Source organism: Stenotrophomonas sp. SAU14A_NAIMI4_5 (assembly GCF_003086795.1).
Lineage (GTDB): Bacteria > Pseudomonadota > Gammaproteobacteria > Xanthomonadales > Xanthomonadaceae > Stenotrophomonas.
The window spans coordinates 806,877-862,762 of record NZ_CP026003.1 but is presented as its reverse complement, the minus strand read 5'-3'; the positions used below and the strand labels follow the sequence as shown (position 1 = coordinate 862,762).

50 protein-coding genes and 1 riboswitch (2 of these 51 cut by a window edge) are annotated in these 55,886 nt (G+C 68.1%); of the genes, 18 read left to right on the top strand and 32 right to left on the bottom strand.

Annotated elements, in window-relative coordinates; all coding sequences use genetic code 11:
* A protein-coding gene (locus C1925_RS03895; RefSeq protein WP_002811889.1) for a response regulator transcription factor crosses the window boundary here: on the bottom strand, positions 1–201 show its beginning. The gene continues 513 nt to the left of window position 1, outside the view; 201 of the gene's 714 nt are visible here — the first part of the coding sequence; its start codon is at positions 199–201; the stop codon falls past the left edge of the window.
* Positions 202–288: 87 nt separating this feature from the next.
* The gene (locus tag C1925_RS03890) at positions 289–933 is read right to left on the bottom strand and encodes an arylesterase (protein ID WP_108767785.1); all 645 of its coding nucleotides are present in this window, start codon (positions 931–933) and stop codon (positions 289–291) included.
* A gap of 75 nt (positions 934–1,008) precedes the next feature.
* Here C1925_RS03890 and C1925_RS03885 point away from each other — a divergent pair, with 75 nt between their 5' ends.
* The 3 genes from C1925_RS03885 to C1925_RS03875 all read left to right on the top strand — a co-directional run bounded on the left by C1925_RS03885 (position 1,009) and on the right by C1925_RS03875 (position 4,591).
* Positions 1,009–1,656: an ATP-binding cassette domain-containing protein gene (locus tag C1925_RS03885; protein WP_108767784.1), complete on the top strand. Its 648-nt coding sequence runs from the start codon at positions 1,009–1,011 to the stop codon at positions 1,654–1,656.
* Positions 1,653–4,169 (top strand): FtsX-like permease family protein, encoded by a 2,517-nt coding sequence (locus tag C1925_RS03880; RefSeq protein ID WP_108767783.1) that lies wholly within the window; start codon positions 1,653–1,655, stop codon positions 4,167–4,169. Before C1925_RS03885 ends, C1925_RS03880 begins: the two co-directional genes overlap by 4 nt.
* 68 nt (positions 4,170–4,237) lie before the next feature.
* Positions 4,238–4,591, top strand: coding sequence for a DMT family protein (locus tag C1925_RS03875; RefSeq protein ID WP_108770613.1), 354 nt, complete (start codon positions 4,238–4,240; stop codon positions 4,589–4,591).
* 242 nt (positions 4,592–4,833) lie between these two features.
* Here the strand turns inward: C1925_RS03875 and C1925_RS03870 are convergent, their stop codons facing one another.
* From C1925_RS03870 to C1925_RS03855, 4 genes are all read right to left on the bottom strand, one after another.
* On the bottom strand, positions 4,834–5,760 hold the full coding sequence (locus C1925_RS03870; protein ID WP_108770612.1) for a DUF6607 family protein: 927 nt from the start codon (positions 5,758–5,760) through the stop codon (positions 4,834–4,836).
* An 81-nt stretch (positions 5,761–5,841) separates the two neighbouring features.
* Positions 5,842–6,444, bottom strand: coding sequence for a Hemin transport protein (locus C1925_RS03865; protein ID WP_108767782.1), 603 nt, complete (start codon positions 6,442–6,444; stop codon positions 5,842–5,844).
* A 242-nt stretch (positions 6,445–6,686) separates the two neighbouring features.
* Positions 6,687–6,881 (bottom strand): hemin uptake protein HemP, encoded by a 195-nt coding sequence (locus tag C1925_RS03860; protein WP_005412278.1) that lies wholly within the window; start codon positions 6,879–6,881, stop codon positions 6,687–6,689.
* 166 nt (positions 6,882–7,047) lie between these two features.
* Positions 7,048–8,019 (bottom strand): aldo/keto reductase, encoded by a 972-nt coding sequence (locus tag C1925_RS03855; protein ID WP_108767781.1) that lies wholly within the window; start codon positions 8,017–8,019, stop codon positions 7,048–7,050.
* Between the two features lie 191 nt (positions 8,020–8,210).
* Here C1925_RS03855 and C1925_RS03850 point away from each other — a divergent pair, with 191 nt between their 5' ends.
* The 4 genes from C1925_RS03850 (at position 8,211) to C1925_RS03835 (ending at position 12,664) form a co-directional block, all read left to right on the top strand.
* On the top strand, positions 8,211–9,509 hold the full coding sequence (locus tag C1925_RS03850) for a nucleoside transporter C-terminal domain-containing protein (RefSeq protein WP_108767780.1): 1,299 nt from the start codon (positions 8,211–8,213) through the stop codon (positions 9,507–9,509).
* 25 nt (positions 9,510–9,534) lie between these two features.
* Positions 9,535–10,500: a ribokinase gene (locus C1925_RS03845; protein WP_108767779.1), complete on the top strand. Its 966-nt coding sequence runs from the start codon at positions 9,535–9,537 to the stop codon at positions 10,498–10,500.
* Between the two features lie 330 nt (positions 10,501–10,830).
* Complete coding sequence (dusB, locus tag C1925_RS03840; RefSeq protein WP_108767778.1) at positions 10,831–11,826, top strand: tRNA dihydrouridine synthase DusB; 996 nt, start codon at positions 10,831–10,833, stop codon at positions 11,824–11,826.
* Between the two features lie 10 nt (positions 11,827–11,836).
* A complete protein-coding gene (locus C1925_RS03835) occupies positions 11,837–12,664 on the top strand; it encodes a class I SAM-dependent methyltransferase (protein ID WP_108767777.1) in 828 nt (275 codons plus the stop codon).
* A gap of 25 nt (positions 12,665–12,689) precedes the next feature.
* Here the strand turns inward: C1925_RS03835 and C1925_RS03830 are convergent, their stop codons facing one another.
* The 3 genes from C1925_RS03830 to C1925_RS03820 form a co-directional block, all read right to left on the bottom strand.
* Positions 12,690–13,745, bottom strand: a complete 1,056-nt coding sequence (locus C1925_RS03830) for a metal-dependent hydrolase (protein WP_108767776.1) — start codon at positions 13,743–13,745, stop codon at positions 12,690–12,692.
* Between the two features lie 166 nt (positions 13,746–13,911).
* Positions 13,912–14,712 carry a UDP-2,3-diacylglucosamine diphosphatase gene (locus C1925_RS03825; protein WP_108767775.1) on the bottom strand — a complete coding sequence of 267 codons (801 nt, stop codon included), beginning with the start codon at positions 14,710–14,712 and terminating at the stop codon, positions 13,912–13,914.
* Positions 14,709–16,418 (bottom strand): lysophospholipid acyltransferase family protein, encoded by a 1,710-nt coding sequence (locus C1925_RS03820; protein WP_108767774.1) that lies wholly within the window; start codon positions 16,416–16,418, stop codon positions 14,709–14,711. Before C1925_RS03820 ends, C1925_RS03825 begins: the two co-directional genes overlap by 4 nt.
* A 314-nt stretch (positions 16,419–16,732) precedes the next feature.
* On the opposite strand from C1925_RS03820, the gene metK reads away from it, so the two are divergent.
* Both metK and C1925_RS03810 read left to right on the top strand, forming a co-directional pair.
* Positions 16,733–17,944 carry a methionine adenosyltransferase gene (gene metK / locus C1925_RS03815; protein ID WP_079220656.1) on the top strand — a complete coding sequence of 404 codons (1,212 nt, stop codon included), beginning with the start codon at positions 16,733–16,735 and terminating at the stop codon, positions 17,942–17,944.
* A gap of 183 nt (positions 17,945–18,127) precedes the next feature.
* Positions 18,128–18,634 carry an acyl-CoA thioesterase gene (locus C1925_RS03810; RefSeq protein ID WP_108767773.1) on the top strand — a complete coding sequence of 169 codons (507 nt, stop codon included), beginning with the start codon at positions 18,128–18,130 and terminating at the stop codon, positions 18,632–18,634.
* 82 nt (positions 18,635–18,716) lie between these two features.
* Here the strand turns inward: C1925_RS03810 and C1925_RS03805 are convergent, their stop codons facing one another.
* From C1925_RS03805 to C1925_RS03795, 3 genes are all read right to left on the bottom strand, one after another.
* Entirely contained in the window at positions 18,717–19,178 is a 462-nt protein-coding gene (locus tag C1925_RS03805) for a hypothetical protein (protein ID WP_108767772.1), read from the bottom strand.
* A gap of 75 nt (positions 19,179–19,253) precedes the next feature.
* A complete protein-coding gene (ppc, locus tag C1925_RS03800) occupies positions 19,254–21,965 on the bottom strand; it encodes a phosphoenolpyruvate carboxylase (protein WP_108767771.1) in 2,712 nt (903 codons plus the stop codon).
* A 279-nt stretch (positions 21,966–22,244) separates the two neighbouring features.
* Entirely contained in the window at positions 22,245–24,755 is a 2,511-nt protein-coding gene (locus C1925_RS03795) for a prolyl oligopeptidase family serine peptidase (protein ID WP_108767770.1), read from the bottom strand.
* Between the two features lie 123 nt (positions 24,756–24,878).
* A riboswitch (S-adenosyl-L-homocysteine riboswitch) is annotated at positions 24,879–24,962 on the top strand.
* Positions 24,963–24,998: 36 nt separating this feature from the next.
* Between C1925_RS03795 and ahcY the strand changes: the two genes are divergently transcribed.
* Positions 24,999–26,459, top strand: a complete 1,461-nt coding sequence (gene ahcY, locus C1925_RS03790; protein WP_108767769.1) for an adenosylhomocysteinase — start codon at positions 24,999–25,001, stop codon at positions 26,457–26,459.
* 134 nt (positions 26,460–26,593) lie between these two features.
* On the opposite strand, the gene C1925_RS03785 is transcribed toward ahcY, so the two are convergent.
* A complete protein-coding gene (locus tag C1925_RS03785) occupies positions 26,594–27,154 on the bottom strand; it encodes an energy transducer TonB (protein WP_159097474.1) in 561 nt (186 codons plus the stop codon).
* Between the two features lie 273 nt (positions 27,155–27,427).
* Here C1925_RS03785 and ybaK point away from each other — a divergent pair, with 273 nt between their 5' ends.
* The gene (ybaK, locus tag C1925_RS03780; RefSeq protein ID WP_108767767.1) at positions 27,428–27,901 is read left to right on the top strand and encodes a Cys-tRNA(Pro) deacylase; all 474 of its coding nucleotides are present in this window, start codon (positions 27,428–27,430) and stop codon (positions 27,899–27,901) included.
* The gene (locus C1925_RS03775; RefSeq protein WP_108767766.1) at positions 27,901–28,344 is read left to right on the top strand and encodes a hypothetical protein; all 444 of its coding nucleotides are present in this window, start codon (positions 27,901–27,903) and stop codon (positions 28,342–28,344) included. Before ybaK ends, C1925_RS03775 begins: the two co-directional genes overlap by 1 nt.
* A gap of 45 nt (positions 28,345–28,389) precedes the next feature.
* Here the strand turns inward: C1925_RS03775 and C1925_RS03770 are convergent, their stop codons facing one another.
* On the bottom strand, positions 28,390–28,947 hold the full coding sequence (locus tag C1925_RS03770; protein WP_108770611.1) for a DUF3228 family protein: 558 nt from the start codon (positions 28,945–28,947) through the stop codon (positions 28,390–28,392).
* Between the two features lie 105 nt (positions 28,948–29,052).
* Between C1925_RS03770 and C1925_RS03765 the strand changes: the two genes are divergently transcribed.
* From C1925_RS03765 to C1925_RS03755, 3 genes are read left to right on the top strand one after another with little or no spacing between them, the layout of a single operon-like run.
* Positions 29,053–30,183, top strand: coding sequence for a type 1 glutamine amidotransferase domain-containing protein (locus C1925_RS03765; protein WP_108767765.1), 1,131 nt, complete (start codon positions 29,053–29,055; stop codon positions 30,181–30,183).
* Between the two features lie 2 nt (positions 30,184–30,185).
* Positions 30,186–30,875, top strand: a complete 690-nt coding sequence (locus C1925_RS03760; protein WP_108767764.1) for a response regulator transcription factor — start codon at positions 30,186–30,188, stop codon at positions 30,873–30,875.
* A complete protein-coding gene (locus C1925_RS03755) occupies positions 30,872–32,164 on the top strand; it encodes a HAMP domain-containing sensor histidine kinase (RefSeq protein ID WP_108767763.1) in 1,293 nt (430 codons plus the stop codon). Before C1925_RS03760 ends, C1925_RS03755 begins: the two co-directional genes overlap by 4 nt.
* A gap of 6 nt (positions 32,165–32,170) precedes the next feature.
* On the opposite strand, the gene C1925_RS03750 is transcribed toward C1925_RS03755, so the two are convergent.
* From C1925_RS03750 to C1925_RS03740, 3 genes are read right to left on the bottom strand one after another with little or no spacing between them, the layout of a single operon-like run.
* On the bottom strand, positions 32,171–32,902 hold the full coding sequence (locus C1925_RS03750; RefSeq protein ID WP_108767762.1) for a LytTR family DNA-binding domain-containing protein: 732 nt from the start codon (positions 32,900–32,902) through the stop codon (positions 32,171–32,173).
* On the bottom strand, positions 32,887–33,957 hold the full coding sequence (locus C1925_RS03745; RefSeq protein ID WP_108767761.1) for a histidine kinase: 1,071 nt from the start codon (positions 33,955–33,957) through the stop codon (positions 32,887–32,889). The genes C1925_RS03750 and C1925_RS03745 overlap by 16 nt, the downstream gene beginning before the upstream one ends.
* Positions 33,958–33,983: 26 nt before the next feature.
* A complete protein-coding gene (locus C1925_RS03740) occupies positions 33,984–34,916 on the bottom strand; it encodes an alpha/beta hydrolase (protein WP_108767760.1) in 933 nt (310 codons plus the stop codon).
* 204 nt (positions 34,917–35,120) lie between these two features.
* Here C1925_RS03740 and metF point away from each other — a divergent pair, with 204 nt between their 5' ends.
* Positions 35,121–35,948 (top strand): methylenetetrahydrofolate reductase [NAD(P)H], encoded by an 828-nt coding sequence (metF, locus tag C1925_RS03735; protein WP_108767759.1) that lies wholly within the window; start codon positions 35,121–35,123, stop codon positions 35,946–35,948.
* 40 nt (positions 35,949–35,988) lie between these two features.
* The gene (locus tag C1925_RS03730; protein ID WP_108767758.1) at positions 35,989–36,570 is read left to right on the top strand and encodes a DUF4124 domain-containing protein; all 582 of its coding nucleotides are present in this window, start codon (positions 35,989–35,991) and stop codon (positions 36,568–36,570) included.
* Positions 36,571–36,665: 95 nt separating this feature from the next.
* Here the strand turns inward: C1925_RS03730 and C1925_RS03725 are convergent, their stop codons facing one another.
* From C1925_RS03725 to C1925_RS03715, 3 genes are all read right to left on the bottom strand, one after another.
* Complete coding sequence (locus C1925_RS03725) at positions 36,666–37,622, bottom strand: Nudix family hydrolase (protein ID WP_108770610.1); 957 nt, start codon at positions 37,620–37,622, stop codon at positions 36,666–36,668.
* A gap of 111 nt (positions 37,623–37,733) precedes the next feature.
* Positions 37,734–40,466 carry a preprotein translocase subunit SecA gene (secA, locus tag C1925_RS03720; protein ID WP_108767757.1) on the bottom strand — a complete coding sequence of 911 codons (2,733 nt, stop codon included), beginning with the start codon at positions 40,464–40,466 and terminating at the stop codon, positions 37,734–37,736.
* Between the two features lie 229 nt (positions 40,467–40,695).
* Positions 40,696–41,649 carry a M23 family metallopeptidase gene (locus C1925_RS03715; protein WP_108767756.1) on the bottom strand — a complete coding sequence of 318 codons (954 nt, stop codon included), beginning with the start codon at positions 41,647–41,649 and terminating at the stop codon, positions 40,696–40,698.
* 12 nt (positions 41,650–41,661) lie between these two features.
* On the opposite strand from C1925_RS03715, the gene C1925_RS03710 reads away from it, so the two are divergent.
* Complete coding sequence (locus C1925_RS03710) at positions 41,662–42,111, top strand: DUF721 domain-containing protein (RefSeq protein ID WP_108767755.1); 450 nt, start codon at positions 41,662–41,664, stop codon at positions 42,109–42,111.
* A gap of 282 nt (positions 42,112–42,393) precedes the next feature.
* Here C1925_RS03710 and lpxC read toward each other — a convergent pair whose 3' ends face one another.
* From lpxC to C1925_RS03650, 12 genes are all read right to left on the bottom strand, one after another.
* Positions 42,394–43,305, bottom strand: coding sequence for a UDP-3-O-acyl-N-acetylglucosamine deacetylase (lpxC, locus tag C1925_RS03705; protein WP_079220636.1), 912 nt, complete (start codon positions 43,303–43,305; stop codon positions 42,394–42,396).
* A 184-nt stretch (positions 43,306–43,489) separates the two neighbouring features.
* Positions 43,490–44,725, bottom strand: a complete 1,236-nt coding sequence (gene ftsZ / locus C1925_RS03700) for a cell division protein FtsZ (protein ID WP_079220635.1) — start codon at positions 44,723–44,725, stop codon at positions 43,490–43,492.
* 161 nt (positions 44,726–44,886) lie between these two features.
* On the bottom strand, positions 44,887–46,122 hold the full coding sequence (gene ftsA, locus C1925_RS03695; RefSeq protein WP_079220634.1) for a cell division protein FtsA: 1,236 nt from the start codon (positions 46,120–46,122) through the stop codon (positions 44,887–44,889).
* Complete coding sequence (locus C1925_RS03690) at positions 46,119–46,868, bottom strand: cell division protein FtsQ/DivIB (protein ID WP_108767754.1); 750 nt, start codon at positions 46,866–46,868, stop codon at positions 46,119–46,121. Before C1925_RS03690 ends, ftsA begins: the two co-directional genes overlap by 4 nt.
* Positions 46,865–47,827 carry a D-alanine--D-alanine ligase gene (locus C1925_RS03685; protein WP_108767753.1) on the bottom strand — a complete coding sequence of 321 codons (963 nt, stop codon included), beginning with the start codon at positions 47,825–47,827 and terminating at the stop codon, positions 46,865–46,867. Before C1925_RS03685 ends, C1925_RS03690 begins: the two co-directional genes overlap by 4 nt.
* Positions 47,824–49,260, bottom strand: a complete 1,437-nt coding sequence (murC, locus tag C1925_RS03680; RefSeq protein WP_108767752.1) for a UDP-N-acetylmuramate--L-alanine ligase — start codon at positions 49,258–49,260, stop codon at positions 47,824–47,826. Before murC ends, C1925_RS03685 begins: the two co-directional genes overlap by 4 nt.
* A 40-nt stretch (positions 49,261–49,300) precedes the next feature.
* The gene (gene murG / locus C1925_RS03675; protein WP_108767751.1) at positions 49,301–50,398 is read right to left on the bottom strand and encodes an undecaprenyldiphospho-muramoylpentapeptide beta-N-acetylglucosaminyltransferase; all 1,098 of its coding nucleotides are present in this window, start codon (positions 50,396–50,398) and stop codon (positions 49,301–49,303) included.
* Positions 50,395–51,717, bottom strand: a complete 1,323-nt coding sequence (gene ftsW, locus C1925_RS03670; protein WP_108767750.1) for a putative lipid II flippase FtsW — start codon at positions 51,715–51,717, stop codon at positions 50,395–50,397. Before ftsW ends, murG begins: the two co-directional genes overlap by 4 nt.
* A gap of 2 nt (positions 51,718–51,719) precedes the next feature.
* Complete coding sequence (gene mraY / locus C1925_RS03665; protein ID WP_079220628.1) at positions 51,720–52,805, bottom strand: phospho-N-acetylmuramoyl-pentapeptide-transferase; 1,086 nt, start codon at positions 52,803–52,805, stop codon at positions 51,720–51,722.
* The gene (gene murF, locus C1925_RS03660) at positions 52,795–54,189 is read right to left on the bottom strand and encodes a UDP-N-acetylmuramoyl-tripeptide--D-alanyl-D-alanine ligase (RefSeq protein ID WP_108767749.1); all 1,395 of its coding nucleotides are present in this window, start codon (positions 54,187–54,189) and stop codon (positions 52,795–52,797) included. The genes mraY and murF overlap by 11 nt, the downstream gene beginning before the upstream one ends.
* Complete coding sequence (locus tag C1925_RS03655) at positions 54,186–55,694, bottom strand: UDP-N-acetylmuramoyl-L-alanyl-D-glutamate--2,6-diaminopimelate ligase (RefSeq protein ID WP_108767748.1); 1,509 nt, start codon at positions 55,692–55,694, stop codon at positions 54,186–54,188. Before C1925_RS03655 ends, murF begins: the two co-directional genes overlap by 4 nt.
* Positions 55,691–55,886: the end of a penicillin-binding protein 2 gene (locus C1925_RS03650; protein WP_108767747.1), read on the bottom strand. 1,652 nt of this gene lie beyond the right edge of the window; only the last 196 of its 1,848 coding nucleotides appear in the window; the start codon falls outside the window, past its right edge — the gene reads right to left on this strand; it ends in the stop codon at positions 55,691–55,693. Before C1925_RS03650 ends, C1925_RS03655 begins: the two co-directional genes overlap by 4 nt.

Sequence of the window (55,886 nt, the reverse complement as noted above, 5' to 3'; positions counted from 1 at the left end):
GCCATCCAGGCGCGGCAGCATCAGGTCCAGCACGACCACGTCGTAGCTGTTTTCAGCGGCCAGACGGTAGCCGTCCAGGCCATCCTGCGCATAGTCCACCTCGAAGCCACGGCCTTCCAGGTATTCGCCGATCATCTCGGAGATGTTGCGGTTGTCCTCGACCACCAGCACCAAGCCGGAAGTCTCCTTCGTCTGACGCATGTGAGTACCTCTTTCTTCAGCTTTGTGAAACATGCCCGATCGACGGTGGACGCGATGTGAAGTTCCGTCAAGACGCCGAAAAAAGTTTCACAGCAGCGGTTTGAGCAGCGGCCAGACGTTGTCCAGCACCTTCGGCTGGGCCTGCGCGGTGGGGTGCAGGCCGTCGGCCTGCATCAGCCCCGGCTGCAGGGCCACGCCCTCCAGCAGGAACGGCAGCAGCGGCACCTTGTACGTGTCGGCCAGCGCGCGGTAGGCGGCCGCCAAGCGCTGGCGGTAGGCCGGGCCGTAGTTGGGCGGCACGTCGATGCCCAGCAGCAGCACCTTGGCGCCGGCGGCGCGGCTGGCCAGCAGCATCTTTTCCAGGTTGCCCTGCACCTGCGCCGGGGTCAGCCCGCGCAGGGCATCGTTGCCGCCCAGCGCGATGACCACGACGGTCGGCTTCTCCTTGGCCAGCAGGCCCGGCAGGCGGGTCAGCGCGCCGGCGGTGGTTTCCCCGCTCATGCTGGCGTTGACGATGCGGGGCGGGGTTTTCGACTGCTGCCTGACCCGCTTGTCCAGCAGGCTGACCCAGCCTGCGTCGGCCGGGATATTGTGGGCAGCACTGAGGCTGTCACCGAGCACCAGCACCGTGCCGGCCGGACCTTTGGCACACGCCAGCCCGGACCACAGCAGCAACCCTAGCAGCAGCACCATCATCGTGCCGGCTTGCCGGCTCCATCCTGTAATGCGCATTGGAGTCTCCTCATCGACAGCCTGTCCCCCCGCAGCGCGTCCGTCGCCATCGCCGTCGACCAGGTCGGCAAATCCGTGCATGGCCCGGAGGGTGAAGTCCACATACTGGACAACATCACCCTCACGGTACATGAAGGCACCAGCGTGGCGATTGTCGGGGCCTCCGGTTCCGGCAAGACCACCCTGCTCGGCCTGCTGGCCGGGCTGGACCTGCCCAGCCGCGGCGGCATCACCCTGGCCGGGCAGGCGCTGGGCGCACTGGACGAGGAAGCCCGGGCGCAGCTGCGTGCACGCGAAGTGGGCTTCGTGTTCCAGAGTTTCCACCTGCTGCCGGCGCTGACGGCGGCCGAAAACGTCGCACTGCCGCTGGAACTGGCCGGCCGCGAGGACCGCGCGCGGGTCGATGAGGTGCTGGCCCAGGTGGGCCTCTCGCACCGCGCCCGCCACTACCCGCGGCAGCTGTCCGGCGGCGAGCAGCAGCGCGTGGCCCTGGCCCGTGCCTTCGTCACCCGCCCGCGCATCCTGTTCGCCGATGAACCCACCGGGTCGCTGGACCAGGCCACCGGCCAGCACATCAGCGACCTGCTGTTCGAACTCAATGCGGGCAGCGGCACCACCCTGGTGCTGGTCACCCACGACCTGCGCCTGGCCCAGCGCTGCCAGTACATCCACCGCATCGACAACGGTCGCCTGCAGGCGGTCGAGTACGGGGCGCAGGCATGAACCTGCTGCGGCACGCCTGGCGCGCGCTGCGCCGCGAAGCCCTGGCCGGTGACCTGCTGACCGTGTTCGCCGCGCTGGTGCTGGGCGTGGCGGTGATGACCGCCGTCGGCACGCTGGTGAACCGGGTCAACCTGGCCCTGACCGGCAGCGCGGCTGAGATGCTGGGCGGCGACCTCGGCGTGGCCGGGCGCAGCGATCCGCCTGCGGTCTTCGCCGAAGAAGCGCAGCGGCGCGGGCTGGCCTCCACCCGCATCGCCGGCTTCGGCAGCGTGCTGTTCAACGGCGATGCCAGCCAGATGGCCAGCATCAAGGCGGTGCAGGCCGGCTACCCGCTGCGCGGCACGCTGCGGGTGCGGGCCACGCCGGGCGGCGCGCTGATCGCCGATGCCGGCATGCCGCCGCAGGGCCAGACCTATGCCGACCCACGCCTGCTGCAGGCGCTGGGCCTGAAGGTCGGTGATGCGCTCGAGTTCGGTGCGGGCACGCTGCGCGTGGCCGGCATCATCGAGGCCGAGCCGGACAGCGGCGGCGACCTGCTGACGCTCTCCCCCACCCTGCTGGTCAACCGCGCCGACGTGGATGGCACCGGCCTGCTCGGGCCGGGCAGCCGCATCAATTACCGGCTGATGGTGGCCGGCGCACCCGACCAGGTGGCCGCGTACCGGCAATGGCTGCTGCCGCAGGTGAAGGGCATGCGCCTGCTGAGCGTGGACGACACGCAGCGCGGCGTGCGCCAGGCGTTTGATCTGGCCGGCCGCTTCCTCGGCCTCAGCGCGCTGCTGGCGGTGCTGCTGGCCGGCGTGGCCACCGCGCTGGCGGCCAACCGCTTCGCCCTGCGCCGCATCGACCAGGTGGCGATCCTGCGCTGCCTGGGTGCGCGCCAGCGCGACATCCTCGCTGGCCTGGCGCTGCAGCTGCTGATGCTGGCGGTGCCGGCCTGCGCGCTCGGCATCGGCCTGGGCATGGCCGCGCAGGAAGGCCTGGTGCAGGTGCTGGGCAGCCTGGTGCCGCAGCGCCTGCCGCTGCCCGAGGCCACCCCGGCGCTCACCGGTGCGGGCATCGGCCTGCTGCTGTTGTTCGGCTTCGGCCTGCCGCCGCTGCTGCGCCTGCGCGGGGTGCCGCCGATGCGCGTGCTCAACCGCTCCTTCGCCGCCCTGCCGCCGGCCTCGCTGCTGGCCTATGTGGCGGCGCTGGCGGCCAGCCTGGTGCTGGCGGTGCAGGTCACCGGCGACCTGAAGCTGGCGCTGTGGGTGCTGGGCGGCCTGGCCGCGCTGGCGCTGGCCGCCGGCGTGGTCGGCTTCGGCCTGCTGCAGCTGCTGCGCGGCCTGCAGCACCGCCTGCATGGCAACTGGCGGCTGGGCCTGGCCGCGCTGACCCGGCGGCGGATGCTGGCGGTGATGCAGCTGGTGGGCCTGTCGCTGTCGCTGTGCGCGCTGCTGCTGCTGGCGGTGACCGGACCCGGCCTGCTGCAGCAGTGGCGCGAGCGCCTGCCGGAGAACACGCCCAACTACTTCCTGATCAACATCCAGCCCGAGCAGCGCGACAGCGTGCTGGCCGCGCTGCAGGGGCTGGGCGCGGCGGATGCCAGCGTCGAACCGATGGCCACTGGCCGCCTGATCGCGATCAACGGCAAGCCGCCGCTGCGCGTGGACCGTACGCCGGAGCAGAACGGCCAGTCGCCGCAGGGCGAAGGCCAGCGCGACGACGATGACGAGAACCGGCCGTTGAACTTCAGCTGGCGCAGCACCTTCCCGCCGGCCAACACGCTGGTCAACGGCACGTTCTGGAAGGCCGACAGCACCGCGCCGGAGGCTTCGGTGGAGATCGGCTGGGCCAAGCGCTACGGCGTATACCCCGGTGATCGCATCACCATTGCCGTGGGCGAGCAGGAACGCGAGTTCACCGTCACCAGCGTGCGCAAGGCGGACTGGAACACCTTCCGCCCGAACTTCTTCGTGCTTCTCAACCCGAATGCAGTGGGCGATACGCCGCACAACCTGCTGTCGGCGTTCCACCTGCCGGCCGGCAAGGCCGCGGGCCTGGGTGCGCTGGTGCGCGAACAGCCGAACCTGTCGCTGCTGGATGTCGATGCGGTGATCTCGCAGGTGCGCGAGGTGATGAACCGCGTTGCGCAGGCGGTGCAGCTGGTGATGGTGTTCAGCCTGCTGGCCGGCGTGCTGGTGCTGCTGGCCGCACTGCAGGCCACCGCCGGCGAGCGCCGCTACGACAGCGCGGTGCTGCGCACGCTGGGTGCCACCCGGCGCCAGCTGCGCGGTGCGGTGCTGGTGGAGTTCGGCGCGCTGGGTGCGCTGGCCGCGCTGCTGGCCGTGGGTGCGGCAGCCGGCATCGGCGTGGTGGTTTCGCAGAAGGTGTTCGAGCTGCCGCTGCTGCCGCCGTGGCCGGGCCTGCTGCTGGGCGGGCTGGTGGGCATCGGCCTGAGCCTGCTGGCCGGCTGGTGGGGCACGCGGGCGATCCTGCACACGCCGCCGGCGCTGGCCCTGCGCGAGGCCTGACGCGGCCGTGACACGCGACGGGTGGGGCCGGCGGTATGCTGCGCGCCCCACCCGATGAGATCGCCCGGATGCCCGGCACGTCGGTCGCTGCTTACCTGTACCCCGTGTTGCTGCTGCTCGGCAGCAACATCTTCATGACCTTCGCCTGGTACGGCCACCTCAAATACAAGAGCGCGCCGTTGATGATGGTCATCATGGTCAGCTGGGGCATCGCCTTCTTCGAGTACTGCCTGCAGGTACCCGGCAACCGCCTGGGCAGCGCGGTGTATTCGGCGCCGCAGCTGAAGGGCATGCAGGAAGTGATCACCCTGGTGGTGTTCGCGGTGTTCTCCGCGTTCTACCTGGGCCAGCCGCTGAAGTGGAACCATTACGCCGCGTTCGGGTTGATCGTGCTGGCGGCGTTTTTGATGTTCAAGGAATAACGGCATCCACGCATGGCGTGGATCTACTGACGGATTACGGCATCCACGCATGGCGTGGATCTACTGACGGATCACGGCATCCACGCGTGGCGTGGATCTACTGACGGATCACGGCATCCACGCGTGGCGTGGATCTACTGACGGATCACGGCATCCACGCATGGCGTGGATCTACTGACGACCGGTTCCAGTAGATCCACGCCATGCGTGGATGCGGTTGCGGTTGCGGTTGCGGCCCGGCGTTACCGGGCCTTTTCCACGAATTCGGCGAACACGGCGTCGATCTGCGCGTCCTTCACCTTCTTGCCCGACTGGATATCGTCGGCCTGGGTGAACAGCGGGATGATCATTGCCATGCCATCGAGCTTGGTCTTCAGGTGCACGCCCGGGGCCTGGGTCAGGAAGCCGTCCCAGCGCTGGCGCACCTTGGCCCAGTAGCCGGCGGTGGCCTTCCAGTAGTCGCGCGCGGGGCTGAAGTCGACTTCGGTGGTCCGGAGGTAGTCGTTGAAGCCGAACTCGCGGGCGATCTCGACCTGGCTGCCGTCGGCGTTGCGCTGCACCTTGGTGTTGAACTGCTCGTGGGTCCAGCCGTTCGGGGTGAGCGTGTGGCGGTTGACCACAGCCAGCGCGTTGTAGTCGCTGCGCTTGGTGTATTCGCGGCGCGGCAACGGGCGCCAGCTGATGTCGCTGGTCCAGGTCGGCACGTTGTTGTCGTAGGTCCAGGTACCGGTGCCGCAGTAGCGCGGCGCGTCACTCACCTCATACACGCACTGGGTCCACGCGCCCTGGTTGATGGCCGCGGGAATCGTGCGCACCTGCCAGGTCTGGTCGGCGCTGAACTCGAAGCGGTTGCGCGCTTCATAAACCCAGTCCTGCCGCCAGTGCTTGGTCACGTGGCCGCTCTTGGCATCCACCAGCAGGTGCTGCAGCACGATGCGCTGCGGGCTGTCCTCGACCACGATCACCACTTCGTTGCCGGCACTGCGCATGGCCGGTGCACGCTCGTAGCCCGGCTTCAGCAGCACCGTTTCGTCGAAGGCGAAATCCACGGTGTATTCGCCCTGCATGGCCAGGATGCTGGCGTGGTCACGGGCGATATCGGTGGGCTGGGCGCTGGCGGTACCGGCGACGGCAAACAACAGCATCACGCTGGCGGCGTGCGACTTCATCGGGAATTCCTTGGGATGGTGCGGGCGATGGGTGGCCATCCGTGGCCAACGTCGATCCATCAGGGTTCCATCAAACAGGGTTCAGAGGCGCACCAGCGGCAGGTCGCCGGGGATGCGCGGCGCAGGCCGGCGGGCGGCATCGGCGCAGCAGCAGTCATCGATGGACAGCTCGCCATCGGCGCCTTCCAGGCGCGCGATGCGGCGTGCGGTGGCCGCGCCCAGCGAGGACAGCGTGGACAGGCTGGCGGCCAGGGTGCTGCCGTCGTCGGCGGCATGCAGGCGCAGCGCGCACAGGCGCCAGCGCTGGCCACCCAGGTGGCCGGCCAGGCGCCGCCACAGGCGTTCGCCGACACTGCCTTCGGCGTCGTGTTCCGGGCCCGGCGGCAGCGACGCCACCAGCCGGTCCCAGGGGAGGAAATCGCTGTCGGGCAGCAGGTACAGGCGCCACACGCAGCGGCCGCGGCCATCGAGGAAGCACAGGCTTTCGCGCAGGCCTTCGCTGTCCACGCCCTGGCAGGCATGCACCGACACGGCCTGGCGCCAGCCACCCAGCTCGCTGCTGTCGGCGTGGTACAGGCACAGCACGGTGCCCAGCGCGGCCAGCTGCGCCGGCGTGGGCCAGGCCTGCAGCGCGTGGTGCGGCAGGAAGGACGACAGGCGACGGGCGGACAGGGCTCGGCTCATGGGATTCACCAGGACACGGCAGGAGTGGCCGACAGGGTCGGACCGGTGGCGTACGCGTCGCTTGGACGCGCGGCGATGCAGCAGGTCATCGGCAAGGGCCTGACCAGGCAGAGGGGGGAGCCCCCGGCCACCGGCACGCCAGGCGTGCACGGACAGCCGAGGGGGAGAGAGCGGGAGCGGACGGGTCGCCCACCCTGCCAGCGCTGCTGGCAGGAGGGAGGGAGGCGGGCGACCAGACCGCGTTACTTGGTCAGGATCAGCTTGTCGTTGCTGGTGTGGCGCAGCCGGTAGAAACGGTCGCCGTGCTGGATCAGGATTTCGCGGCGGCCCTTCAGCAGGGCTTCGCTGTCGATCACTTCTTCCGGCGGAACGACACGCACCGGGCGGTCGCGCAGGGTCAGCGTTTCGGGGCGCAGCAGTACAGGTTGAGCATTCATGAGCATCTGGACTCGTGCGAGGGACGAGTTAGATGATAATGATTCTCAGTTAACAATCAACAACCATTCTCAATTCCATTGATGAGATTTATGATCGATTTCTCAATTTCGATAGATCACATCAATTGAAAGCGCGGATCGACGGCCGATCCGCGCAAGACGACCCTCAGACGAAGGCCGATTCCACCCGCGCCCAGCCGGCGTCATCGACCTTTTCCAGCACCTCCAGCGCCTGCAGGTTCTGCAGCAGCTGGCTGACCCGGCTGGCGCCGAGGATCACGCTGGAGACATTCGGGTTGCGCAGGCACCAGGCGATGGCCAGGCTGGCCGGGGCATGGCCGAGCTCGGCGGCAACCTCGCTGAAGCGGCGCACCTGGGCCAGGCGCACGGCAGCGTTCTGGCCCAGCACCAGATCCTGCAGCCAGCCCATGCCCTCGCGGCCCAGCCGTGCATCGGCGGGAATGCCCTGGTCGTACTTGCCGCTCAGCAGGCCCGAGGCCAGCGGCGAGAAGATGGTGGTGCCCAGCCCGGCGCTGGCGTACAGCGGGGCGTACTCCACTTCCACCCGCTCGCGGTGCAGCAGGTTGTACTGCGGCTGCTCCATCGACGGTGCCTGCCAGTTGTGGCGGGCGGCGATGTCCACCGCCTCCTCGATCTGCGTGGCCGACCACTCCGAGGTGCCCCAGTACAGCACCTTGCCCTGCCGGACCAGGGTGTCCATGGCATGCACGGTCTCGGCGATCGGCGCGTCCGGATCCGGGCGGTGGCAGTAATAAAGGTCCAGATAGTCCACCCGCAGGCGCTTGAGCGCGGCATGGCAGGCGTCGGTCACATGCTTGCGCGACAGGCCGCGCTGGGTCGGGCGCGGGTCCTTGGCACTGCCGAAGAACACCTTGCTGGACACGCAGTAGCCGTCGCGCGGCAGGCGCAGGTCGGCGATCACGTCGCCCATCACCTGCTCGGCGCGGCCGTTGGCATAGCCCTCGGCGTTGTCGAAGAAGTTGATGCCGTGATCCCAGGCGGCGGCCACCAGGTTGCGGGCCTCGTCACGCGGCACCTGGTCGCCGAAGGTCACCCAGGCGCCGAAGGACAGGGCGGACACCGGCAGGCCGGTGGAGCCAAGGCGACGGTAGAGCATGCGATTCTCCTGTTGCAGGCCCGCATACGGGCCGGGATCGAGCCCCATTCTACCCGCCCCCGTCGGCGGCAAGCCCTTGCCGTTGCTGGCCTGATCGGTGCCGATGGGCCCGCGCACGCCGCTTTTCCTTGCCCCAGCCCCGGCCCTGCACTAGGCTTCCCGTTTTTCGCGCGCCCCCGGGGGGAGCTCTCATGGTCGAAGGTTTGGGCAGGATCGGCTTCGGCCTTTTCGGGTTGGCGGTGCTGATCGGCATCACCTGGCTGTTTTCCAACAACAAGCGCGCGGTGGACTGGAAGCTGGTCATCACCGGCATCACCCTGCAGATCGCCTTCGCGGCGCTGGTGATCCTGGTACCGGGCGGGCGTGACGTGTTCGATGCCCTGGGCAAGGGCTTCGTCAAGATCCTCAGCTTCGTCAACGAGGGCTCGGGCTTCATCTTCGGCTCGTTGATGGACACCCAGAACTACGGCTTCATCTTCGCCTTCCAGGTGCTGCCGACTATCATCTTCTTCTCGGCGCTGATGGGCGTGATGTACCACCTGAACGTCATGCAGGGCATCGTCCGCGTGATGGCGTGGTCGATCACCAAGGTGATGCGCGTGTCCGGTGCGGAAACCACCAGCGTCTGCGCCAGCGTCTTCATCGGCCAGACCGAGGCGCCGCTGACCGTGCGCCCGTACATCGCCAAGATGACCCAGTCCGAGCTGCTGACCATGATGATCGGCGGCATGGCGCACATCGCCGGCGGCGTGCTGGCGGCCTACGTGGGCATGCTCGGCGGCGGTGACCCGGCGCAGCAGGCCTTCTACGCCAAGCACCTGCTGGCGGCCAGCATCATGGCGGCCCCGGCCACCCTGGTCGTGGCCAAGCTGCTGATCCCGGAAACCGGCACCCCGCTGACCCGCGGCACGGTGAAGATGGAAGTCGAGAAGACCTCCAGCAACATCATCGACGCGGCCGCGGCCGGCGCCGGCGACGGCCTGAAGCTGGCGCTGAACATCGGCGCGATGCTGCTGGCCTTCATCGCCCTGATCGCCCTGCTGAACGCCCCGCTGACCTGGATCGGTGATGTCACCGGCCTGGCTGCCGCGATCGGCAAGCCGACCAACCTGTCGACCATCTTCGGTTACGTGCTGGCCCCGATCGCCTGGGTCATCGGTACCCCGTGGGCCGATGCCACCACCGTCGGCTCGCTGATCGGCCAGAAGGTCGTCATCAACGAGTTCGTGGCCTACACCGAGCTGTCGCAGATCGTGAACGGCCAGATCGCCGGCGTGTCGCTGTCCGACGAAGGCCGCCTGATCGCGACCTACGCCCTGTGCGGCTTCGCCAACTTCAGCTCGATCGCCATCCAGATCGGCGGCATCGGTGGTCTGGCCCCGGAACGTCGCCACGACCTGGCCAAGTTCGGCCTGCGCGCGGTGCTGGGCGGTACCATCGCCACCTTCATGACGGCGACCATCGCCGGCGTGCTGACGCACTTCAGTTGAACCCTTGTTTGAGAAGAAATCCCCTATGAGCAGCAGTGTCGTTGTCGTCGGTTCCTTCAATGTCGATCACGTGTGGCGGTGCGAAGCGCTGCCGGCGCCGGGCGCGACCATTGCCGGCCGCTACAGCACCGGCCCGGGTGGCAAGGGCTTCAACCAGGCCGTGGCCGCCTGCCGGGCCGGCGCCGACACCACGTTCGTGTGTGCGCTCGGCGATGACGTCGGTGGCGCCACGGCGCGTGACCTGGCCGCGCAGGATGGCTTCGCGCTGATCGCCGAGGCCAGCAGCGAGCCGACCGGCACCGCCGGCATCTACGTCGATGCCCGTGGCCGCAACACCATCGTCATCGGCCCCGGCGCCAACGCCGCCCTGAGCACCGCGTTCCTGGAACAGCAGCAGGCGCTGCTGGCCGGTGCCAAGGTGGTGCTGGTGCAGCTGGAATCGCCGGTGCAGACCATCGAAGCCGCGCTGGCTGCGGCGCGCGAAGCCGGTGTCACCACCGTGCTCAACGCCGCACCGGCCGACGCCCCGTCCAGCATCGGCCTGCTGAAGCTGGCCGATGTGCTGACCCCGAACGAGACCGAGTTTGCTTCGCTGCTCGGCCGCCATGTGGGTGAGCGCGTGGATGCCGACGACGTGGCCGCGCTGGATGGCGCCAGCCTGCACGCGCTGTGCCGCAAGCTGGTCGGCAACGGCACCGTGGTGGTCACCCTGGGTGCGGTGGGCGTGTTCGTTTCGCACGCCGAGGAGAACCTGCGTGGCGACACCCAGCCGTACTACCGCGTGGGCGCCGAACAGGTGCAGGCGATCGACACCACCGGTGCCGGCGATGCCTTCAACGGTGCGCTGGCGGCCTCGATCGCCCAGGTGCCGGACGCGCCGTTCGCCCGCCACGTGCGCTTCGCAAACCAGTTCGCCGGCCGTTCCACCGAGAAGGAAGGCGCCGCTGCGGCGATGCCGCGCTTCACCCCGGCCGACGCTGAAGTGAAGTAACGCCACGCCATGCGTGGATGAAAACCCCGGTCGTGCGAACGACCGGGGTTTTTTGTGTCCGGCGACACGCCCCATCCACGCATGGCGTGGATCTACCGGGTGCGTGGGCCGCGCCATGCGTGAATGGAGGCTCCGGCCAGTAGATCCACGCCATGCGTGGATGGGCCTTCCCCCATGACCCAGCCGCCCACCATGACCGGCCCGTGGGGGCGGCGGAAGCGACCATCAAGCATCTGCTGATGCCGGTGTGGCATGAGGTCCGTCCGGATTGGCCTGAACAGGGCCGCCCTTGGCGGCGCGGCGGCGGGTCCTGCGGCCTACAATGGGCACATGCAGATCGGCCCGTACACCATTGCCCCCAACGTCGTGCTGGCCCCCATGGCCGGCGTCACCGACAAGCCCTTCCGCCTGCTGTGCAAACGGCTGGGCGCGGGTCTGGCCGCCTCGGAAATGACCATCAGCGACCCGCGCTTCTGGACCACGCGCAAGTCGATCCACCGCATGGACCACGAGGGCGAACCGGCGCCGATCAGCGTGCAGATTGCCGGCACCGAGCCGCAGCAGCTGGCCGAGGCGGCGCGCTACAACGTCGACCACGGCGCGCAGATCATCGACATCAACATGGGCTGCCCGGCCAAGAAGGTGTGCAACGCCTGGGCCGGCTCGGCGCTGATGCGCGATGAACTGCTGGTGGCGCGCATCCTCGAAGCCGTGGTCAACGCGGTGGACGTGCCGGTCACCCTGAAGATCCGCACCGGCTGGGACTGCGACCATCGCAACGGGCCGGTGATCGCGCGCATCGCCGAGGACAGCGGCATCGCCGCGCTGGCCGTGCACGGCCGCACCCGCGACCAGCATTACACCGGCCAGGCCGAGTACGGCACCATCGGTGAGATCAAGGCCGCGCTGCGCATCCCGGTCATCGCCAACGGCGATATCGATTCGCCGCAGAAGGCCGCCCATGTGCTGCAGCAGACCGGCGTGGACGCGGTGATGATCGGCCGTTCCGCGCAGGGCCGGCCGTGGATCTTCCGCGAAGTGGCGCACTACCTGGCCACCGGACAGGAACTGCCGCCGCCCTCGCTGGAGGAAGTACGCGACATCCTGCTGGGCCACCTGCATGCGCTGCACGCGTTCTACGGTGAGCCGCAGGGCGTGCGCATCGCCCGCAAGCACCTGGGCTGGTACGCCAAGGACCGGCCGGAGAACGCCGCCTTCCGCGCGGTGGTCAACCGTGCCGAAGACCCGGCCAGCCAGATCGCGCTGACCACCGAATATTTCGACCGCCTGATTGCCGGGGAACCGGCGATGCCCTCCGCTGCCTGATGCCACGACCATGACGCCGCCGATCTCTTCCCCGACCTACCTGCACGGTTTTTCCGGCACCGAACAGCAGCGCCTGATGACCCAGGCGCGCCTGCTGGAATCGAGCATCTTCGGCCAGATCGACTACACCGGTGCGCGCCACCTGCTGGAAGTCGGCAGCGGCGTCGGTGCGCAGACCGAAATCCTGCTGCGCCGCTTCCCCGAGCTGCACGTCACCGGCGTGGACCTGAGCGAGGCGCAGCTGGCCACCGCGCGTGAGAACCTGGCGCGCACGCCGTGGTGCAGCGACCGCTACACCCTGCAGCAGGCCGATGCCGGCGAACTGCCGTTCGAGGCCCGTAGCTTCGATTCGGCCTTCCTGTGCTGGGTGCTGGAACACGTGCCCTCCCCTGCGCGCGTGCTCAGCGAAGTACGCCGCGTGCTGGCCCCGGGCTCGCCGGTCTACATCACCGAAGTGATGAATGCCTCGTTCCTGCTGGATCCGTATTCGCCGCACATCTGGCGCTACTGGATGGCCTTCAACGATTTCCAGCACGACCACGGCGGCGACCCGTTCGTCGGCGCCAAGCTCGGCAACCTGCTGCTGGCCGGTGGCTTCCGCGACGTGCACACCGAGATCAAGACCATCCACCTGGACAACCGCGAACCGGCACGCCGCAAGACGATGATCGCGTTCTGGGAACAGCTGCTGCTGTCGGCCGCCGACCAGCTGCTGCAGGCCGGCGCCGTGGACGAGGACACCGTGGAAGGCATGCGCCGTGAGTTCCGCCTGGTGCAGAACGACCCGAACGCGGTGTTCTTCTATTCGTTCGTGCAGGGCCGCGCGACGGTGTATTGAGGGACCGCCCGCGCGGTGCGCGGGTTCACGGGTCGATGTGCAGGGTCGCCGCCGGCGGCGCCTGCCAGATCCGCTGCCACGTCGCCGCCAGCCGGTGCCCGGCATCGGCGCGTGCGGCCGGGCTGCTGTAATCCATGCGCTGCTGCTGCGGCACGATCGCCCGCCACTGCCCGTCCACCTGCTCGGCCACCGCGAAGTTGAAGGTGTAGTCCGGCTCCAGGCCCATGCGCAGGTCGCTCAGCACCAGCTGGTTGTCCACCACCTGCGCGCGCATGAAGCCGCGGTTGAACCACTGCAGCCGCTGCACGGCCGGAATCGCGGACGCTTCGCGCAGCGCCTGCACGTTGGACGGATGGCCTTCAAACCGCATCGGGCCCTGGTCGGCCACCAGCGAACGGTCGCCCACCACGTAGCCACTGGGCGTCATCGCCACCACCCGCCACAGCAGGGTGTTGAACGGCATCGGCACCGAGAACCGCGGCGCATCGCCCAGGCCCATCGCGGCCAGGCTCTGCTGCGCGGCGCGATCCACCTGGGCCTTGGCCACCAGGCCCCAGCCCAGGTAGGCCGTGCTGACCAGCAGCGAGACGCCCAGCACCTTGCCCGCCCAGGGCCGTGCGCGCGCGAACCAGGCCACCACGCAGCCCAGCAGCAGCCACACGGTGTAGGCCGGGTCGATGATGAAGACGCTGGAACCCATCGTCGGATGCGGCCGCAGCGGCCACCACAGCTGGGTGCCGTAGACGGTGAACGCATCCAGCAGCGGATGGGTGACCAGGGCCAGCTGGATCGCCCAGAACCAGCGCAGCGGTGACTGCGCCACGCGGCCGTTGCCGAAGCGCTTGAACAGCCACCAGATCAGCGCGGCCACCCACGGCAGCACCAGCAGCGAATGGCTGAAGCTGCGGTGGTCGACCATGTTGGCCACCGGGTCGGCGGCAGCGAAGCCGAGCCACAGCGCATCGAGGTCGGGCAGCGTGCCGAGTGCGGCACCGGCCAGGAGGGCCGCACGGCGGTGGCCGGGCGGAGCGATGGCGGCAGCGACGGCCCCACCGAGAACGATCTGGGTCAACGAGTCCATCGGCTGATGCTAACGCGATGGCCTGGCGTTTGTGGGGTTCTGGCCAGGTAGAGACGACTGTCAGTCGACTGCTTGTGGATCCACCCGCGCTGCGCGCGTCAGTCGAGCAACGCTCGACTCTACAAGAGCAAGCCGAGCATGGGCTCGGCGCTACAGAAAGCAGGTGCTACGCCGCCTGCGACATCCGCGCGCCGGGCAGCTCCACCAATGTCTGCCCGTGGTGGTCCAGCAGGCGCAGCGCGCCGTCGTGGTCCTCGGCCAGCGCGGTCAGGCTTTCCACCCAGTCGCCGTCGTTCGCATAGACCAGCCCATCGCGCTCGACCAGCGCCGCGCGGTGGATGTGGCCGCAGATGATGCCGTCCAGCCCGCGCCGGCGCACGTCATCCAGGCCGGCCTGGACGAAGCGCTCGATGTAGCGCTCGGCGGCGCCGCTGCGCTTCTTCAGGAATTCGGACAGCGACCAGTAGCGCATGCCGAGCCGGCGCCGCACCGCGTTCAACGCCTGGTTGCCGGTGAGGATGCGGTAGTACAGCCAGTCGCCGAAGCGCTCCTGCAGGCCGCCGAAGTGGGTCACGCCGTCGTAGTCATCGCCGTGCGCCACCAGCAGGCGGCGTCCGTCGGCGGTCACGTGGATGGCACGGCGGCGCACCTGCATGGCCGGCAGCATCAGCCCGCACACATGGCGGAGCGAGGCATCGTGGTTGCCGGGGATGTAGATGATCTCGGTGCCGGCGCGGCGCAGCGCATGCAGTGCCTGGATCACCTCGCTGTGCGAGGCACGCCAGTTGGCACGGCGGTGCGCCATCCACCACAGGTCGATGATGTCGCCGACCAGGTACAGCCGCTCGCAGCGCAGCTGGCCGAGGAAGGTGGCCAGTTCGGCGGCGTGGCAGTGGCGCGACCCGAGGTGCACATCGGAGACGAACACTGCACGCCGGTGCGGCGACAGGTTCGCCAGCGCGCTCATGCCGGCATCCCCGCGTCGCGCAGGTAGCGTTTGCGTTTGTTCGGGCGGATCGCCTGCAGGTCCACTTCGATCAGGCCGTCGATCGAATCGCTGAAATCCGGATCGACGCCGAACGCGAGGAAGCGGGCGCCGCCGGGTTCGCACAGATCGGTGTACTGGCGGTACAGCGTCGGCACACCCGTGCCCAGCGCGGTCAGGTTGGCCTTCAGCACATCGAACGCAGCGCCGGCGTCGAGTTCACCGAAGCTGGGCGGTGCGGCGAAGTACTGGAACGGCTGGTTGGATTCGACCAGGCCGCTGCGGCCACCGTAGTAGCGCTGGTAGTAGGCCACCAGCTGTTCGCGCGCCTCGCGCGGCAGCGCGGCGCTGATCGACACCGCGCCGAACAGGTAGCGGATGCCCGGCTGGCACTGCAGGTAGGCACCGATGCCCTGCCACAGGTAATCCAGGCTGCGGCTGCCCCAGTAATCGGGCACCACGAAGCTGCGGCCCAGTTCCAGGCCTTCGGCGATGCGGGTGATGGCATCGTCGGAATAGCGGAACAGCGAGGCGCTGTAGAGCCCGGCCAGGCCGCGGCGGGCCAGGGCCTGTGCGCCGCGCATGATGCGGTAGGCACCGGCGATGCGCTGCGCGCTGCCGTCCCAGATGACGATGTGCTGGTACTGCAGGTCGTAGCCGTCCAGGTCGCGGCTGCGGCCGGTGCCCTCGCCCACCTGGCGGAAGGTCAGCTCGCGCAGCCGGCCCAGCTCGCGCAGCAGCGCCGAATCGGCGGTGCAGGTGGCCAGCAGGATCTGCTTGCCATCACCGGTCTGGCCCAGCACCGTGGCCCGGGCGATATCGGCGGCCACCTGCGCCGGCGGCACCGGGGCGGCCAGTGGCTCGGGGCCGGCCGGCAGGCTGCCGGTGGCACTGTCCGCGGGGCCCAGGGCGTACAGCGCGCGGCGCACGGCCAGCAGCTGCGCGCCGGGGTCGCCCTGGCCCAGCTGCATCGGCTGGCCGATGCGCAGGCGCAGCGGGCGGCCGCGGCGGGCGAACATCTCGCGGGCCAGCAGGGCGGTGCCCGCCGGCTTGAACAGGGTCGAGGCGCCGTAGAACAGCGCCGAGTTGCGCGCTTCCACCCGCACCGGCAGCACCGGCGCCCCGGCGGCGCGGGCGAAACGGACGAAACCGCGCTGCCAGCGGCCATCGCGGATGCCCTGCAGCGACAGCCGCGACACTTCGCCGGCCGGGAACACGATGACGCACTGCTCGGCGTCCAGGGCCTGTTCCACCGCGTGCAGGCTGCCACGCTGGACCTTGCCGCCGAGGATGCGCACCGGCAGCAGCAGGTCCTGCAGCGGGCCGATGGCGCCCAGCAGGTCGTTGGCCACGATGCGCACGTCGCGCCGCACCCGGCCGACCGCGTCCAGCAGGGCCAGCGCGTCCAGTGCACCGGAAGGATGGTTGGCCACGATCAGGAGGCGGCCGCTGGCCGGGATCCGGGACAGGTCCAGCGGATCGACCTGGTAGCCGCTTTCGAGGAACTCCAGCCCGGCGGCGACGAAGTCGAAGCCGCGCAGATTCGCGCTGCGCTGCAGGAAGGCCTCCACCCGGTCCAGCCGCGACCAGCGGCCCACGCTGCGCAGCAGGGGCCGGGCCAGATGCCCGCGGCGGCCGCGGAACCAATCGGGGAAACGTTGCTGCAAGCGCTGCTCGAGTTCCTGCATGGCGTGCTCACTGATGCCCGGCGGCCGGATTGGCCGAGAGCCTGCGCCCGCCACGCGGCAGGCAGATGGCGGTTTGGCGGCAGAACGATGACGGCCCCGGCCGGTGGGCCCAGGCCGTGAAAACCGCCCGCCAATGGTCACGCCAGTGGAACACTGCCTGCGCACCATGGGCCCCGGGGCCCCGCCAGGCCTTGTCGCGGCGGGCACAACACCTTAACCACCGGCAACCCATACGGGTTCACAATGCACAGGCGGCGCACCCCGTGTATGATGCGCGCCCATCTTTCCATCCGAATCAAGGGATATACCGCCTGATGTCCAGCTATCTCTTCACCTCCGAGTCGGTCTCCGAAGGCCATCCGGACAAGGTTGCCGACCAGATCTCCGATGCGGTGCTGGACGCGATCCTGACCCAGGACCAGCGCGCCCGCGTGGCCTGCGAGACCATGGTCAAGACCGGTGTTGCCATCGTCGCCGGTGAAATCACCACCAGCGCCTGGATCGACCTGGAAGCCCTGACCCGCAAGGTCATCACGGACATCGGCTACGACAGCTCCGACGTCGGCTTCGACGGCGCCACCTGCGGCGTGCTGAACCTGATCGGCAAGCAGTCGCCGCACATCGCCCAGGGCGTGGACCGCAAGAAGCCGGAAGAAATGGGCGCTGGCGACCAGGGCCTGATGTTCGGCTACGCCACCAACGAGACCGACAGCTTCATGCCGGCCGCGATCCACCTGTCGCACCGCCTGGTGGAACAGCAGGCCAAGATCCGCAAGAAGCGCAACTCGCCGCTGTCCTGGCTGCGCCCGGACGCCAAGAGCCAGGTGACCCTGCGCTATGAAAACGGCGTGGTCTCGGCCATCGACGCCGTGGTCCTGTCCACCCAGCACGCCCCGGGCATCAAGCAGAAGGACCTCATCGAGGCCGTCCGCGAAGAGATCATCAAGCCGGTGCTGCCGGCCAAGTGGCTGCACAAGGGCACCAAGTTCCACATCAACCCGACCGGCAAGTTCGAGATCGGCGGCCCGGTGGGCGACTGCGGCCTGACCGGCCGCAAGATCATCGTCGACACCTACGGCGGCTGGGCCCGTCACGGTGGTGGCGCCTTCTCCGGCAAGGACCCGTCCAAGGTCGACCGTTCGGCGGCCTACGCTGCCCGCTACGTCGCCAAGAACGTGGTTGCCGCCGGCCTGGCCGACCGTTGCGAAGTGCAGGTCTCCTACGCCATCGGCGTGGCTGAGCCGACCTCGATCTCGGTCACCACCTTCGGCACCGGCAAGATCAGCGACGACAAGATCGAGAAGCTGATCCGCAAGCACTTCGACCTGCGCCCGTACGGCATCATCAAGATGCTGGACTTGGTGCACCCGATGTACCAGCAGACCGCCGCCTACGGTCACTTCGGCCGCAAGCCGAAGGAATTCAGCTACCTCAACGGCGAAGGCGAGACCGTCAACGCCACGGCCTTCTCCTGGGAGAAGACCGACCGCGCCGCCGCCCTGCGCGCCGATGCGAAGCTGAAGTAAAGTCGGCTGATAAAGCCGACGGGTAGAGCCGATTGTTAGTCGGCTGACCTTCCAGAAGGGCCGCGCAAGCGGCCCTTCTGCTTTCTGGTAGAGCCGGCCGCTGGCCGGCTTTTTCATGGGCGGACGCCATCGCGTGGTTGCCGGCCAGCGGCCGGCACTACCGGTTGCCGATACAATCGGTGCATGTCGACCGAACTGAAAACCCACCAGCTGTCCATGTCCGTGCTGATGTCGCCGGACATGGCCAATTTCTCCGGCAAGGTCCACGGCGGCGCCGTCCTGCGCCTGCTCGACCAGGTGGCCTACGCCTGCGCCAGCCGCTACGCCGGCAGCTACGTGGTCACCCTGTCGGTGGACCAGGTGATGTTCCGCCAGCCCATCGCGGTGGGCGAGCTGGTCACCTTCCTGGCCTCGGTGAACTACACCGGCACCTCGTCGATGGAGATCGGCATCAAGGTGGTGGCCGAGGACATCCTCAAGCGCAGCGTGCGCCACGCCAACAGCTGCTTCTTCACCATGGTGGCGGTGGACGAGGAAGGCCGGCCGACGGCGGTGCCGCCGCTGCAGCCAGCCAGCTCGGACGAGAAGCGCCGCCAGGCCGCTGCGCAGATCCGCCGCCAGCTGCGGCAGGAAATGGAACAGCGGCACCTGGAGCTGCTGGCGTCGAACCCGCCGTCGCCGGAAGACTGACCGCGAACCCGGTAGTGCCGGCCGCTGGCCGGCAACCCTGCGTGCTGCCAAACATGATGGGATTGCCGGCCAGCGGCCGGCACTACCCTTCCTGTTCGGGCAGATAGGGCGACAGGAAAGACTCGATGTTCAACAGTGGATCGGCCTGTGCGAGTGCGGCCGACGCGTCCACCGACGACACCACGAACATGTAGTAGTCGTAACCGAAATGAACTTCGGCGCTGTCGCCCACCAGCTTGCACCAGATGACGTTGCGTAGCACGTCACGCGCCACCCGCTCGATCCCATCCAGATCCAGCGGCTGGCCCTCGTGGTAATCGCGTGAGTCGCGCCGTTCAAGCGACTGGATGCGCAGTGACTCGACGCCGACGCCGACGCAGAAACGCCTGATCGCATCCAGATACGCATTCTCGACAACGAGGTAATCCTCGAGACTCACCAGGCTGCCGACATCACCGAAGTCCGTCCACTCTTCGGGCGGTGAGCAGAGGTATCCCTCGGGCATCCGCTGCCAGTACTTGGTGATACGCCAGGAATGCTTCATGGGGCGAGAGGATAACGGAACCGATATCGCGGTGATGCCGGCCAGCGGCCGGCACTACCCTTTCGAATTCACAGGTCAGCCGGTGTTCTGCACGCCCTGCGAAACGCCATTCACGCAGGCCACCAGCGCGCGCAGCAGGTCATCATCCTCGCGCCCGCTGGCCCGCCAGCGCTGCAGCAGGTCCACCTGCAGCACGCTGATCGGATCCACGTAGGGATTGCGCAGGCGGATCGACAGCGCCAGCCGCGCATCATGATCCAGCAGGGTCTGCTGCCCCATCAGCGCCAGCAGCCAGTGCCGGGTGAGCGCGAGCTCCTTCTCGACCTGCGGGAAGAAGCGACCGTGCAGGTCACCAGAGAGCTGCGAGAACTGTTCGGCGATGGTGATATCGCCCTTCGAGAGCACCATCGCGATGTCGTCGAGGAAGGTGCGGAAGAACGGCCAGTCACGCGCCATCTCGCGCAGCGTCTGTTCATGGCCGGCGTCCACCGCCGCCTGCAGGCCACTGCCCACGCCGTACCAGCCGGGAATGACGGCACGCGCCTGGCTCCAGGCGAACACCCACGGAATCGCCCGCAGGTTGCCCAGCGCCGCATCCTGGCCCAGGCGGCGCGACGGCCGCGAGCCCAGGGTCATCCGCTCGATCACATCGATCGGCGTGGCCGTGCGGAAGTAATCCATGAAGCCGGACTGGCCGACGAAGGCGCGGTACACCTCGCTGCTGGCCGCGGAGACGGTGTCCATCACCGGCCGCCACCCGTCTTCGCGCGGCTCCGGCGCGCGCGGGCGCAGGCTGGCGCGCAGCACCGCACCGGTGGCCTGTTCCAGCGAACGCAGCGCCAGCGCGCGGATGCCGTACTTGCGGTGGATCACCTCGCCCTGTTCGGTCACCCGCAGGCGGCCATCGATGCTGCCGCGCGGCGAGGCGTCCACCGCGTGGGTGGTCTTGCCACCGCCACGGCTGATCGAACCGCCACGGCCGTGGAAGAAGGTCAGGCGGATACCGGCCTCGGCCGCGACATCCAGCAGTTCCACCTGCGCACGCTGCAGGCCCCAGCGCGAGGCGGCGATGCCGCCGTCCTTGCTGCTGTCCGAGTACCCCAGCATCACCATCTGCACGTCATCGCGTGCACGCAGGTGCGCGCGGTACACCGGATCCTCCAGCAGATCACGCAGGGTGGCGGTGCCACGCTTGAGGTCGTCCACGGTTTCAAACAGCGGCGCGATGTCGAGCGGTACGCCGCCATCGGCATCGACCAGGCCACCGCGTCGCGCCAGTGCCAGCACCGCCAGCACGTCGCCGCGATCGTGCGCCATCGAAATGATGTAGCTGCCCAATGCATCGCCGCCATGGCGTGCGCGTGCATCGGCCAGCGCCGCGAACACCGCATCCAGGCGCTGGTTGCCCTCGTCATCGCCCTTGGGCAGCGGTGCTTCGCCGCTGGCATGCGGGCCCAGCAGGCGCGCACGGCCCAGTGCATCCAGCGCCTGCCAGGCGTCTTCTCCGCCCAGCACTGCGGCAAGCGCGCGGGCATGCACGCTCGATTCCTGGCGCACGTCCAGCCGCGCCAAGTGGAAGCCAAAGGTCTTCACCCGCCACAGCAGGCGCTGCACGGCGAAACCACCGGCGTGTTCGCCACGGTGGGCACGCAGGCTGTCGAGGATCAGCTGCAGGTCGTCGATCAGTTCATCCGGGCCGGCATAGGCACCCTCGCCATCATCCAGCGTGGCCTGCAGGCGCGCACGCATGCGGTCGTTGAGCAGGCGGTACGGCATGTCGGCGTGGCGCGGGCGCGACTGCACCTGCGGCAGCAGCTGCTGGTAGTGCGCCACGCGCGCCTGCAGCGCATCGCTCACGCCCACCCGTTCGGTGGACTGGCTGAGCAGGCTGGCCAGCTGCAGCAGTTCCTTCTGGTAGCGCCCGAGCACCGCCTGCCGCTGTGCATCCAGCGTGTTGCGGATGGTGCCGGCATCCACGTTCGGGTTGCCGTCCATGTCACCGCCCACCCAGGTGCCGAAGCGCAGCAGGCGCGGCAGCGGCAGCTCCTCGCCGTAGGTATCGCGCAGCGCCTGCTGCAGCGATTCGTACAGCACCGGAATCACCCGGTACAGCACCTGCACCAGATAGAAGCCGACGTGCTCGCGTTCGTCATCGACGGTGGGCCGCACCGGCGAGGAATCGGTGGTCTGCCACGACGCGGTGAGCGCCATGCGGAAGCGCGCGGCATCGGCAGCAGCCTCGCCCGGCGTGCGCTGGCCATCCAGGTTGTCCACCAGGCTGGCCACCATCAACTGCTCTTTCTCCAGCAGCGCGCGGCGCACCGCCTCGGTCGGGTGCGCGGTGAACACCGGTTCGATGTCGATGCGCGGCAGCCACTGCGCCAGCTCGTCCAGGCCTACGCCCTGCGCCTTCAGGTGCTGCAGCGCATCCTGCAGGCCATCGGGCTGCGCCGCGGCAGTGCCGGCACGCTGGTAATCACGGCGGCGGCGGATGCGGTGCACGCGCTCGGCGATGTTGACCACCTGGAAGTACGTGCTGAACGCACGCACCATGGTTTCGGCCTGCTCCGGCGTGCGCCCGGCCAGGCCATCGGCCAGCTCGGACAGCGGTGCCTGGTTCTCGCGGCGCGCGATCGCGCGGGTACGCACGTCCTCGACGTCGTCGAGGAACGCGGCGGACACCTGTTCGACCAGCAGGTCGCCGACCAGTGCGCCCAGCCGGCGCACATCATCGCGAAGCGGAAGATCGGGGGAAGCGAATTCGATGCTGCTGCGGTACTCGTTCATCGGCGACGCACGAACCTCGGGGCATGATCCGTCGCCAAGCCTATCCCAATTCGACGCCGTTGCTGCGTTGCAGAAATGGTTTCATCTGCACGTATCCGCCGGCTACGGATACACCGGTCGGGCAAACACCGCCGGGGTAGAGTCGACCGTTGGTCGACTGCTCTTCTTGCGGCGCTTGGAAAGCCCGCGCTGCGCGCGATAGTCGACCAACGGTCGACTCTACCCCGCCGGAGCAACAGGCGGCCCCCGTTGCAGGGGCCGCCATCATCACGCGCGCGGTCAGCGCTTCTTCTTCGTCTTGCCCTGCTGCACCGGGCCGATGGTCTGTTCCAGCCAGCGCTCGCTCTCGGCCAGCATGGTCATGATCGATTCGCGTGCGCGGTAGGCGTGCGATTCGTTCGGCAGCATCACCAGCCGCGCGGTACCACCCAGGCCCTTCACCGCGGCGAACATGCGCTCGCTCTGGATCGGGAACGTGCCGGAGTTGTTGTCGTCCACGCCGTGGATGAAGAGGATCGGATCCTTGATCTTGTCCGCGTAGTTGAACGGCGCCATCTTCTGGTAGACGTCCTGCGCCTGCCAGTAGTTGCGCTCCTCGGCCTGGAAACCAAACGGGGTGAGCGTGCGGTTGTAGGCGCCGCTGCGGGCGATGCCGGCCTTGAACAGGCGGGTGTGCGCCAGCAGGTTGGCGGTCATGAACGCACCGTAGGAATGGCCACCGATGGCGATGTGCTCGCGGCCGGTCACGCCACGACGCACCACTTCGTCCACCGCGGCCTGTGCATTGGCCACCAGCTGTTCGATGTAGGTGTCGTTGGGTTCCTTGTCACCTTCGCCGATGATCGGCATGGTCGGGCTGGCCAGCACCACGTAGCCCTTGGCCAGGAACGCCTGCGGACCCCAGTAGCTGATCGCGTTGAAGCGGTACGGCGAATCGGTCACCTGGCTGGCGGCCGTGGCACTCTTGAACTCACCCGGGTAGGCCCACATCAGCAGCGGGCGCGGGCCATCACGCTTGGGGTCGTAACCCGGCGGCAGCAGCAGCGTCGCGGTCAGGTCCACGCCATCGGCACGCTTGTAGCGGATCTGTTCCTTCTGCACGCCCTTCAGCTGCGGCAGCGGGTGGGCGAAACGGGTCAGCGCGCGCGGGGCGGCGTCGGCCTGGGCCAGCGACTGCACGAAGAAGTTGGTCGGCTCGTCCGGGCTTTCGCGGGTCAGCAGCAGCGACTCACCTTCCTGGTCCAGCAGCGCGACCGGTGCCGAATAGACCGGTGCCTGCGAATGGAACAGGCGGGTGGCCTTGCGGCTTTCGATGTCGAAGCGGTCGACGAACGGACGGTCACCTTCCGGCGACGCGCCCTGCCCGTACAGGAAGATGCTGCGGCCATCGGCGGTGGTCTGCAGGCGGCTGCGGCCGTTGACGTCGCGCACCACACCGGCGCGGCCCGGATCGTTGTAGCGGTCCTGTGCATCGCGGTCCCACAGCAGCTGCGGCGACTGCGTGGCGTCGTCCGGGGTGATGCGCCAGGTCTTGGTGTTGCGCGTCTTCCACCACGATTCGCTGAGCAGGGCCAGATCGCCACGGCCCCAGGTGATGCCACCGAAACGGCTGCCCAGCTGGGCCAGGGTCACCGGCGGCTTCTCGAACGGCGCGGCCTGCATGAACACCGCATCGCGCACCTTGGCGTCACGGTTCGGGTCACCGCCGTCCTGCGCTTCGGCCCAGACCAGGGTCGCCGGCGCATCGGCGCGCCAGCTGATGTCACGCACGCCGGTCACCTCGGCATCGTTGCCGGTCGGCAGGCCTTCCACCAGCGGGCGCGAGGCCACGCTGTGGGCCAGCTGGCCGTTGCGGTCGAGCACGTCGATGCGGCGCGGGAAGCTGCCCACCGGCACCACGTAGGAATACGGCCGCTGCACGGTCTGGCTGAGCAGGTAGTTGCCGTCCGGCGAGGCCGCCAGGCCCAGGTAGATGCCGGCCATGCCGATGGCGCGGGCCTGGCCGTCCAGGCCGACCTGCATCGGCTGCGCACGCGCGTAGTAATCGAACAGGCGCGCGTCGGCTTCGTTCTTCAACAGATCCTGGTAGGTGCGGATGGAGACCACGCCGCTGCTCTTGCCGGTCTGCTGCACGGCCGGGCCGGTCGGGATGCCATCGGCAGGCGGCGGATCACCGGCATTGGCCAGGCGGGTCATCACGATCAGGCCGCGGCTGTCGGGCAGCCACTGGTAACCGTCGCCGAACACCGTGTTGAGGTTGGCCTGCAGGCGGCGCGCACTGCCGTTGGCCACGTCCACCAGCCACAGCTCGTTGGCGCCGCTGGCGGCGTCGACCTGGTTGAAGGCCAGCCACTTCTGGTCAGGCGACCAGGCCAGGCCGGCGATCGACAGCTGCGCCGGCAGGCCGCTGATCTGCCGTTCCTTGCCGTCGGCCACGTTCATCAGCCACAGCTTCTCGCCGAAGCTGAAGCGGCTGTCGGAGAACGTGCGCGGGTTGATGCGGATGCCGGCCAGCTTCAGTTCCGGCTGCGCCACCACCTGGATCGACGGCAGCGACGGCATCTGCATCAGCGCGGCCACGTCGCGGCGCGGCGACAGGAACAGGCTGGGCGCACGCGGCGCATCGACCACCGCCTGCAGCGCGGCCGAGGGCAGCTCATAACCGGCCACGTCCCTGGCGGCGGCCACCTGCGGGCTGTCGGCCGACCACGCCTGCGGGACCACCGCCAGCAGGGCCATGGACAGGACCAGGCCGGTCCAGCGCCGGCTGCGGCGCGCGTGCTTGCTCATCGTTCTTCCTGTTTTGGATGCGTGAAGACCTTCGACCTTAACAGGCGCCGACCCGCGCCCCATCTGCCGATGGTTGGGTCGCTCCGGTTCCGGCCCGGGGCCGCGATATACTGGGGGTTCTCCCCTGCCGAGGGGCGCTGCGACCGGATCCCCTGAGGCCCGGCCAGGCTCGGTAAGGTGGCTTTGTAACAACGGCGCCCGGCTAGATGCGAGTACCCGCTCGCCCACAACCGGAGCTACTGCATGAACGCTGTTGCCAAGACCTTCTCCACCGAAGGTGACTACAAGATCCGCGACATCACCCTGGCCGACTGGGGTCGCAAGGAACTGGACATCGCCGAGCACGAGATGCCGGGCCTGATGTCGATCCGCCGCAAGCACGCCACCAGCCTGCCGCTGAAGGGCGTGCGCGTGACCGGCTCGCTGCACATGACCATCCAGACCGCGGTGCTGATCGAGACCCTGAAGGACATCGGCGCCGACGTGCGCTGGGCCTCGTGCAACATCTTCTCGACCCAGGATCACGCCGCTGCGGCCATCGCCGCCACCGGCACCCCGGTGTTCGCCTGGAAGGGCGAGAGCCTGGAAGAGTACTGGGACTGCACCCTGGACGCGCTGACCTTCACCCTGCCCGACGGCACCCTGACCGGCCCGGAGCTGGTGGTGGACGACGGCGGTGACGTGACCCTGCTGATCCACAAGGGCTACGAGCTGGAAAACGGCAGCGACTGGGTCAACACCGCCTCCTCCTCGCACGAAGAACAGGTCATCAAGAACCTGCTCAAGCGCGTCGCCGTCGAGCGCCCGGGTTACTGGGGCCGCGTGGTCAAGGATTGGAAGGGCGTCTCCGAAGAGACCACCACCGGCGTGCACCGCCTGTACCAGCTGGCCCAGGCCGGCACCCTGCTGATCCCGGCGATCAACGTCAACGACTCGGTCACCAAGAGCAAGTTCGACAACCTGTACGGCTGCCGCGAGTCGCTGGCCGATGGCCTGAAGCGCGCGATGGACGTGATGCTGGCCGGCAAGGTCGCCGTGGTCTGCGGCTACGGTGACGTGGGCAAGGGCTGCGCGGCGTCGCTGCGTGCCTACGGCGCGCGCGTCATCGTCACCGAGATCGACCCGATCTGCGCACTGCAGGCGGCGATGGAAGGCTATGAAGTCAACACCATCGAATCGACCCTGGGCCGTGCCGACCTGTACGTCACCACCACCGGCAACAAGGACATCATCCGCATCGAGCACCTGAGCGCGATGAAGGACCAGGCCATCGTCTGCAACATCGGCCACTTCGACAACGAGATCCAGGTCGATGCGCTGGTGGCGTTCCCGGGCGTGCAGCACGTGAACATCAAGCCGCAGGTGGACAAGTACATCTTCCCGGCTTCTGATGGAAGTGCTGGCAATGCGATCTTCCTGCTGGCCGAAGGCCGCCTGGTGAACCTGGGCTGCGCCACCGGCCACCCGAGCTTCGTCATGTCCAACTCGTTCGCCAACCAGACCCTGGCCCAGATCGACCTGTGGGCCAACAAGGACAGCTACGAGAAGAAGGTCTACCTGCTGCCCAAGCACCTGGACGAAGAAGTGGCCCGCCTGCATCTGGAAAAGATCGGCGTGAAGCTGACCACCCTGACCCAGGAACAGGCCGACTACATCGGCGTGCCGGTGGAAGGCCCGTTCAAGCCGGACCACTACCGCTACTGATGCCGTGCCCGGGGTCGGATCCCTTTCCGCAGGAAAGGGCTCTGACCCCGGCAACGGATGCAAACGGAACGGGCGCCTTCGGGCGCCCGTTCTGCGTTGGCGGACTCACTCAAATGATCCGTGCGGCAGTGCGCTCAGAATTCGAAGTTGACCGGAATCCTGGCCAGGCTGACGTCGGGCGGATCACTGCGCTTGCTGCTGAACGTCCAGGCCGAGGCCGCGTTGATGGCTGCCTCGTCCAGCGCCGGATGGCCACTGGACTCGGCGATGATCCTTCCCGTCACCCGGCCCTCGCGGTTGATCACCACCAGGATCACGGTGGTGCCCTTCAGGCCCTGCTTGTAGGCCTCCTGCGGGTATCTCGGCGGAGGCGACGACAGCGGCCACCAATCGACCGGCGGAGCATCCGGCGGGTCGGTGTCGACCAGGCAGCGCTGCGGTACACGGATGCCCAGGCGGGTCTCCTGCTTCGGGTCCACTTCCAGGGCAATGCCGCGACAGTTGCCCGCCAGCGCGGACAGGAACATGGCCTGCCGCAACATCGCGTGGACACTCGACGCCACGCCGGTGAAACGACACTGGTCACCCTTGCGGTGCGAGGCCATCGACACCATGCCGGCATCGATCAGCTCGCCCACGGCCTTGCCTCGCGTGCAGCGTCCGTCATCGGCCAGTGCCGGTCCGGCGGCCAACATCATTCCGGCAAGCAGGCCTGCCGCGATCATCCGCTGATATGCCACTCCATTCCCCTGTGCTGCGTCCTGTTGCCCCCAGTCTGCCACGTCGGTGCAGACGGCGGCAGCTCGGTCATGCCCGTTGGCTCATCCACGCATGGCGTGGATCTACTGGGGGGCGGATGGCGTGGATCTAGCGGGGGCGGAGGATCAGTAGATCCACGCCATGCGTGGATGCTCTCCGGCAGTAGCCTCGGTCAAGGCAACCCGCCCAGCGCGCGCTACGATGCCCCCATGACTCCCGCCATCAACCTGCTCAAGCGCGAGAAGATCGCCCACACCGTGCGCAGCTACGTGCACGACGCACACGCCGAGTCCTACGGTGGCGAAGCCGTGGAGAAGCTGGGCCTGGACCCGGCGCAGGTGTTCAAGACCCTGCTGGCCAGCACCGAAACCCACGAACTGCTGGTGGCGATCGTGCCGGTTGGCGGCCAGCTGGACCTGAAGGCGCTGGCCGAAGCCGCAGGCTGCAAGAAGTGCGAGATGGCCGCCGCCGATGCCGCCCAGCGCGCCACCGGCTACCTGGTCGGCGGCATCAGTCCGCTCGGGCAGAAGAAGCGCCTGCGCAGTTTCCTCGATGCCAGCGCACAGGCCCTGCCGACGCTGCACGTCAGCGCCGGCCGCCGCGGCCTGGAAGTGGAACTGGCCCCGGCCGACCTGCTGCGGCTGACCGCAGGGCATTACGCGCCCATCGGGAAGGCCCGCTGATGTCCGCGGCCGATGCCCTGCTGCAGGATCTGCTAAGTGGTGATGCCACGCGTATCCATGCCTCGGCCTGCCGGGTCGCGGTGACGTTCGATCCCGGGCTGCTGGATGCACTGGCGCCGCATGCCGACCGCATCGAACGGGCCTGCGCCGGGGTCACGCTGGGCGGTGCGCTGCTGGCCAACCAGGTGCATCTGCAGTCTGCGCTGAAACGCCTGCGCTACTGGCAGGCGCAGGCCGGCTGCCTGTGCGCGCTCACGCCGACGTATCTGTTTTTCGACCCGCGCAGGCTGATCGAACAGGGGCAGATGCAGTTACTCTCGGTGGGCGATGCCGATGACGGCTGGGGCGAATGCCACCACGTTGCCTGCACGCAGTGTGGTCAGCACTGGCAGGTGACCGACCGCGAATACCATTACCCGTGGTGGGAGTGGAAGGTCGCCTGACGGAAGAGCATCCACGCATGGCGTGGATCTACTGGGGCCAATGGATCACGGCCGCCAGTTGGCGTTGTTCTCCCAGAACTGCACGGCGCGCTGGTAGGCCTCGCGGTCCAGCGGCACGCCGGAACCGCCCTCCTCCACGCCCAGTGCATTGCGCATCATCGTGATCGGCGCCATCGGCACTTCTTCCGGCTCGGCGGTGTAGATGCAGCCGACGATGCCCCAGTCCGCGTCGATCGGCGAGCCTTCCTTGGCCAGCTGCTCGGCGCTGTACAGGATCACCACAAGGTAGTTCGCGCGCGGCGATTCCACGCCCTCGAACCAGCGCACCAACACCGGCAGCTCCTCGCGGTTGCGCGCTTCGTAGCCGCTGCGCAGCAGGTGGCGGTTGGCCTCGGTGACCGGCACGGTCAGGCAGCGCGTGCTGGTCCAGTTCTCGTAGACGAACAGCTTGCAGAACGGCGCGTAGCCGTCGAGCACCTTCAGCGGTGCTTGCGCGTTGAGGTGTGCCTGGAACTGCTCTGCGCTGACATCCTGGATGGTGTTGGCGCGCGGCACGCGCGGGAACAGGCGGGGACGGGCGAACTCAGTGAGGACGATGGACATGGCGTACACGGGCGGGAACAGGTCATCAGGGTAACGGCCGATGCGCTTGAAGTCTGCTTCACATTTGACGGCCACAGTGCGCGTACATCTCCCGGAGAGTCCTGTATGAACCGCTTCCACCGCCCTCTGCTGTCCGGCCTGCTGGCCCTCCTTCTCCCCGCTGCCTTGTCCATCCCTTCCCTATCTGCCGCATCACCGCGGGTGCTGCTCGTGGTCAGCAGCGAAGGCCGGGACCAGGGCAAGACCCGTCCGGGCTTCGAGATGGACGAATTCGCGCAGGCCTGGCTGATCCTCAAGCAGAACGGCTTCGACATTGATGTGGCAAGTCCGCGAGGTGGCGCCGTCGAGGCTGACAAGTACAACCCCTCCGAGGCTTTCAATGCCGCCGTCCTTGCCGATCCGCAGGCCATGGGCAAGCTGGCCGCGACCGTGCCCACCGCACGACTGCGTGCCAGCGACTACCAGGGCGTCCTGGTGATCGGCGGCAAGGGCGCCATGTTCGATCTTCCCGTCGACACCGCCCTGCACGCCACGATTGCCGGCATCTGGCAGCAGGGCGGGTTGGTCGCGGCGGTGTGCCATGGCCCGGCCGCGCTGGCAGGTGTTCGCCTTCCCGATGGCCGGGCGATGGTGGATGGCCGCGCCGTGACCGGTTTCACGGAAGAGGAAGAAGCCCTGTTTGGCAAACGCTGGGCGAAGGAATTCGCGTTCCAGCTTGAACCGCGCATGCGCGAGCTGGGCGCACGCTGGCAGGAGGCACCGCTGATGATGCCGAAAGTCGTGGTCGATGGACGCCTGCTGACTGGCCAGAACCCGTTCTCGACCGCCGCGCTGGCCGATGCCTTCGTGCGCGCCAGCGGACGCGTGCCACTGGCGCGCCAGGCATGGCGCGACGAGCGCAGCATGGCGCTGGTGGAGCAGCACCTGCAGCAGCGCGATGGACAGGCGGCACGAGAACTGGCGCAGCGCCCTTCCGACCATCACGTGGAGTTGATCGGCATGCTGGGCTTCTACCAGCTGAAGGGCGCCAAGGATGCCAGCGCCATCACCGACGCGCTGTCCATCATGCAGTTGGCCAGCCCGCATATGGACGAACCGAGGCTGCAGGTCGCGATGGCAGAAGCCCACTGGCGCCTGGGACGGACCGAACTGGCCCGTTCGCAGATACTGGCTGTGCTGGAAAAGCAGCCCGGACTGGACGAAGCTAACGCTCTCCTGGCCCGCATGCAGCCCTGACCATGGACGCCGAGCGCCTGCGCCTGCTGTTGATTGAAGACAACCTGCCGTTGGCCTCGGCCATCATCGACATGCTGCAGGCGCATGGCCATCTGGTCGATTTTGCCGCTGAAGGTCACCTCGGGCTGCAGTTGGCACTGGCTTCACCGCCGGATGTATTGCTGCTCGATATCGGGTTGCCCGGCATCGATGGCACGACCGTCTGCCATCGGCTGCGCGAGCGAAGCGATCGGCACGTCCCGGTGCTGATGCTGACCGCACGGGATGCGATCGGCGACAAGCTGCAGGGCTTCGCTGCGGGCGCAGATGACTATCTGGTCAAGCCCTTCGACGACGCCGAACTGCTCGCCCGCTGTCTCGCCCTCGCCCGCCGCCATCGCGTGGGTCAACCGAACCTCCTGCAGGTTGGACCGTTGAGCATCGACCGCCGCAGCGGCCAGGCCTGGCGTGCAGGAATGCTTCTGGAACTGGCACAGGTCCCGCAGAGCATCCTGCTCATGCTGGCCGAGGCCTGGCCGCGAACGGTCACGCGCAGCGAGCTCGTTCAACGCCTGTGGGGTGATGAGGCACCGCCTTCCGATCCGCTGCGATCGCACCTGTATCTGTTGCGGCAGGCACTGGACAGGCCGTTTGAAGGCGAGATGCTGCGAACCGTCCACGGTGTCGGCTTCCGTCTGGAAGCCTCGCCATGAGGCCGCGGCCAACCCAGCGCCTGCGCCGCCGACTGGTGATCACATTCACCGCCTTCGCGCTGTTTACCGCCATGGTGTTCGGCACCTATTCGCTGGTATTCATGTACGTGGTGGAAGACAGCATCTTCAACGCCCAGCTGGACCGTGAAGCCCGGGCCCAGCTTGCCCGCCACGCGCACGAAGGGGACTGGGGGACGCCTGCCGACGCCGCCATCCAGCTGCATGACTCACCTTCGACCTTCCCTGACGATCTACGCAGCGAGTTCGCAAAGGAACCCTGGCGCTCGGAGTTCGCAGGCGTCGATGGGCGGCACTACCATCTCAAGCGGATCGATCCTCCGGCCGGCGCCCCGCCTGCGTGGCTCGTGTCGGAAGTCAGCGCGCAACTGGTGGTCCGACCGATCCGCGACCGGGTTGTCATGCTGCTGGCCGGCACGGCACTGCTGGTCTTGATCGCGGCGATTGCTCTTGGCATGTGGCTCGCCCATCGCAGCACGCGCTCGCTCTACGTGCTGGTCGAAGAGGTTGAAGCGCTGCAGCCGGAACCTGGCCACGGCATGCGCCTGGCAGCACGTTTCGACGATGACGAGATTGGCGTACTCGCGCGCGCGCTCGATGGGTTGTCCGCACGCGTCGCTGCCTTCCTTGCCCGCGAACAGGCGTTCACGCGCGATGCCAGCCATGAGCTGCGCACACCTCTGAGCGTCATCTCCAGTGCGGCAGGCCAACTATCCAGCGAGCCAGCATTGTCCGAGCGTGGCCGCCAGCATGTGCAGCACATCCGCCTTTCGGCACTGCAGCTGCAGCAGGCCATCGCAGCGCTGCTGGCGCTGGCACGCGAAGAAACCGCCAGCCACGGTGCGCCGCCGGTCAAGCTGGTACCGCTGCTGGAACGGGTGATCATCGAGCAGTCTCCGTTGCTGGCCGCGCGGCCTGTCGAAGTGCGGCTGAGCGTGCCCAACGAGGCCGCGCTGCGTGCGCCCGAGGCGGCCCTGCGCGTCGTCCTGGCCAATCTGGTCGGCAATGCGTTCGCGCATACCGCGCAGGGAGAGGTCCTGATTGCATGGCAGGACGGTCACCTGCTGGTGCACAACACCGCGGGTACATTGCCCTTTCTGGGCAGCTGGCCCGAACCGCGGCCCTTCGACAAGCGAGATGGCAGCGAGGGCAACGGCCTGGGCCTGGACATCATGCGGCGACTCTGCAGCCACTACGGGCTCGAGCTGGTCATCCAGCATGGCGGCGAAGGGGTCATGGCCCGTTTGACGGGTCAGCCCGCCGAGCTGTAGCAGCGGCTACAACGCCATCCGCTCGCGCAGCTCACGCGCCTGCCGCCGCGACACCCCCACCTCGCTGCCATCATCCAGCGCCAGGTCGTAGCCATCGGCAATACTGGGGGTAACGCTGCGGATGCGCCGCAGGTTCACCAGCGTGTTGCGGTTGGCGCGGAAGAACAGTTCAGCGGGCAGGCGTGCTTCCAGCGCACTCAGGCTGCGCGTCAACAGCGCGTTCTGGTCGCGGAACCACAGGCGGGTGTAGTTGCCATCCACCACCAGCCTGCGGATTTCGCCCACCGCCACGAACCAGCAACGCTCGCCATCGCGCACGAACACCTGGTCCTGCGCGTTCAAGCCGCCACCTGCAACCACCGCCGGCGCGGCAGGCACCTCGTGCTGGCGCGCGCGTTCCAGCGCTTCATGCAGCCGCGGCGCTTCCACCGGCTTGACCAGGTAATCCAGCGCATTGGTCTGGAAGGCACGTACCGCATAGGCATCGTAGGCGGTGACGAACACCACGGCGGGTGCCGGGTCCAGGCCATCGAGCACGTCGAAGCCGGTGCCGGACGGCATCTGCACATCCAGCAGCACCAGGTCGGGCTTCAGCCGTGCGATCGCCTCGCGCGCCGCCGGTACGTCATCGGCCTCGCCCACGCACTGCACCCACGGCAGCGCCGCCAGCAGCGTGCGCAGTTCCTGCCGCGCCAGCCGCGCGTCATCGACGATCAGGACATTCAGGGTCGTGCGCATTGCGGAATCTCCAGGACGGCCTGCATGCGGCCGTCCAGCGGTTGCAGATGGAAGCGGCCGCCACGGCCGAGCTGCGAGCGCAGGTAGGCCAGGCCGACGCCATGCCCGGCGGTCGTGGCATCCGTGCCGGCCATGGCCACACCCAGCGGGTTGTCGACCTGCAGCCGCAGCAGGCCGTCGCGGCACTGCGCGCTGATACGCACCTCGCCACCGCCAGGGCACACGGCGATGCCGTGCTTGATCGCATTTTCCACCAGCAGCTGCAGCGCCATCACCGGCAACCGTGCCTGCGCGGCATCCGCGTCGACGTCGATGCGTACCTGCAGGCGCTGTTCGTAGTGCACGGCCTCAACGGCCAGGTAATCGCGCACCACGGCCAGCTCGTCGGCCAGCAGTGCCTCCTCGTTGCGCGCGTGCTCCAGCGCGTGGCGCAGCGTGCGCGACAGATCGGTGACCATCTGCCGCGCGCGCTCGGGGTCTTCGAGGATCAGCGCGCGCAGGTTGTTCAGCGCATTGAACATGAAGTGCGGATTCAAGCGCGCGCGCAGTGCATCGCGTTCCAGCGCGCTGCGCTGGGCCTCGGCCCGCAGGCGTTCGAGTTCCGCGTGGCGCGCCTGGCGCAGGCTGTGCAGGCCGGCCCACAGCGCGGTCCACAGGCCCAGCAGCAGCACAGTGTTGAGCAGATAGGCCAGCCGCGCCACCGGGCGGAAGTCACCCGCCCGTCCGCCGAAATCCACCCAGCCCAGTGCCAGCGCCGGCTGCAGCAGGGCGGTCAGCAGCAGCTGGGCCAGCAGCGCGCCCAGCAGCACCGCCAGCGCAAGCCGCAGCACCAGCGCGCCGAACTCGCGCTGCCACCAGCCGCGCCGCAGGGCCAATGCGCGCACGCCTGCACTGATGCCCCACAGCAGCACGCCCAGGCCGACGCTGATGAGCGTGCCACCACTGCTGGCGCCGCCGCCGAAGGTGCTGTTCATCGCCAGGCTGAGCGCGCAGAACAGCGCCCACCCGAGGGTGTTGATCAGCCAGAAGCGCAGTGTGGAAGTCGAATCGGGCATGGCGATGGCCGGAGCGGACGGAAGGATCAGCGGTGGCTGTCCAGGAATGCCTGCACCTGACCACGCAGCCACTGCGGATCATCCCACATCAGGAAGTGGTGGCCGGTCGCGCTCAGTTCGATGCGCACGCCGGGCAGCGCGGCGTACTGCGACTGGAAGATCGCACGCGCCGATGCTTCGGTCGCACCCATTGCCTGGTAGGACGCCCAGGCGCCGAGGACCAGCGTGGGCGAACGGATGCCGGCCACTTCGCCGCGCAGGTCGGTCACCAGCAGCGAGTACATCGCATCGGCGGTGGTGGCGCGATCGCTGTCACGGCCCCAGCGCTTCAGTTCGGGCAGGCGCGCGGTGCTGTTGGTCAGCGGGGCCAGCGCCGCTTCGGCCTGCGCCTGGTAGCTGGCCGGGTCCGCGGCCAGCATCGCCGTGCGCATCTGCTCGGCCATCGGCTGCACGCTCCGTGCCGTCGCCTGCGGGTTCTGCATGCCGGCATAGAACGGCAACGAATCGACGATGACCAGCGGCCCCAGTGCGTCCGGTTCCTTCACCGCCATCTGCAGGGTCAGCACGCCGCCCAGGCTGTGGCCGATCACCGCCGGATGATCCAGTTTCTGGTCGTGCACGTAGGCCAGCAGCTGGTCGCGCATGGCCGACAGGAAATCGGCCGGTCGCGGGTCGGCGGCGCGGGCGCCGGCAAAGCCCGGCAGCTGCACCAGGTGGCACTGCACGTCCTTCAGCGCCCGACAGGTCTCGTGCCAGACCTCGGCGCTGCTGTTCAGGCCGGGGATCATCAGCAGCGGGCGGCCATGGCCGACCACTTCCACCTGCACCTTACCGGTGCCAGCCGGGGCCGCCCCGGCGGCATGGGCAGCGCCCGAGCCGAGCACGGCCATCGCCATGCCCAGCATCGCCAGCCGGGCCAGGGCCTTCATCGCGTAGTACATCGCCAGCATCATCTTCATCGCGTACTCCTTGCAGGGACGGGTGCGTGGGGGGATGCGGCCAGCCTGGCCGCCGTGGCTGCCGGCGTGTTGCAGTAGCGGAGCAACGGCCGTGCGCCCGGGTGAACGGTCGCCCGGGGCGGACCGGTTATTCACGTCGCGCAGCTTCACATCCATCTTGATGGAGAGATATACTCAACCGCACCCGCCGCCACCGCCCGTGCCATGACCGCCATCAGCTTCGAGTTCTACCCGCCCAAGACCGATGAGCAGCGTGGCCAGCTGGACCGTGCCGCCGCCCGGCTGAAGGCGTATGCCCCCGAGTACGTGTCCTGTACGTTCGGTGCCGGTGGCTCGACCCTCAGCTACACCTCCGAGACGGTGCGCCATCTCAACCAGCACCACGGCCTGGACGCTGCGCCGCACCTGTCCTGCGTCGGCGGCACCCGCCAGGAGATCCGCGAGCTGCTCAAGCTGTACCGCGCCATCGGCTGCCGGCGCCTGGTCGCGCTGCGCGGTGACCTGCCCTCGGGCATGGGCTTCCCCGGCGACATGCGCTATGCGTCCGAACTGATCGCCTTCATCCGCGCCGAACACGGCGATGCCTTCCGCATCGAAGTGGGCGCTTACCCGGAAACCCATCCGCAGGCACCGGACGCACTGACCGACCTGAAGCACTTCAAGGCCAAGGTCGATGCCGGTGCCGATGCGGCCATCACCCAGTACTTCTACAACGCCGACGCGTATTTCCACTTCGTCGATGAGGTGCAGCGGCTGGGCGTGCAGGTGCCGATCACCCCCGGCATCATGCCGATCGCCAACTTCAGCCAGCTGCGGCGTTTCTCCGAGCAGTGCGGTGCCGAGATCCCGCGCTGGATCAGCCGCAAGATGCTGGCCTATGGCGATGACAGTGAGTCGGTGCGCGCGTTTGGTGCTGAAGTCGTGGCCAAGCTGTGCCAGCGGCTGGTCGCAGGCGGCGCACCCGGCCTGCACTTCTACACGCTGAACCTGGCCAAGCCGACGGTGTCGGTGCTGAAGCTGCTGAACGGCTGAAAGCGCACTGTGTTGTCGCGTTCAACGCTACCCTGTGGCGATGAAAGCCGTCCTGTCCCTGCTGCTGGTGCTGTTGTCCGCGGCCAGCATCGACGCCCACGCCCAATCCACGCGCTTGAACCGCTGCACCGATGCGCAGGGCCAGAGCGTCTATACCGACCGTCCCTGTGACAGCGTGGGCGCGCAGTCGCGGCGCCCGCCGCCGCCACCGGCCGGCAGCACCCTGCAGCGCGACAGCCTGGGCGCCAGCTGCCCTCGCCGCCTGAGCGAGCTGGTGCAGGCCCTGCACGATGCGGTGAACACCCAGGACGTCAACCGGCTGTCCACGCTGTACCTGTGGAGCGCGGTGTCCGATGCCGGTGCGCAGCGCATCCTCGGCCAGCTGGAATCGGTGGTGCGGCGGCCGCTGGTGGACGTGGTGCCGGTGTATCCGCAGCAGGATGATGAGGTGCAGCCGGATGAGGGTCAGAGCCCTGCTGCGCAGGGATCCGACCCCGGGACGCCGGTGGCACGCCACCCCGTGGGCCTGCGCCTGGAACAGACCCTGCCGGGCAGTGCGGCGCGCGCCGCGACGGTGCTGGGGCTGCGGCGGCAGTACGGGTGTTTCTGGATCACGTTGTAAGGCCGCATCCACGCATGGCGTGGATCTACTGACAGCGGGCGGCCGACCCTGTGGTAGCGCCGGGCCATGCCCGGCGGAAGGCCAGAAGCACCGCGCTACCCGCCCGGCCACAGGCCGCGGATCGCGGCGATGCCCTGGCCGCCGTGGCGACGGGCCTGGCTGACGTGGCCGGCATCCAGACCGCCCAGCGCGTAGATCGGCAGCGACACCTGCGCGCGCAGCGCGGCGAACGCCTCCCAGCCCAACGGCGTGGCATCGGGGTGGCTGGCGGTGGCCTGCACCGGGCCAAGCACGGCGAAATCGCAGCCCAGCCGCTGCGCAGCCTGCAGCTGTGCAAGGTCGTGGCAGGAGGCAGCTACCAGCTGGCCGGCCGGCAATGGACGTTCCTGCAGGGCCAGCAGCTGTTCGCTGCCCAGGTGCACGCCGACGCCCAGCGTGCGGGCAAGTTCGATATCGCGGTTGAGCAGCCACTGCACGCCCTGGCGGTGTGCCCGCAGGGCCTGTTCGATCAACGCCTGCCGCTGCGGGTGCGCGGCCGGCAGGCGCAGCTGGATGCGCTGCTGGCCCGCGGCCACCGCCTGCTGCAGCTGTTCCTGCCAGCGCAACGGCCCGTGCTCGCCATCCTCCGGCGCCGGGGTGATCAGGTAACGGTCCGGTTGGCGCAGCGCGGCCACCACGGGCAGGTCGGCCGGCGGCATCGAATAGCGGCCCAGCTTGTCCGGTGCCACCCAGGTGATGGCCTGGCCCTCGCGCCCGCGCGGGGTGCCCTTCCAGCTGCGGATGTGCCGCACGTCCAGGGTCAGGTGCTTGTCCGGGTAGTGCTGCGGCACGTCCATGATCCACTCGCCGATCTCGGCCTCGATGCCGAGCTCCTCGCGCAGTTCACGCACCAGCGCCTGTTCGGACGTCTCGCCGGCCTCGCGCTTGCCGCCCGGGAATTCCCACAGGCCGGCCATGTCGCGGTTCTCGGTACGGCGGTTGAGCAGGATGCGGCCACGGGCGTCGGTGATGACGCCGGCCACGACATGGATCGATCGTTTCGGGGAAGGCATGGGTGCAGGATGCCGAATCGGCAGGGCGCCGCGCAATGCCGGGCTCCGGCCCGGCACGGCCATCGCCCCGGCCATAACGAAGAAGCCCCGCTTTCGCGGGGCTTCCTGGGGTCAGCTCAGCTGGCCGTGGCAGTGCTTGTACTTCTTGCCACTGCCGCAGGGGCACGGATCGTTGCGGCCGATCTTCGGCTCGTCACGCTGCAGCGGGTTTATCCCCTGCTGCGCGGCTTCCACCTGTGCCGCTTCCTCGTCGGCGCTGTAGCTGCCGGCGTCCTGGTGCTGGAACTGCGACTGGCTCAGGCGGGCTTCCACCTGCTGCCGTTCAGCGGCTTCCAGCGCCTGCACTTCCTCGTCGCTGCGGATGCGCACGCGGGCCAGCAGGGTCACCACTTCGCGCTTGACGTTCTCCAGCATGTCCGAGAACAGCTCGAAGGCTTCCTTCTTGTACTCCTGCTTCGGCTGCTTCTGCGCGTAACCACGCAGGTAGATGCCCTGGCGCAGGTAGTCCATGCGGGCCAGGTGTTCCTTCCAGCTCTGGTCGAGCACGGTCAGCATCACGTGCTTTTCCAGCGCACGCATGGTTTCCTCGCCCACGCCGGCTTCCTTCTCGGCGAAGTGCTGGTTGACGCGCTCCAGCACCTTGGCAGCGATGCCTTCGGCGTCCAGTTCCTCGTGCGACTTGACCATGTCCACCAGCGACATCTGCAGGCCGAAGTCCGATTCCAGGGTCGCTTCCAGGCCACGCAGGTCCCACTGCTCGTCCACCGAGTTCGGCGGCACGAAGCGGGCGACGACATCGAAGATCACGTCGTCGCGGATGCCATCGACGTTGTCCTTCACCGATTCGGCGTCCAGCAGTTCATCACGCTGGGCGTAGATCACCTTGCGCTGGTCGTTGTTGACGTCGTCGAAGTCCAGCAGGTTCTTGCGGATGTCGAAGTTGTGGGCCTCGACCTTGCGCTGCGCCTTTTCGATCTGGCGGCTGACCAGGCGGTCCTCGATGACGTCGTCTTCCTTCATGCCCATCATGCGCATGGCCTTCTGCACCCAGTCGGAGGCGAAGATGCGCATCAGGTTGTCTTCCAGCGACAGGTAGAAGCGGGACGAACCCGGGTCACCCTGGCGGCCCGAACGGCCACGCAGCTGGTTGTCGATACGACGCGATTCGTGGCGCTCGGTGCCGACGATGTGCAGGCCGCCGGCGGCCTTCACCGCGTCATGGCGCTTCTGCCATTCGGCCTTGACCGCAGCCTTCTGCTCGTCGGTCGCGCCCTCGCCCAGTTCGTGGATTTCCGCTTCCAGCGAACCGCCCAGCACGATGTCGGTACCACGGCCGGCCATGTTGGTGGCGATGGTCACCGCGGCCGGACGACCGGCGTTGGCGACGATGGTCGCTTCGCGGTCGTGCTGCTTGGCGTTGAGCACTTCGTGCTTCACGCCGGCCTTGCTCAGGTGCTCGGACAGCATTTCCGAGGTTTCGATCGAGGTGGTACCCACCAGCACCGGCTGGCCGCGCTTGGCGCACTCTTCGATGTCGGCCAGCACCGCATTGAACTTGCCCTTGCGGTTGAGGAACACCTGGTCCGGGCTGTCCTTGCGGATGGTCGGGCGGTTGGTCGGGATGACCACCACTTCCAGGCCATAGATGCTCTGGAATTCAAACGCTTCGGTATCGGCCGTACCGGTCATGCCGGACAGCTTCTTGTACATGCGGAACAGGTTCTGGAAGGTGATGCTTGCCAGCGTCTGGTTCTCGCGCTGGACCGGCACGCCTTCCTTCGCTTCCACGGCCTGGTGCAGGCCGTCGGACCAGCGGCGGCCGGACAGGGTACGGCCGGTGAATTCGTCGACGATGACCACTTCGCCGTCGCGCACGATGTAATCCACGTCACGCTGGTAGATGGCGTGCGCGCGCAGGGCGGCGTTGAGGTGGTGGACCACGGTCAGGTTCTGCGGCGCGTACAGGCCTTCGGTCTCGCCGTCGAGGATGCCGGCTTCCACCAGCAGCTGCTCGGCGTGCTCCATGCCCGCTTCGGACAGGTGCACCTGCTTGCCCTTCTCGTCGACCCAGAAGTCGCCCTCGCCGTCTTCCGCTTCCTGCTTGACCAGGTTCGGCACGACGCGGTTGACGCGGATGTACAGCTCCGGGGAATCGTCGGCCGGACCGGAGATGATCAGCGGGGTACGCGCTTCGTCGATCAGGATGGAGTCGACTTCGTCGACGATGGCGTAGTGCAGGCCGCGCTGGTAGCGGTCAGCCTTGGACAGCGCCATGTTGTCGCGCAGGTAGTCGAAACCGAACTCGTTGTTGGTGCCGTAGGTGATGTCCGAGGCATACGCTTCGCGCTTGTCGCTGTGCGGCATGCCCGGGTAGACCACGCCCACGCTCAGGCCCAGCCAGTTGTACAGCTTGCCCATCTGGGCGGCGTCGCGGCGGGCCAGGTAGTCGTTCACCGTGACCACGTGCACGCCCTTGCCTTCCAGCGCGTTGAGGTACACCGGCAGGGTCGCGACCAGGGTCTTGCCTTCACCGGTGCGCATTTCTGCGATCTTGCCCAGGTGAAGCACCATGCCGCCGATCAGCTGCACGTCGTAGTGGCGCATGCCCAGCACGCGGCGGCCGGCTTCGCGGCAGACCGCGAACGCTTCCGGCAACACCTTGTCCAGGGCTTCACCACCAGCGATGCGCTGCTTGAACTCCGGCGTCTTGGCCTGCAGCTGCTCGTCGGAAAGCTTCTCGATCTCCGGCTCCAGCGCATTGATCTTGGCGACGATGCGGTTGAGCTGGCGCAGCTGTCGTTCATTACGACTGCCAAATACGCGGGTAAGCAGGCTGTTGATCATTGAAGGAACCGGGTTGGATGGACACAGCGGCCCGGTCTTCCCCCTGGGGATCCGTCCGCCGCAAACGAAACAGGGCGCCTGGCGCCCTGTCGATGGCAACACCCATTGTAGCTTGGGACGGGCATGAGGGGTTTCAACCCCGAGAGGGTAGTGCCGGCCGCTGGCCGGCAACCTCTTTCTGTCGCCTCAAGGGTTTGCCGGCCAGCGGCCGGCACTACCCAAAGCGGGTTCAACCGCGGCTGATGCGGCCGACCGGGGTGTTGCCGCCGTCGCCGAGGAACTTGCGCGGGTTGACCACGTTGCCGTTTTCCCAGACCTCGAAGTGCACGTGGGCACCGGTCGAGCGGCCGGTGGAACCGGCCTTGGCCACTTCCTGGCCGGCACGGACCAGGTCGCCGACCTTCACCACCAGGCGCGAATTGTGCGCATAGCGGGTGACGTAGCCGTTGCCATGGTCGACGTCGACCACGTTGCCGTAGCCGCCCTTCACGCCGGAGAAGCTGACCACGCCATCGGCGACGGACATCACCGGGTCGCCCACCTTGGCGTGGAAGTCCATGCCCTTGTGGGTGGCGGCACCGCGGCCGAACGGGTCGGCACGGGTGCCGAAGCCGGAGGTCACGTAGCTGTTGCGGATCGGCATGCGCGAGGGCACGGCGTTCTGCTGCAGCTGGTGGTCGAACATCAGCGATTCCATCACCGATAACTGGCGGCCTGAAGCAGCGAAGCGCTGCTCCAGCACCTGTAAGTCGGCGTTGACGTCCTTGACCGGAATGTCCGAGGTCGGGCCGCCGGCATCGCCGTCACCCAGGCCGGGGGTCTCGTTGAAGTCGAACTCGCCGTCTTCCAGCTTGCCCATCTGGGTCAGGCGCTCGCCGAGGGCGTTCAGGCGGGTGGCCTGTGCCTGCAGCTCGCCCAGGCGGGCGGCCAAGGCGTTGACCTGGGTCTGCGCATCGCGCTGGACCTTGGCCAGTTCAGCTTCCTGGCGGTCGACCTTGGCCTGCAGGCGCGAATCATTGAGCGCGCTGGCGCCAATGCCGCCGGCAAGGCCGATAATGCAGCCTACCCCGAGCACGCTGCCCAGCAGGGCACGGGGGCGGTCCTCGAAATAGAACCGCAGACGCGCGATCGGCGATTTGGCCTGCCCTTCACGCGTTTTGATTACGATCTTTTTGAATGCCATCAGTGAGTTTTCATGTCTGAGCCGAAATCCAGCGTTCGTCCCGCGTCCAGGCCGAAACCGGCACTGGATGCAGTGATGGCGGACAAAAGCGGGAACCCTCTGCGTCGTGCCTTGTGGCTCGATGCGCTGGACCGTCAATTGCGCCCCCAGTTACCGCCCGCGTTGCGCAACCGTTGCCGGCTGGCCAATGTGGACGGGGAACACCTCGTTTTTCTCGTCGAATCACCGGTCTGGCATGCCAAGTTGCGGCTTGCCGAAGCCCAGTTGCTCGACGCGGCCCGGTCCATCGGGCTGAAGGCCACCAAAGTGACCATCAAGACTGCGTCTCCCACTCCCACGCGCTCCCCAGCGCACGACAACCGGAATGGCCCCCACGCAGTTTCAGCCGCCACGCACAAAGGGCTACGCGACGCCTTGGCGGCCCTGCAGGATGCCCCGGTCAAACCGAAGCAAGGGTCCTGAGGACAACGGAGCTTCCTGTTCTGATCCCCGTCAATGACGCATCACCGCTGCGTGAAATGTTCGGGGGCCGGGTCGCATCCTAGCCGTCCCGGGTGGTCGAGTCGTTAGATTGTTGTTAAATAATCGTTATATTCAGGCTTCAAAGCGGTCAGGTTCACAAAACCGTGACCCGCAGCCGACCGTCGCTTTACGCGCTGCGCCATTCAGCCAGCCGCGCCCGGAAACGACAACGCCGCCCTGGAAGGCGGCGTTTTCTTCTTGTATTTCAAAAACCTGGACTAATCAGGCGTAGGCCGGCACGGCGTACACCACCGGATCTTCGGCGGTCGGCGACTCGTAGGTCACCCATTCCCAGGCGGTGGCATCGGCCATCAGCGCCCGCACCAGCTTGTTGTTGAGTGCGTGGCCGGACTTGAAGCCCTCGTAGGCGCCCAGCACCTGGCCACCGGCCAGATAGAGGTCACCGATCGCATCGAGGATCTTGTGGCGCACGAATTCGTCGGCGTAGCGCAGGCCGTCTTCGTTGAGCACGCGGAACTCGTCCAGCACGATGGCGTTGTCCATCGAACCGCCCAGGCCCAGGTTGCGCTCGCGCATGTACTCCAGGTCGCGCATGAAGCCGAAGGTGCGTGCGCGGGAGATTTCCTTGGTGTAGGCCATCGTCGAGAACTCGATTTCCTGGCGCGACTGCTTGGCCGGGATCATCGGGTGGTCGAACTGGATGGTGAAGCCCAGCTTGTAGCCCTCATAGGGGGTGAAGCGGGCAACCTTGTCGCCCTCGGTCACTTCCACGGTCTTCAGCACGCGGATGAAGCGCTTGGGCGCGTCCTGTTCCACGATGCCCGCCGACTGCAGCAGGAACACGAACGGGCCGGACGAACCGTCCATGATCGGCAGCTCGGCCGAGGACAGTTCGACGATGATGTTGTCCACACCCAGGCCGGCCAGTGCCGACATCAGGTGTTCGACGGTCTGGATCTTGGCGTCGTTGCAGGTCAGGCCGGTGCACAGGGTCACTTCGGTGACCAGTTCGGCCTTGGCCGGCACTTCCACCACCGGGTCCAGGTCCACGCGCCGGAACACGATGCCATGGTTGACCGGTGCCGGGCGCAGGGTCATGTAGACCTTGTCACCGCTGTGCAGGCCAACGCCGGTGGCGCGGATCGTGTTCTTGAGGGTGCGTTGCTGGATCATGGGGGGAGACCGGAAGTGACACGCTAGATTAACACGCACGTCCCCATACCCCGGCTGAAACACCCTTGGAGGCTGCCGGTGGGACACGCGTGAAGCAAGGCGGCCGGGCCCATCCTGGCCCGGCGCCTGCATTTTCTGGACATGGTGGCGCAACCCGGGGGGGACAAGCCCCGGGCAGCTCCGCTTAGTCCGCCTGGCGGCGCAGGAAGGCCGGGATGTCCAGGTAGTCGTTCGGCAGTTCAGCCGATGCCGGGGCCGAAGAGGCCGGTGCCGACGGGGTCGACGCGGCCACGCTGTCGCTGCTGGCACGACGCAGGCCCAGGCCCATGCCGCCGACGGCCTTGGACACGGCGTCGCCACCGTTGTCGAAGTCGCCGAATTCCGGCTGGCCGGTGGTCGCGTTGCGCACCAGCTTGATCGGCGCGCGTTCGCCCGGACGCTGGCTCTTGCTGGCCGACACGCGGTTCAGGCCGGTGGCCACCACGGTCACGCGCACTTCGTCCTGCATGTCCGGGTCGAGCACGGTACCCACCACCACGGTGGCGTCTTCGGAAGCGAAGCCATCGATGGTGCGGCCGATTTCGTCGAACTCGGCCATGGTGAAGTCGGCACCGGCGGTGATGTTGACCAGGATGCCGTTGGCACCGGCCAGGTTCACGTCGTCCAGCAGCGGGTTCTGGATCGCGGCTTCGGCAGCGGCCTGGGCGCGGTCATCGCCACGTGCGGTGCCGGTACCCATCATCGCCAGGCCCATTTCGGACATGACGGTGCGCACGTCGGCGAAGTCGACGTTGATCAGGCCCGGACGCACGATCAGGTCGGCGATGCCCTGCACGGCGCCCTGCAGCACGTCGTTGGCGGCACGGAAGGCCTGGATCATGGTCGCGTTGCGACCCAGCACGGTGATCAGCTTCTCGTTGGGGATGGTGATCAGCGAGTCGCAGTGCTGGCTCAGCTCTTCGATGCCCTTCAGCGCGACCTGCATGCGGCGACGGCCTTCGAACGGGAACGGCTTGGTGACCACGGCCACGGTCAGGATGCCCATTTCCTTGGCCAGCTGTGCCACCACCGGTGCAGCGCCGGTGCCGGTGCCGCCGCCCATGCCGGCGGTGATGAACACCATGTCCGCGCCCTGCAGGGCGTCCATGATGCGCTCACGATCTTCCAGAGCAGCCTGGCGGCCGACTTCCGGGTTCGCGCCTGCGCCCAGGCCCTTGGTCACGTTGGTACCCAGCTGCAGCTGCAGCTTGGCACCGCAATTCTTGATGGCCTGCGAGTCGGTGTTGGCGGTGATGAATTCCACACCATCCACTGCCGAGTTGACCATGTGCGCCACGGCATTGCCGCCGCCGCCGCCCACGCCAACCACCTTGATCACCGCATTGGGTGCCATCTTTTCGATCAGTTCAAAATGCGCCATGTCCGTGTCCTCGTTGTATCCGCTTGTCGGTGGCATGGGCGTTCAGGCCTCCTGCCTTTTCGCGTCATGTTGCCGATGCGGCTGTGTGGGTTGTGTGTTGCGTTGTTGCGTCGTGTTGCCGGTAGTGCAACCGGGCGGACCCGGGTGATGCAGGTTCCGCGTCAGAATTCGCCGCGGAACCAGGTCTTGAGTTTCTTGAACATGCTGCCCGCGCGTCCGGTCGGCAGCGACGGCCGGCGCGGATGCTCGTTCTGGCTGCCCATCAGCAGCAGGCCCACGCCGGTGGCATGCACCGGGTTGCCGACCACTTCGCCGAGGCCGGTGACGTGCTGCGGGATGCCCACGCGCACCGGCATCTGCAGCATTTCCTCGGCCAGTTCGACCACGCCTTCCATCTTCGAGGCACCACCGGTCAACACCAGGCCGGCGCGCACCAGTTCCTCGAACCCGGAACGGCGCAGTTCGGCCTGCACCATCTCGAAGATCTCTTCGTAACGGCCCTGCACTGCCTGCGCCAGCGAATGGCGCGGCATGCGGCGCGGCGGACGGTCACCCACCGACGGCACCTGGATGCTTTCCTCGGCGGTGGCCAGCTGGGCCAGGGCGCAGGCGTAGCGCACCTTGATCTGCTCGGCTTCCGGGGTCGGCGTGCGCAGCATGTGCGCGATGTCGTTGGTCACGTGGTCGCCGGCGATCGGCAGCGAGGCGGTGTGGCAGATCGCCCCCTGCACGAACACGGCGATGTCGGTGGTGCCGGCGCCCATGTCGACCAGCACCACGCCCAGTTCCTTTTCGTCGGCGGTCAGCACCGCCACGCTGGAGGCCAGCGAGGACAGCACCAGGTCGTCCACCTGCAGGCCGCAGCGCTGCACGCACTTGCTGATGTTGGCCGCAGCGGACTGCGCGCAGACCACCAGGTGGGCATGCACTTCCAGGCGCACGCCGGTCATGCCGACCGGGTTGCGGATGCCTTCCTGCGAATCGTCCAGCACGTACTCGCGCGGGATCGCATGCAGGATCTTCTGGTCAGCCGGGATCGCCACCGCCTTGGCCGCATCCAGCACGCGATCCAGGTCACCCCAGGTCACTTCGCCGTCGCGGATCGGCACGATGCCGGGCGAGTTCTTGCACTGCACGTGGTTGCCGGAAATGGAGGCGTACACCGAGCGGATCTCGCAGCCGGCCATCAGCTCGGCTTCTTCCACCGCACGCTGGATCGACTGCACGGTCGATTCGATGTCCACCACCACGCCGCGCTTGAGGCCGCGCGATTCGTGCGAGCCGATGCCGATCACTTCGATCGGGTTGCCCGGCGAATACTCGCCCACCAGCGCCACCACCTTGGAGGTGCCGATATCCAGGCCGACGATCAGCGATTTGTCACCCTTGCGATTCATGTCCTTTCCTGCGTTCGTCTGGCCGGGGTCGCGGGTGCGCCGGCCGGCGTGGCCGGCGTTCCCCAGCTCAGGGTGAAACCATTGGTGTATCGGAGGTCGGCGCGCTCGATCGGCGCAGCCTGGTTGGCCAGCTGCGGCAGCACGCGCACGAAGCGCTGCAGGCGCGAGCGGGCATCGTCACGGCCGACCACGACTTCGGTGCCATTGCTCAACAGCAGCGACCAGCTGCCGCGCGCATCCATGGTCAGGCGGCGCACGTCCACACCGGCCGGTGCGAACAGCGCGCGCGCATCGTTGTACAGCTTCACCACTTCTTCGGTCTGGCTGTCCGGGCCGTCCAGCTCGGGCAGCTGCAGGTCGGCCAGCTTCTTCGGCGTGGGGAACAGCTTGCCCTGCTCGGAGAGCAGGCGGCCTTCGCCCCAGCGCGCGAACGGCTTGTGCTCGACCAGGGTCACTTCCAGCACGTCCGGCCACTGCTTGCGCACCTGTGCGCTTTCCACCCACGGCAGCTTTTCCAGGGCGTCCTGCGCATCCTGCAGCTTGACCGCGAAGAAGCCCGCATGTGCGTACGGCAGCAGCACCTGCTGCAGCTGTTCCGGCGGCACCCGCTTGAACTCACCGTGCACGCGCAGCTTCGCCAGCGGCCAGCGCTCGGCGCCGACCCAGCCATTGACCACGGCCACCACCGGCAGTGCAACCACCGACAGGGCCAACAGCCAGACGAAGATGCGCAGCACCGCGTTCATGCGTGCGATGCCTCCAGGGTCTGTTCCAGCACGCGCCACACCAGTTCCTCGAAACCGATGCCGGCCTGCGCTGCCGCCTTGGGCACCAGCGAGTGGCTGGTCATGCCCGGCGCGGTGTTCACTTCCAGCAGGAAGAAGCGGCCGCTGGCGCGGTCACGCATCACGTCCACGCGGCCCCAGCCACGGCAGCCGGCGGCGCGGAACGCGGCCAGGGCGATGCGGCGGATGTCTTCTTCGTCTGCGCCGTCCAGGCCCGGGCACAGGTACTGGGTGTCCTCGGCGATGTACTTGGCGTTGTAGTCGTACCACTGGCCCTTGGGCACGATGCGGATCGACGGCAGCGCGACATCACCGAGGATGGCCACGGTCAGTTCGTCGCCCATCACCATCTGTTCCATCAGCAGCTGGCCGTCGTAGCGCGCGGCCAGGGCCACCGCTTCGTCCAGGCCGGCGTCGTCGGTCACCCGGCTGATGCCCACGCTGGAACCTTCGTTGGCCGGCTTGACCACCACCGGCAGGCCGAGCTCGGCCGCGTTTGCGTGCACGTTCTCCGCGGTCACCTTGCGGTACTGCGGGGTCGGCAGGCCCAGCGACAGCCACACCTGCTTGGTGCGGATCTTGTCCATGCTCAGCGCCGAGCCCAGCACGTCCGAACCGGTGTACGGCACGCCGAAGGCGTCCATCAGGCCCTGCACGATGCCGTCCTCACCGCCACCGTTGTGGCCGTGCAGGATGTTGAACACGCGGTCGACGCCGCCGGCGGCCAGCGCCTTGGCCAGCGCCGGAATGCCATCCACGGCGAACGCATCGACGCCGCGCGACTGCAGGGCTTCGAGCACATTGCGGCCCGAATCCAGCGACACCTCGCGTTCGCTGGAGCTGCCGCCGAGCAGCACCGCGACGCGGCCGAACACGGCCGGGTCGGTGGCGCGCAGCGACGGGAAGGTCAGCGTGCTCACCCCTGGCCCTCCGCCTTGAAACCTTCCACGGCGATATGGCTGGCGACGGCGCCGATGTCACCCGCGCCCATCATCAGCAGCAGGTCACCGTCCTGCAGCACGTCCGGCAGCACGCTGGCCAGCTCGGCGGCCTTGCCCACCACCACCGGCTCGCTGCGGCCGCGCGCGCGGATGGCGCGGGCCAGTGCATGCGAATCGGCACCGGCAATCGGCTCCTCACCGGCCGGGTAGACCTCGCTCAGCACCAGCGCATCGACGCTGGACAGCACCGCAGCGAACTTGTCGAACTGGTCGCGGGTACGGCTGTAGCGGTGCGGCTGGAACGCCACCACCAGACGCTTGTCGGCCCAGCCACCGCGCGCGGCTGCGAACACCGCTTCCAGCTCGCTCGGGTGATGGCCGTAGTCGTCGATGATGCGCACCTTGGCGCCACTGGCGGTGGTCACTTCGCCCAGGTCGTTGAAGCGACGGCCGACGCCGGCGAAGCTTTCCAGTGCACGCGCGATCGCGTCCGGGGCCACGCCCAGCTGCCAGCCCACCGCCGCGGCGGCCAGCGCGTTCAGCACGTTGTGCTTGCCCGGCAGGGCCAGCACCACTTCCTGGCTGGTGCCCTGCGGCAGGCGCAGGGTGAAGCGCATGCGCGACCCTTCCTGCACCACGTTCTCGGCGCGCACGTCGGCCTGCGGGCTCATGCCGTAGCTCATCACGTGGCGCGGGGTCTTGGCGGCCAGCGCGGCCACTTCCGGGTCGTCGATGCACAGCACGGCCAGGCCGTAGAACGGCAGGCGCTGCAGGAACTCGGCGAACGCCGCCTGCACACGGGCAAAGTCGTTGCCGTAGTTTTCCAGGTGGTCGGCATCGATGTTCGTGATGATCGACATCAGCGGGTTCAGGCGCAGGAAGCTGCCGTCGCTTTCGTCGGCCTCGGCCACCAGCCACTGGCCACCGCCCAGCTTGGCGTTGGCACCGGCGGCCAGCAGCTGGCCACCGATCACGAACGTCGGGTCCAGGCCACCTTCGCTCAGCACCGCCGCGGTCAGGCTGGTGGTGGTGGTCTTGCCGTGCGTGCCGGCCACGGCGATGCCGCGGCGGAAGCGCATCAGCTCGGCCAGCATCGCCGCGCGCGGCATGATCGGAATGCGCTGGCTGCGCGCTTCCATCAGTTCCGGGTTGTCTTCGCGGATGGCGCTGGAGACCACCACGCAGTCGGTGCCCAGCACGTTGGCGGCCGAGTGGCCACGCATGATGCGTGCACCCAGGCCGGCCAGGCGGCGGGTGGCCGCGTTGTCGGCGTTGTCCGAACCGGACACTTCATAGCCCAGCGTCAGCATCACTTCGGCAATGCCGCTCATGCCGGTACCGCCGATGCCGACGAAATGCACGCGCGGGAACGCGCGCACCAGGTCGTTGGTGTCGTGCAGGCGGCGGATCATGCGCGGCCTCGCGCGTGGCAGGCGCAGTAGCGGGCCTTCTTCATACAGCTTCCTCGAGAATGATATCGGCGATGCGCTCGGCGGCATCGACCTTGGCCAGGGCACGCGCGGCTTGCGCCATCTGCATGCGGCGGGCGGGATTTTCGGACAGTTCGCGCAGCAGTGCGGCAATGCCGTCGGCCAGCGTTCCATCCTGCTTCAGCAACACGGCCGCATCGCGCTCGACCAGATACTCCGCATTGCGGGTCTGGTGATCGTCGACGGCAGCGGGGAACGGCACCAGCACGCTGCCCACGCCCACCGCGCACAGCTCGGCCAGGGTGGACGCGCCGGCACGGCACACCACCAGGTCAGCCCAGGCGAAGGCATCGGCCATGTCGGCGATGAACGGGGTGATCTCAGCCTGCACGCCAGCCTCGGCATAGGCCTGCACGGCTTCGCCATGCAGCTTCTCGCCGCTCTGGTGGCGCACCTGTACCTGCACGGTGCCTGCCAGCGCGGCGATGGCCTGCGGCACGCCGGTGTTGAGCGCGCGTGCGCCCTGGCTGCCGCCCACCACCAGCAGGCGCAGCGGCCCCTCGCGGTCGGCGAAGCGCTGTTCCGGCGGTGCGATCGCGGCGATCTCCGCGCGCACCGGATTGCCGACGAACTCCTCGCCCTTGGCGAAGGTGCCCGGGAAACCGGTCAGCAGGCGGCGCGCGTAGCGCGACAGGATGCGGTTGGTCATGCCCGGCGCACGGTTCTGTTCGTGCACCAGCAGCGGCAGGCCGTGCAGGCGGGTGGCGATGCCACCGGGGCCGGAGGCGAAGCCACCGAAGGCGACCACGGCGCGCGGCTGGCGCTTGCGGATGATCATGCCGGCCGCACGCAGCGCGCGCATCAGCCGCCACGGTGCACCCAGCAGGGCCAGCTTGCCCTTGCCGCGCAGGCCGGTGATGGCCAGGGTGTCGACCGGGATGTCGTGCTGCGGCACCAGGCGGGTTTCCATCGCGCCGTCGGCGCCCATCCAGGTAACCGGCACGCCACGCTGGCGCAGCACGCGGGCCACGGCCAGGCCGGGGAAGATGTGACCACCGGTACCGCCGGCCAGGATCATCACCGGGCGGACGTTGGTGTTGTTCGTGGAGGCAGTGCTCATGACAGCCTCCCGAAGGTCGGTTCGATGCGCGACTGCAGGCGGCTGGTGCCACGTGCAGCGGTCGGCGCAGCGGCAGCCACCGGTTCGGCAGCCTTCGGCGCGCTGGTGGCAGCGGCCGGTGCAGCCGGTTCAGCCACGGGCGCACCCGCGGCCTCTTCGCCACCGCCGATGCGCACGGCCTGGCGGCGCTCGGCGCGCTTCAGTTCATAGGACACGCGCAGCAGCAGGCCCATCGCCACGCAGGTCATCAGCACCGACGAACCGCCCGAGGAGATCAGCGGCAGGGTCAGGCCCTTGGTCGGCAGGATGCCCAGGTTCACGCCGATCGAGACGAAGGTCTGCATGCTGATCCACAGGCCGATGCCGAAGGCGATGTAGCCGGAGAAGTGGCGCTTCATTTCCACGCAGCGCATGCCCAGCCAGAAGGTGCGGCCGACCAGCAGCGCGTACAGGGCGACGATGGTGCAGGTGCCCAGGAAGCCGAATTCCTCGGCGGTGACCGAGAAGATGAAGTCGGTATGCGCTTCGGGCAGGTAGTACAGCTTCTGCACCGAGTTGCCCAGGCCCACGCCGGTCCACTCGCCACGGCCCACGGCCATCAGCGCGTTGGACAGCTGGTAGCCGTCGCCCTGCTGGTCGGCCCACGGGTCGAGGAAGGAGGTAATGCGGCGCATGCGGTACGGCTCGATGATCGCCAGCGCGCTCATGCCGACCAGGCCGATGATCACCGGCATCGACATGCGCGGCATGTTCACCCCGCCCAGCACCAGCATGCCGGCGGTGATCGCCAGCAGCAGGGTGGACGAACCGAAGTCGGGCTGCAGCAGCAGCAGCACGACCAGCGCACCGGCCACGCCCAGCGGCTTCAGCATCGCCGGCCAGGTTGCATTGACCTCGTCGCGGAAACGCACCAGGTAGCTGGACAGCCAGACGATGTAGAGCACCTTCACCGCTTCGACCGTCTGGAACTTGGAAATGCCCAGGTTGATCCAGCGGCGCGCGCCGTTGACCGTGCTGCCCAGGCCCGGCGTGAACACCGCCAGCAGCAGCACGAAACAGCCCAGCAGCAGGATCTGGTTGTACTGCTCGATCGACTTCAGCTCGGTGCGGGCGGCCACGACCGCCAGCACGATGCCCACCGCCAGGAAGATCAGGTGGCGGTTGAGGTAGTAGAACGGGCTGCTCATCAGTGCGATCGAGCTGGACGCCACCATCACCACGCCAATGCCCGTGAGCGCGATGATCGCGCCCAGCAGCCACTTGTCGTAGCTGCCTTCGATGGCTTCGAGGCGTGTTGCCTGGCGGGACAGGTCGTTCATTCTCAGCGCACCTTCAGGGTGGCAAGGCCGATCAGCACGAGCACGACCGAGATGATCCAGAAGCGCACGATCACGCGCGGCTCCGGCCAGCCCTTCAGCTCGAAGTGGTGGTGGATCGGCGCCATGCGGAACACGCGCTTGCCGGTCAGCTTGAACGAGGCCACCTGGATCATCACCGACAGCGTTTCGATGACGAACACGCCGCCCATGATCACCAGCACCAGCTCCTGGCGGGTGATGACCGCGATCGTGCCCAGCACCGCGCCCAGCGCCAGTGCGCCGATGTCGCCCATGAAGACCATGGCCGGGTAGGTGTTGAACCACAGGAAGCCGAGGCCCGCGCCGGCGATGGCCGCGCAGATGATGACCAGTTCACCGGCACCTGGAATCTGCGGGATCTGCAGGTAGTTGGCGAACACCACGTTGCCCGAGGCGTAGGCGAACACGCCCAGGCCGCAGGCCACCAGCACGGTGGGCATGATCGCCAGGCCATCCAGGCCGTCGGTCAGGTTGACCGCGTTGGAGAAGCCGACGATCCAGAAGTAGGCGATGGCCACGAAGCTGATGCCAGCCAGCGGCAGCGCGATCGACTTGAACATCGGGATGTAGAAGGTCAGCGCGGCCGGCACGTCGGCGGTCTGCAGCAGGAAGATGCCAGCAGCCAGGCCGAAGATCGACTGCAGCAGGTACTTCCAGCGCGAGGCCAGGCCGTTCGGGTCGCGGCGCACGATCTTGATCCAGTCGTCGTACCAGCCGATGGCGCCGAAGCACAGCATGACGGCCAGCACCAGCCACACGTAGCGGTTGCGCAGGTCGGCCCACATCAGCACCGACAGGGTGACGGTGAGCAGGATCAGCGAACCGCCCATGGTGGGCGTGCCGGCCTTGACGAAGTGGGTCTGCGGGCCGTCGGTACGGATCGGCTGGCCGCCCTTGAACTGGGCAAGACGGCGGATCACCGCCGGGCCGAGCCAGAGCGACAGGAACAGGGCCGTCAGCGCGGCAAGGATGGCGCGGAACGTCTGGTAGTTGAACAGCCCGAACAGGCTCTCCAACTGCTGCAACCATCGAGCCAGTTCATACAACATGCGGGGATTCCTCTCCTTGCGCCAGCAGCGCTTTGACAATCGTGTCCATGGCGCTGCCACGGGAACCCTTGACCAGGCAGCGCACGCCAGCGTGCAGCTCGTCCTTCAGCGCCTGCGACAGCGCGTCATGGGTGGCGAAATGACGGCCGCCTTCGCCGAAGGCGGTGGCGGCGGCGGCACTGAGCGGGCCCAGTGCATACAGGCGCTTGAGGCCGGCGGCACGTGCGCGCAGGCCGGCCTGCGCGTGCAGGGCTTCGGCGTCCGGGCCCAGCTCGCGCATGTCGCCCAGCACCAGCCAGCCCTCTTCCGGGGCGGCAGCCAGGGCATCGATGGCGGCGGCCAGCGAACCGGGGTTGGCGTTGTAGCTGTCGTCCACCAGCACCGCGCCGCTGCGCAGCTGGTGGGCGATCTGGCGGCCCGGCACCGGCTGCGCCGCAGCCAGGCCCGACGCCACCAGGGCCAGGTCGATGCCGGCGCCCAGCGCCAGGCTGGCCGCGGCCAGCGCATTGCTGACGTTGTGCCGGCCCGGCAGGCCAAGTGCAATGCGGACCTCGCCCTGCGGCGCGACCAGGGTGAACTGGCTGCCCTGCGCACCGGCGCGGATGTCGCGCGCGGTGACATCGGCGCTGTGGTCCAGGCCGTAGCGCAGCACCCGGCAGCGCGCCGGGGTACCGACGAAATGCTGTTCGAACCAGCGGCCGTAGGCATCGTCGACATTGATGACGGCCACGCCATCGGCCGGCAGCGCGGCATAGATCGCGCCCTTGGTCACCGCCACGCCGAGCAGGCTGCCCATGCGTTCCAGGTGCGCCGGGGCGATGTTGTTGACCAGCGCATAGCGCGGGCGGGCGATGTCGGTCAGGTAGGCGATGTCGCCCGGCTTGCCGGCGCCCATCTCGTAGACGGCGTAGTCGGCATCTTCCGGGGCATCGATCACCGCCAGCGGCAGGCCTATCTCGTTGTTGCGGTTGCCCGGGTTGGCGTAGACCACCTTGTGCGCGTGCTCGGCCACCTGCTGCAGGATCGCCAGCAGCAGGCTCTTGACGCTGGTCTTGCCGTTGCTGCCGGTGATCGCGAACACCTCGGTGTCGCGGTCGCGCTGCATGCCGGCGGCAATCCTGGCCAGGGCCAGTTCGCTGTCGGCCACCAGCACCTGCGGCACGTCCAGCGGCAGCAGGCGCTCGACCAGCAGCGCGCTCGCGCCACGCGCCTGCGCATCGGCGGCGAAGTCATGGCCGTCGAACCGCTCGCCGCGCAGGGCCACGTACAGGGTGCCGGCGCCCAGGCTGCGGGTGTCATTGCTGACCGCATCGATGGCCACGTCGTCGCCGTGGATCTCGCCACCGGCCCAGTGCGCGATCAGCGAAAGCAGGGTGCGCTTCATGCGATGCCCTCCCCTGCCTGCGCCGCCAGCACACCGGCCTTGGCGGCCAGTGCGGCAGCCGACACTTCGGTGTCGTCGAAGTCGTGGCGCACGCCGTTGACCTCCTGGTAGGGCTCGTGGCCCTTGCCGGCGATCAGGATGATGTCGCCGGCACCGGCGCGCTTCACCGCCAGGCCGATCGCACGCGCGCGGCTGCGCTGCACGGTCACGGCCGAGGCATCGGCGAATCCAGCGAGGATGTCGGCCACGATCACGTCGCCGTCTTCGCCACGCGGGTTGTCGTCGGTGACGATAACCTGGTTGGCCAGGCGCTCGGCGATGGCGGCCATCTGCGGACGCTTGCCGGCATCGCGCTCGCCACCGCAGCCGAACACGCAGTACAGCGTGCCCTGCAGGTGGCCGTGCAGGCTTTCAAGGGCCTGTTCCAGCGCATCCGGGGTGTGTGCGTAGTCGACCACCACGGTGGGCAGGCCGTCTTCGCCACCGAGGCGGTTCATGCGGCCGCGGATCGGCTGCAGTGCCGACAGCACGCCGGCGATGCGCTCGATCGGTTCGCCCAGTGCATGCAGGCTGCCGGCCACGGCCAGCAGGTTGTCCACGTTGAAGCGACCCAGCAGCGGCGACTGCACCGCAGCGCGCGCGCCGTCGATGACCAGTTCAAAGCCGATGCCGCGACCATCCAGCTGCAGGCCTTCGGCACGCACGCTGGCACCGGCGGCACCGCGCGAGCTCAGGCCGATGGCCTGCACGCTGGCCGGCAGGCCTGCGAACAGTTCACGACCGAAGGCATCATCCAGGTTCACCACCGCGGCCTTCAGGCCCGGGCGGTGGAACAGGCGTGCCTTGGCCGCGCCGTAGCTGGCCATGTCACCGTGGTAATCCAGGTGATCGCGGGTGAGGTTGGTGAACACCGCCACGTCGTAGTGCACGGCATCCACGCGGCCCTGGTCCAGCGCGTGCGAGCTGACTTCCATCGCCACCGCACGTGCGCCGTCGTTGCGCAGCTGCGCCAGCAGCGCGTGCATCTGCAGCACCAGCGGGGTGGTGAAGCCGGTCGGCTCGACCGCACCATAAAGTCCGGCGCCCAACGTGCCGATACTGCCACTGGGCGTACCGAGGAGGTGCCAGGCCTGGGCCAGCAGCTGCACGGTGGAGGTTTTGCCGTTGGTGCCGGTCACCCCCACCATCGTCATCGCACGCGAGGGCGCACCATGGAACTGGTCGGCCATGGCGCCGAGGCGTGCGCGCAGGCCCGGCACGGCGATGGCATCAGCCGGTGCCGGCAGCTCGGCCGGAGCCGGCGGTTCGAACAGGATGGCGCTGGCACCGGCCGCGCGCGCCTGCTCGACAAAGCCCAGGCCATGCGCGCCGAAACCGGCGATGGCGACGAAGGCATTGCCGCGGCGCACGGCACGGCTGTCCAGCACCAGGCCGGTCAGAACGGGATCGTTGCCCGCCAGGGCAACATCCGGAAGCAACTGCGAAAGCAACATCGAAGGACTCATTGCGTGCCTCCCGCGGGCGGGGCCGGCACATGGTTCTGCGCGCTGGGCAGCGCGGCGTCGAATTCGGCGGCGGCATCGGCCGGCAGCGCGGCCTCGGCCGGCGGCGCCGGCAGGATGGAGGCCGAATGCCCCATCTTTCCGGACTGCTGGGCAGCCAGCCACGACTGCAGGTCGTCCAGCGGGACGTCCATC

What these genes read in the sequence shown, in the direction of transcription:
- C1925_RS03890 (WP_108767785.1), bottom strand. Translation starts at nt 933, where the DNA reads ATGCGCATTACAGGATGGAGCCGGCAAGCCGGCACGATGATGGTGCTG.
- C1925_RS03880 (WP_108767783.1), top strand. Translation starts at nt 1,653, where the DNA reads ATGAACCTGCTGCGGCACGCCTGGCGCGCGCTGCGCCGCGAAGCCCTG.
- C1925_RS03875 (WP_108770613.1), top strand. Translation starts at nt 4,238, where the DNA reads ATGCCCGGCACGTCGGTCGCTGCTTACCTGTACCCCGTGTTGCTGCTG.
- C1925_RS03870 (WP_108770612.1), bottom strand. Translation starts at nt 5,760, where the DNA reads ATGAAGTCGCACGCCGCCAGCGTGATGCTGTTGTTTGCCGTCGCCGGT.
- C1925_RS03865 (WP_108767782.1), bottom strand. Translation starts at nt 6,444, where the DNA reads ATGAGCCGAGCCCTGTCCGCCCGTCGCCTGTCGTCCTTCCTGCCGCAC.
- C1925_RS03860 (WP_005412278.1), bottom strand. Translation starts at nt 6,881, where the DNA reads ATGAATGCTCAACCTGTACTGCTGCGCCCCGAAACGCTGACCCTGCGC.
- C1925_RS03855 (WP_108767781.1), bottom strand. Translation starts at nt 8,019, where the DNA reads ATGCTCTACCGTCGCCTTGGCTCCACCGGCCTGCCGGTGTCCGCCCTG.
- C1925_RS03850 (WP_108767780.1), top strand. Translation starts at nt 8,211, where the DNA reads ATGGTCGAAGGTTTGGGCAGGATCGGCTTCGGCCTTTTCGGGTTGGCG.
- C1925_RS03845 (WP_108767779.1), top strand. Translation starts at nt 9,535, where the DNA reads ATGAGCAGCAGTGTCGTTGTCGTCGGTTCCTTCAATGTCGATCACGTG.
- dusB (WP_108767778.1), top strand. Translation starts at nt 10,831, where the DNA reads ATGCAGATCGGCCCGTACACCATTGCCCCCAACGTCGTGCTGGCCCCC.
- C1925_RS03835 (WP_108767777.1), top strand. Translation starts at nt 11,837, where the DNA reads ATGACGCCGCCGATCTCTTCCCCGACCTACCTGCACGGTTTTTCCGGC.
- C1925_RS03830 (WP_108767776.1), bottom strand. Translation starts at nt 13,745, where the DNA reads ATGGACTCGTTGACCCAGATCGTTCTCGGTGGGGCCGTCGCTGCCGCC.
- C1925_RS03825 (WP_108767775.1), bottom strand. Translation starts at nt 14,712, where the DNA reads ATGAGCGCGCTGGCGAACCTGTCGCCGCACCGGCGTGCAGTGTTCGTC.
- C1925_RS03820 (WP_108767774.1), bottom strand. Translation starts at nt 16,418, where the DNA reads ATGCAGGAACTCGAGCAGCGCTTGCAGCAACGTTTCCCCGATTGGTTC.
- metK (WP_079220656.1), top strand. Translation starts at nt 16,733, where the DNA reads ATGTCCAGCTATCTCTTCACCTCCGAGTCGGTCTCCGAAGGCCATCCG.
- C1925_RS03810 (WP_108767773.1), top strand. Translation starts at nt 18,128, where the DNA reads ATGTCGACCGAACTGAAAACCCACCAGCTGTCCATGTCCGTGCTGATG.
- C1925_RS03805 (WP_108767772.1), bottom strand. Translation starts at nt 19,178, where the DNA reads ATGAAGCATTCCTGGCGTATCACCAAGTACTGGCAGCGGATGCCCGAG.
- ppc (WP_108767771.1), bottom strand. Translation starts at nt 21,965, where the DNA reads ATGAACGAGTACCGCAGCAGCATCGAATTCGCTTCCCCCGATCTTCCG.
- C1925_RS03795 (WP_108767770.1), bottom strand. Translation starts at nt 24,755, where the DNA reads ATGAGCAAGCACGCGCGCCGCAGCCGGCGCTGGACCGGCCTGGTCCTG.
- ahcY (WP_108767769.1), top strand. Translation starts at nt 24,999, where the DNA reads ATGAACGCTGTTGCCAAGACCTTCTCCACCGAAGGTGACTACAAGATC.
- C1925_RS03785 (WP_159097474.1), bottom strand. Translation starts at nt 27,154, where the DNA reads ATGTTGGCCGCCGGACCGGCACTGGCCGATGACGGACGCTGCACGCGA.
- ybaK (WP_108767767.1), top strand. Translation starts at nt 27,428, where the DNA reads ATGACTCCCGCCATCAACCTGCTCAAGCGCGAGAAGATCGCCCACACC.
- C1925_RS03775 (WP_108767766.1), top strand. Translation starts at nt 27,901, where the DNA reads ATGTCCGCGGCCGATGCCCTGCTGCAGGATCTGCTAAGTGGTGATGCC.
- C1925_RS03770 (WP_108770611.1), bottom strand. Translation starts at nt 28,947, where the DNA reads ATGTCCATCGTCCTCACTGAGTTCGCCCGTCCCCGCCTGTTCCCGCGC.
- C1925_RS03765 (WP_108767765.1), top strand. Translation starts at nt 29,053, where the DNA reads ATGAACCGCTTCCACCGCCCTCTGCTGTCCGGCCTGCTGGCCCTCCTT.
- C1925_RS03760 (WP_108767764.1), top strand. Translation starts at nt 30,186, where the DNA reads ATGGACGCCGAGCGCCTGCGCCTGCTGTTGATTGAAGACAACCTGCCG.
- C1925_RS03755 (WP_108767763.1), top strand. Translation starts at nt 30,872, where the DNA reads ATGAGGCCGCGGCCAACCCAGCGCCTGCGCCGCCGACTGGTGATCACA.
- C1925_RS03750 (WP_108767762.1), bottom strand. Translation starts at nt 32,902, where the DNA reads ATGCGCACGACCCTGAATGTCCTGATCGTCGATGACGCGCGGCTGGCG.
- C1925_RS03745 (WP_108767761.1), bottom strand. Translation starts at nt 33,957, where the DNA reads ATGCCCGATTCGACTTCCACACTGCGCTTCTGGCTGATCAACACCCTC.
- C1925_RS03740 (WP_108767760.1), bottom strand. Translation starts at nt 34,916, where the DNA reads ATGAAGATGATGCTGGCGATGTACTACGCGATGAAGGCCCTGGCCCGG.
- metF (WP_108767759.1), top strand. Translation starts at nt 35,121, where the DNA reads ATGACCGCCATCAGCTTCGAGTTCTACCCGCCCAAGACCGATGAGCAG.
- C1925_RS03730 (WP_108767758.1), top strand. Translation starts at nt 35,989, where the DNA reads ATGAAAGCCGTCCTGTCCCTGCTGCTGGTGCTGTTGTCCGCGGCCAGC.
- C1925_RS03725 (WP_108770610.1), bottom strand. Translation starts at nt 37,622, where the DNA reads ATGCCTTCCCCGAAACGATCGATCCATGTCGTGGCCGGCGTCATCACC.
- secA (WP_108767757.1), bottom strand. Translation starts at nt 40,466, where the DNA reads ATGATCAACAGCCTGCTTACCCGCGTATTTGGCAGTCGTAATGAACGA.
- C1925_RS03715 (WP_108767756.1), bottom strand. Translation starts at nt 41,649, where the DNA reads ATGGCATTCAAAAAGATCGTAATCAAAACGCGTGAAGGGCAGGCCAAA.
- C1925_RS03710 (WP_108767755.1), top strand. Translation starts at nt 41,662, where the DNA reads ATGTCTGAGCCGAAATCCAGCGTTCGTCCCGCGTCCAGGCCGAAACCG.
- lpxC (WP_079220636.1), bottom strand. Translation starts at nt 43,305, where the DNA reads ATGATCCAGCAACGCACCCTCAAGAACACGATCCGCGCCACCGGCGTT.
- ftsZ (WP_079220635.1), bottom strand. Translation starts at nt 44,725, where the DNA reads ATGGCGCATTTTGAACTGATCGAAAAGATGGCACCCAATGCGGTGATC.
- ftsA (WP_079220634.1), bottom strand. Translation starts at nt 46,122, where the DNA reads ATGAATCGCAAGGGTGACAAATCGCTGATCGTCGGCCTGGATATCGGC.
- C1925_RS03690 (WP_108767754.1), bottom strand. Translation starts at nt 46,868, where the DNA reads ATGAACGCGGTGCTGCGCATCTTCGTCTGGCTGTTGGCCCTGTCGGTG.
- murC (WP_108767752.1), bottom strand. Translation starts at nt 49,260, where the DNA reads ATGATCCGCCGCCTGCACGACACCAACGACCTGGTGCGCGCGTTCCCG.
- murG (WP_108767751.1), bottom strand. Translation starts at nt 50,398, where the DNA reads ATGAGCACTGCCTCCACGAACAACACCAACGTCCGCCCGGTGATGATC.
- ftsW (WP_108767750.1), bottom strand. Translation starts at nt 51,717, where the DNA reads ATGAACGACCTGTCCCGCCAGGCAACACGCCTCGAAGCCATCGAAGGC.
- mraY (WP_079220628.1), bottom strand. Translation starts at nt 52,805, where the DNA reads ATGTTGTATGAACTGGCTCGATGGTTGCAGCAGTTGGAGAGCCTGTTC.
- murF (WP_108767749.1), bottom strand. Translation starts at nt 54,189, where the DNA reads ATGAAGCGCACCCTGCTTTCGCTGATCGCGCACTGGGCCGGTGGCGAG.
- C1925_RS03655 (WP_108767748.1), bottom strand. Translation starts at nt 55,694, where the DNA reads ATGAGTCCTTCGATGTTGCTTTCGCAGTTGCTTCCGGATGTTGCCCTG.